The sequence below is a fragment of the Candidatus Methylomirabilota bacterium genome, assembly GCA_036001065.1.
Classification (GTDB): domain Bacteria; phylum Methylomirabilota; class Methylomirabilia; order Rokubacteriales; family CSP1-6; genus MNEF01.
In genome coordinates this window covers 1-55,397 of sequence record DASYUQ010000098.1, presented here as the reverse complement: position 1 = coordinate 55,397, position 55,397 = coordinate 1, and the positions used below count along the sequence as shown (strand labels likewise).

The window sequence follows — 55,397 nt, the reverse complement described above, 5'->3', positions numbered from 1 at the left end:
GTGATGGACGACGCGGGGGTCGCCCGCGCGGTGCTGGTGCCGCCCTCGTGGCCCGGCGACGACAACACCGACTCGCTGGCGGCGGCGCGCGCCTGGCCGGATCGCTTCGCCGTCATGGGGCGCGTCGATCCGAAGGCGCCGGGCGCCGAGGCGCAGCTGGCCAAGTGGCGGGATCAGCCCGGCATGCTGGGCGTCCGCCTCACGTTCCATCTGCCGTTCTGGGCGGCCTGGCTGACGGACGGCTCGCTCGACTGGTTCTGGGAGGCCGCCGAGCGGGCCAGCCTCCCGCTCATGATCTTCGTGCCGGGTCAGGCGCCGGCGGTCGGGCCGATCGCCGCCCGGCATCCGCGCCTCCGGCTGATCCTCGATCACCTCGCGCGCCGGGGTGAGCTCAAAGACGACGAGGCCTTCGCAGATCTCGCCGAGGTGCTGGCCCTGGCGCGCTATCCCAACGTGGCGGTGAAGGTCTCGGCCCTGCCCTGCTATTCGAGCGAGCCCTATCCGTTCGCCAACCTCACCAAGCACCTCCGCCGCGTCTGGGAAGCCTTCGGCTCGCGGCGGATGCTGTGGGGGACGGACTACTCGCGGCTGACGGTGCCCTACCGGGACGCCGTTCGGCACGTCCGGGAAGGCATCGACTTCCTCTCCAAGGAGGACCGGGAGTGGATCCTGGGGCGCGCCTGCGCCGAGTGGGTGGGCTGGCGCCTGCTCGCTTGAGCGCCCGCTGCCCTGTTCCTGTGCATTTTGCACAGGAACGGTGCAACCGCTCCCCGCCGGGTCCCGGCAACTCCGCGATTTCCTTCGCCGGGGACGTGGTATCGCGCTTGCGTTCCGCTGCGGCCATGAAAATTCGGCGGGCGATGATGGCCGACACCAAGTCGGTCGCTTCCGACACCAGCATCGCCGCCGCCCTCGCCCTCATGCGGCTTGAGGGTGTCCGACATCTCGCCGTGCTGGACGGAAGCGATTTCCGGGGCGTGGTCTCGAACGGCGATTACCGAAGGCTGCTGGAACGCACGCCACCGGACGAGACGATGCCGAACCTCGCCGACATGACGGTCGCTCAGATCATGACGCCGCGCGAGTGCCTGGTGACGGCCCGCGCGGATGTCTCGCTCGCGCTGGCTGCGCGACTCATGATCGGCAAGAGGATCGGCTGCCTTCCGATCATGGACCGCTTCGGGCGTCTCGTCGGCCTGCTGGACCAGAAAGACGTGGTGGCAGCTCTTCTCAAGGCCCTGGACCGCGTGGCCGCGCAACAGCCGAACGGCAAGGAACCGCAGGCCAAGCGCTGAATCCTGCCCCGCCTCCCCCACATCCCAAGGGGCGGAGGCGAGAGTCATGCTCGAGACCATCGTCGCAACCGCGTTCCTGGCCGCGCTCGTCGTGGTCCCCCTCGCCTGGCGCGTCTGGCGGGATCGCGCCGAGGAGCGGGCGCTGGCCCTGCAGGCCGATCTCCGCGCCGCCATCTTCCGCGCGCTGCACGGCGAGTCGCTGCTCGCGGTGCGGGTGCTCCCGCCCATGCCGTGGCGCCCCGGCCGCGTATTTCTGTCCGCTCCCGCCGGTTGGCAGTGGCTGGTGGAGGCTGCGTGGGGCGAGCTCGTCACCCGCGTGCCCGAGGGATACGAGGTGGTCATCACCCCGGCGCCGCGCGCGCTCCCCAGTCCGGCGCCGCGCGCGCTCAGGCGCGCCGCCTGATGCTGCGCCTCGTCGAGCGAGAGAACGGCGCCGCACCGATCGCCGCCGGGCGGCCCCAGCCCGGCGACGATTCGCGGTCCGACGCCGAGCTTCTCGATGCCTACTCGCGGGCCGTGGTCTCCGTCGTCGAGGAGGTCGGCCCGGCCGTCGTCGGCATCACCGTCGCCGGGCGGGAGGGCGGTCCGGGGGGCATGGGCGCCGGATCGGGCGTGATCATCGCGCCCGACGGCTACGTGCTGACCAACAGTCATGTCGTGCACGGCGCGCGGCGCTTGGAGGTGACGCTGACCGACGGGCGCCGCGTCGAGGCCACGCTGGTCGGCGACGATCCCGCGACCGACCTGGCCGTCATCCGCACGACGGGCACGGGGCTGCCCCACGCGCAGCTCGGCGATTCAGCCGGGCTCCGCGTGGGCCAGCTCGTCATCGCCATCGGCAACCCCTTCGGGTTCCAGTCCACGGTCTCGGCCGGCGTCGTGAGCGCGCTTGGCCGCTCGCTGCGCAGCATGACGGGGCGCCTGATCGAGAACGTCATCCAGACGGACGTCGCGCTCAATCCGGGCAACTCGGGCGGCCCGCTGGTGGACTCGCGGGGACGGGTCGTCGGCATCAACACCGCCATCATCGCGCTGGCGCAGGGCATCAGCTTCGCCATCCCCATCGCCACCGCGACCTGGGTCGTTCCTCAGCTGTTGACCCACGGGCGCGTCCGCCGCGCGTACCTGGGCCTTGTCGCTCAGTCGCGGGCGGTCGCTCGGCGCGTCGTCCGCCGGCAGGGGCTCGCCAACGAGCCCGGCCTGGAGATCGTCTCGATCGAGGCGGACGGACCGGCCGCGCGGGCGGGACTCCAGGAAGGGGACGTGCTGGTCGCGGTCGACGGCCGGCCGATCACGCGGGTCGACGACCTGCACCGCCTGCTCGCGGAATCGGCGATCGGCCGGACGCTCGGTGTGACCGTGCGCCGTGGCCTCGCGCGCCTGGACCTCGCCGTGATCCCGGCGGAGTCGCCCTGAAGCGCGCTTAGGAGCGCTTCATCGGGCGGCCGCAGCAGATCTTCTGCACCATCGCGACCTTCCCGCACTTCGCGCAGCGAAACCCGGCCATGGCTGACCTCTGTGGCGCCTAGTCTAGCAGCCAGGCGGGAGAATGGTGCCCGCCGACTGCGACCGCTGCTCGCCGTTTCGAGCGCCGGCTCCGCCGGCGCAATCCACTGGGGAGGTTCGGAGGGGGCCGTGAGGCCCCCTCTGACTATGAATTTCGGAGGGGGCCGTAACGTCCGCCCCCTCCGATTGGGCTACAGCCGCTCGATGATCGTCGCGATTCCCTGCCCGAAGCCGATGCACATGGTCTGAAGCCCGTACCGCTTGCCCGTCCGCTCCAGCTCGTGGAGCAGGGTCGTCATCAGCTTGGCGCCCGAGCAGCCCAGCGGATGGCCCAGCGCGATCGCGCCACCGCTGACGTTCACCAGGCTCATATTGGGGTGCAGCTCCCGCTCCCAAGCGAGGACGACCGATGCAAATGCTTCGTTTATTTCGAAGAGCGCGATGTCGTCCAGCTTCAGGCCCGCCTTCTTCAGCGCGCGCTGGGTGGCGGGGATGGGCCCCGTCAGCATGATGGTGGGATCGACTCCGGCCAGCGCCGTGGCGACGACGCGGGCCCGGGGCCGGAGGCCCAGCGCCTTCGCCCTCTCCTCCGACATGAACATGAGCGCGGCGGCGCCGTCGGAGATCTGCGACGAGTTGGCCGCGGTCACGACGCCGTCGGGCTTGAAGGACGGGGCCAGCCCGGCCATCTTCTCGCGGTTCACCGGCACCCGTACGCCCTCGTCGGTATCGAAGAGGGCGCCGTCGGGCAGGCTCACCGGCAGGATCTCGCGCGTGAAGCGGCCCTCGGCGATGGCGCGCCCGGCCTTCTCGTGGCTCTGAGCGGAGAACTCGTCCAGCTCCTCGCGCTTGAGGCCCCACTTCTCCGCGATCATCTCGGCGGAGATGCCCTGGGGCACGATCTGATAGCGCTCCTGCAGCGCCGGGGAGAGTGGTCCCTCGCCCGGGCCCATCGCGTTCGAGCCCATCGGCACCCGCGTCATGTGCTCCACGCCGCCGGCGATCACGCACTCGTACTGGCCGGCCATGACGCCCATCGCCGCGAAGTTCGCCGCCTGCTGGCCGGAGCCGCACATGCGGTCCAGGGTGACGCCGCAGACGTCGAGCGGGAGTCCCGCGATGAGCGCCGCGTTGCGCGCGATGTTCATCCCCTGCTCGCCGAGCTGGTCCACGCAGCCCAGGATCACGTCCTCCACCTCGGTGGGATCGAGGCCGACGCGCTTCACCAGCTCGCTCAGCACCAGGGCGGCGAGATCGTCGGGGCGAACGGGCGACAGCTTGCCGTTCCGCTTGCCGACGGCGGTTCGCACGGCTCCGACGATGACGGCGTCTCTCATGAGATCCTCCCGCTTCACTGAATCGCGGTTCATTCTATCACGCGGTGAAGATCTCGCCCAGCGCGCGGCCCTCGGTGGGGGCGATCTTCAGGCCCAGCACGTGCGCGAGCGTCGGCGCCACGTCGCGGCTCCTGATCTCGCCGAGTCGCTGGCCCCGGACGATGCCCGGCCCGGCGGCCAGGAAGAAGGCGCCGATGTCGGGATGCGTCGCCCGCTGACCGTGAGTGCCGCGATAGCGAGGCGGGCCGGCGACCTCGTCGCCCTGCGCGTCGTCGACGAAACAGTAGCCGGCCGCCGCTTCGAAGAGCAGATCGCCGACGTGCGCGTTCTCGGCCGGCGTCGGCAACCCGAGCGCCGCATAGCCCGCCTCGGTCCACACGCGCGCCACCCCTTCGAGCCCGGCCAGCTCGGCGGCCAGGTCGCTGAGCCGCTCGCGGTTCGCGTCTCCCAGCGCATAGAGATAGCCGGCGCCGAGATTCGCGACGAAGCGGGCCTCGCCGCCGGTCACCCGCCCGGCGGCGTCCACCCGCAGCGCGCCGAGCTGGCGGAGCCGGACGTTCAGCCGGATGTCCCTCGTCACGGGGAGAAAGCCGTGATCGGAGACGACGAAGACCGAGGTGCGGTCCGTCAGCTCGCCGGCGGGGAACGTGGCCAGGAAGCGGCCGATGAGCCCATCGACGTAGGCCATCGCCCAGTAGGCCTCCGGCGACCGGGGCCCATGGAGGTGCTGGAAGCTGTCCACGCAGAGGAAGTGCAGCAGCAGGAGATCGGGCGTGTGGCGGCGAACGACGTGGGCGGCGAGGTCGGCGACCATCGCGTCCTTGAGAAACCGCTTGGGGAGCTGTGCCCACTCCCCCTGCCGATCGAGGGGGTAGCCCAGCGCCGCGAGCTCCGTCCACACGGCGCGCGGCGTCCGGGTCTCGAAGACCGTCTGGTCCTTAAAGAAGGGCAGGCAGAAATCGATCGAGGCGCAGTTGCGGGTCGCCGGCCAGTCGATGGCCGCCGTCCGCAGGCCCGCCGCGCGGGCGTGGTCGTACACGGTGGGCGCGCGCAAGAGGTCGGGGGCGTCGTAGACGGGATCGCCGGTCAGATCCTCGGGGCGGGCGGTGGCGCGATTGAGGATGCTGTTGCCCACGACGCCGTGGCGCGCCGGGCTCACGCCGGTCACCAGGCTGACGTGGGTGGGCCAGGTGGTGCTGGGGAAAACGGTGTCCATCCGGCGGGCGACGACACCGCGCTCGCCGAGCGCGCGGAGCGCGGGCAGGCTCGCCGCCGGATCGTCCCAGTAGAAGGCGGCCAGGCCGTCGATGCTGATGACGATCGCGCGCGTCACCCGGACGGCCCCCGCCGGGCCGCGCGCAACCCGTTGGGAACAGGCTGCCGCGGCGCTAGGTCGCGCGCTTGACCTGGTCGCTGAGCTTGCAGAACGCGCAGACCGTCCCCGTGGTCACCTGCCCGCAGCGCACGCACTCTTGCAGGAGGACCGCTTCGGCGCGCTCGAAGGCGGCCCGGGCCTTGTCGAGGAAGCCGAACAGGAAGTTGTGCTTCGCCCCCGGCGAGGCCTCCTCCATCCGGCTGAGGAGCTCCTTGTACATGATCGAGGTGGCGCCCTTGGCGAACGGGCATTCCTCGACGATATAGTCGATCCTCCTCAGGAAGGCGTAGGCGGCGGCCTCGCGCTCGGACAGGCGGTAGAGGGGCTTGACCCGCCGCACGAGCTTGGGGTGCGTGGAGGGCAGCGCGGGCGACTGGCGCGGCAGCGCGTCCGTCTGCCAGTGCATGACGGAGCCGAAGAGCGTCGCCGCCTCGTCGTCGAGGTTGTGGCCGGTGGCCACGACGGGGAACCCGTGCTCCAGCGCCGCGCGGTTCATCAGGTAGCGCTTGCTGAGGCCGCAGCCCGAGCAGGGCGGGCGCCGCGTCACCTCCTTGATGACGGGCACCGGCGCCCCCACCGCGTCGGCCACGCGGGCCACGATCAGCGGCACTCCGCGGGCGGCGGCGAAGGCCTCGCACTTGGCCTTCGATTCCACCGAGTAGTCGAAGATCCCCAGATCGAGGTAGAGGCCGCTGGTCTGGTAGCCCTCCTCGATCATCACGTCCCAGAGCGCCAGCGAGTCCTTGCCCCCGGAGACCGCCACCAGCACGCGCTCGTCGCGGGTGAACATCCGGTGCTTGCGGATCGCCTCCCGCACCTGGTTACGGAAGAACTCGAGGAAGTCGGGCGCGCAGAAGGCGGCGTTGTGCCGCCGCAGCTCGATGACGGCGCCCGCCCCGCACTTCCGGCATTTCATGACCGGCCTAGCCTCCCGACATCACCGGCCGCAGCTCGATCGTGTCCTCGTCGCCCACGACCTGGTCGGCGGTGATGAGCGTGTCGCCCCGGATCACCAGCACGGTCTCGGGAATGACGTCCAGCTCCTTCAGCACGTCCCGTACCCGGCGCCCGCCGGCCACCTCGACCTCGCGCCGCGGGTTGCGCAGCACCACTTTCATGCCCGGGAAACCCTCCGCCGTCTTCGTGAATCGTGCAGAGTATACCGCGGGTTGGCCAGGCGGGCCGCGCGTGCTAGAGTCCCGTGCACGTCGCCCACGAGGAGGTCTCGATGTTCCGCATTGTCCTGATCGCCTTGTTGATAACGACCGTTGCCGCCCCCGCCGCCGCCGAGTACCCCGAGCGTCCGCTCACCATCCTCACCGGCTACCCGGCCGGGGGCATGGTCGACATCGTGGCCCGCGCGCTCGCCGAGGGACTCAAGAAGAAATTCCCGAAGGGCGTCGCCATCGTGACCCGGCCCGGCGCCGGCGGCTCGCTGGCCGTGGCCGAGCTGGTTCAGGCCAAGCCCGACGGCTACACGGTCATCCTGGCGCCACTCTCCACGCTGGTCATCCACCCGCAGCTCAACGACCTGCCGTACAAGACCCCTGACGACTACGAGGCGATCATCAACGTGGTCTCGTTCTACTCGCTGCTGGCGGTGAAGGCCGACGCGCCCTGGAAGACGATCCAGGAGTTCGTGAACGCCGCCAAGGCCAGCCCTGGCAAGCTGCGGGTGGGGTCGCCGGGCGAGGGCACCTCCAGTCACCTGAACTTCGAGGAAATGAAGCGCCTGGCCGGTGTCAACCTCACCCACGTGCCCTTCTCCGGATGGGGAGAGTCGAGCCCGGCGCTCCTCGGCGGCCACATCGAGGGCCTGATGGCCCAGCCCGGCGAGGTCAAGCCGCTGGTCGACGGCGGCAAGATGCGCGTGCTCATGGTCTCCCAAACCAAGCGCCACCCCGCGTTCCCCGACGCGCCGACCGCCAAGGAGCTCGGCTGGGGGGACTCCCCCAGCGGGGCGTGGTTCGCGTTCGTGGCGCCCAAAGGCACGCCGGGGCCCGTGCAGAAGTACATCCACGATGCCGTCAAGGCCGCCATGGAGGAGCCGCAGTTTGTCAACACGATCAAGCAGCGGGTGATCGACATCGACTATCGCGCCGGCGACCAGCTGCGCGCCGATCTGTGGAGGGAGCACAAGAACCACACCGAAATCCTCGCGCGCCTGGGCATGATCAAGAAGAAGTAGTTCGATGATCGAGCGGCTCCTGGCGCTCGCCGTGCTCGCGGCCAGCGGGATGTACCTGGCCAACGCGTTGCCCCTGCCGCACGGCACGGCGGCGCGCCCGGGGCCGGGCTTCTTCCCGCTGGCCGTCGGCGTGTTCGGCGCCACTGTCGCGCTGACATGGGTGGTGAGCGCGCTGCGGCGGGCGCCGGAAGCCGCCGGTGGGCACGCCGCGCCGGCGGCGGGCCGCGGGCGCGTGATCGTCACCGCGGTCCTCCTCGTCGGCTTCTGTCTTCTCCTGCCCTGGACGGGGTATCCCCTGGTCGCGTTCCTCTTCACCGGTCTCCTGCTGCGCGGCCTGGGGGCCGGGTGGACGGCGGCAGTGGCGATCGCGCTCGCCTGCGCCGTGGCCTCCTACTATGTCTTCGGCGTGTTGCTGGGCGTGCCGCTGCCCCGGGGCGTGCTCTTCGACTAGTGCCGTTCCAACTTGTTGATACTAAATCTGTCCACGAACGACGTACACGGTGCCTTCCTAGGCGCGAATAGTTGGAACGGCACTAGCGTGGTGATCTAGGTGCGTGGCGGACTGAGTGCAGTTCGAGCGCCGGCTCCGCCGGCGCAACCCGTTCTGGGGGAGGCTCGGAGGGAGCCGTCGCGCCCTGGGGGCGCGCCTGTGAAGTCGCCCCCTTCGAAAACCTACTGATGGGGCCGCTGGAAGGTCTGGCCTACGGCTTCTCGGTCGCGCTGTCGCCCACCAACCTCTTCGCCTGCTTCCTCGGCGTCCTGGTCGGCACGATCGTGGGAATCCTGCCTGGCATCGGCCCGGTGGGGGCCATGGCCCTGCTCCTGCCGTCGACCTTCGCGCTCCAGCCCGCCACCGCCCTCATCATGCTGGCCGGCATCTATTACGGGGCGATGTACGGCGGTTCGACGACATCGATCCTGGTCAACGTCCCCGGCGAGGCGGCGTCCGTGGTCACCGCGCTCGACGGCTACCAGATGACCAAGAAGGGCCGGGCCGGCGCCGCGCTGGCCGTGGCCGCCGTCGGCTCCTTCATCGCCGGCTCCCTCGGCGTGGTCGGCATCGTCCTGGCCTCCTCCTGGCTGGCCGACCAGGCCCTCCGGTTCGGCCCGCCCGAGTACTTCGCGATGGCGGTGGCGGGACTGCTGCTGCTCTCGCGGCTGTCGGGCGGCTCGGTGATACACGCCTTCGTGCTGGTGGCGATCGGCCTGGCCCTGGGCACCGTGGGCATGGAGCCGATCTCGGCCGTCCGGCGCTTCACCTTCGGCTCCACCCAGCTCTCGCAGGGCATCGAGCTGGTGCCGGTGATCATGGGACTCTACGGCGTGGCCGAGGTGCTCCTGATCGCCGAGTCGGGGATCCGGAGGGCCTACATCGCGACCGTGCGCCTCCGTGAGTTGCTGCCGACCGCCGCCGAATGGAAGATGTCGGGCTGGCCGATCGCGCGCGGCTCCGTCGTCGGCTTCCTCACCGGGCTCATCCCCGGCCCCACCACCGTGCTGGCCACCTTCATTTCCTACACGCTCGAGCGCAAGGTCTCCAGGACTCCCGAGCGGTTCGGCCAGGGCGCCATCGAAGGCGTGGCCGGGCCCGAGGCCGCCAACAACGGGGCCACCGCCGGCGCGATGGTGCCGCTCCTGTCGCTCGGCATCCCCTTCTCGCCGGCGACCGCCATCCTCCTGGGTGCCCTGGTCATCACCGGCATCCAGCCCGGCCCGCTCCTCATCAGCCAGCGGCCCGAGGTGTTCTGGGGCGTGGTGGCCAGCATGTATGTGGGCAACCTCATCCTCTTGATCCTCAACCTGCCGCTGGTCGGGCTGTTCGTGAGTGTTCTGAGATTGCCCCAACACGTGCTGGCCACGCTGGTACTGCTGCTCTGCCTCGTCGGTGCCTACAGCCTGAACAACAGCCAGCTCGACCTCTGGGTCCTCGTCATGTTCGGGATCTTCGGCTACGGCCTTCGCAAGCTTGCCATCGATCCCTCACCGCTGGTCGTCGCCCTCGTGCTGGGGCCGCTGATGGAGAAGACGCTCCGCCAGTCGCTCTTCATGACGCGCGGCGACTGGCTCGAGATCGTGGGGCGACCGCTGAGCGCGAGCCTCCTGGCTCTGGGCGCGCTGGCGCTGGTGGGGCCCCCGCTCGTGCGGCTCGCCCGGCGCCGCCGCCAGGCCCGCCCCCAGCTCTCCGGAGTGCCCGAGTGAGCCTCGGGCGCCACCCCCTCGCCCGCTCTCCCTGGCGCACGCTCGCCAGCCGGCGCGTGTACGAGAACGCGTGGATCCGGGTCCGGGAGGACCTCGCCGAGATGCCGGACGGCCGGACCACCCCTTACGGCGTCGTCGAGTGCCGGCCCTGTGTGGGCATTCTGCCGTTCCTCGACGCGTCCACGGTGGTGCTCGTCGGCCAGTACCGCTACGTGGCCCGCGCCTTCCGCTGGGAGATGCCGACGGGGGCCATGCATCCGGGTGAGAGCGAAGAGGCCGCGGTCCAGCGCGAGCTCCGCGAGGAGGCCGGCTACGAGGCGACGCGCCTGGTCAAGCTGTGCACGTTCGAGACCTCCAAGAGCGTCATCGACGAGACCGCGCACCTCTATCTGGCCGAGGGGCTGCGCCCGGCCCGCACGGCGCCCGACCCGACGGAGTTCATCGAGGTTCGACCGTTCCCCTTCGCCGAGGTGCTGCGAATGGTGGAGACCAGCGAGATCACGGACGCGATGACCGTCATCGCGGTCCTGCACGCCGCGCGGCGCCTGGGCCTCTGAGGCCCCGCCGGGCGCTCAGCCGCCGGGCGTCTCCTACTTCGAGGAGGCGAGGACGATCGAGCCGGTCGGCGCGGCCACGCCGCCGAGGGGCTCCAGCGTGATGGCGAACACCTCCACCGGCCCCCCGCCAGGCGGGACCTTGTGACTGGCCTGGCCGGCGGCGTCGACCTGAAAGACGCCGGCCGGGCTCGGTTTTCCGCCGGTGATGGTCCACAGCTCGTATGTCTTGCCTTCGGGCGCGGGCGGAAGCTTCGCCACGAAGACGTGACCGCCGGCCGTCGCATGCCAAACCACGCGGCCCCGCGCCTCGGGGCTGGGCCCGGCGCCGCGCAGCGCGATCACGCGGGTGGCGGGATCCTGCAGCAGCTCGACGACCCTCTGATAGAGGGCCGCGCCCTCGCGCAGCGCGGCCTCCTCGCGGCGGAGCTGCTCGCGGAGCGCGCTGGTCTCGCGCGCGATCTTTCCCAGCCGCGCTTCGTACCGGGCGGCCACGTACATCCCCGTGAGGAAGCCGCCGACGATCATCGCCGCCGCCGTGACGACCGTCCAGCGCAGCCAGGCGGCGCGGAGGTCGTCGCGCCTCGTCGGTGCCCGCCCCGTCGCCGCGATCCGCTCCAGGAGCGCTTCCTTCACATGTCGCGGCGCCGCCCCGGGCGTCTCGCGTACCAGCGCGGCCAGCGCCTGGCGGGAATCGCGCAGGATCGCCTGGCAGCGGGCGCAGCCCGCTGCCAGGTGCGTCTCGAACTGCGCCAGCTCTTCGCCGTCGAGAGCGCCGAGCGCGTAGGCCGCCGCCTGGGTGTCGAACGGGTCGTGGCTCATGTCGCCTGCTGCCTCATGGCCTCGCGGAGCCGCTCCAGCCCCAACCGCATCCGCGTCTTCACCGTGCCGAGCGGCTGCTTGAGCCGCTCCGCGATCTCCGTCTGCGTGAGCCCGCCGTAATACGCGAGCTCGATCACCTCCCGCTGGACGTCGGCCAGCCGGTCGAGCGCGTTCCTGACCACCGAGCGATCGGCGGCCCGTTCGGCCGCGTCACCGCCCATCCCCGGCGGCGCGGCGGCGACGGCCTCCTCGACCGGCGCCACGAATGTTTCGTTTCTTCTACGGATGGACCGCACCCGGTCGATTGCTCGCGTCCGCGCGCGCATGACAACCCAGGCCTCGGGAGTGCCGCGCCCGGGATCGTAGGTCGACGCCGCCTGCCAGGCCTCCCAGAAGACGTCTTGAAGGACGTCGGCGGCATCCGCGCGCTCGCGCAGGATGCGGAGGATCAGCGGATAGACCAGCGGGGCATACCGATCGTAGAAATGGCTGAACGCGTCGCGGTCGCCGGCGGCCATCCTGTGGATCAGGTCCGCCCCCGCGCTCGACATGACCCGCCATTTAGTATCAAAGCGCCCCAGGGTTGGCAAGCGAACTAGCCCCTCAAAACCCTACGAGCCCAACCCTGCGCCCGGATCTCTCCCGCCGGCCGCCCCTCGCTCCCAGGTCGAAAGTCAGCGGCCGGCAGGTTGCAATCCCGGACACTCCTTGTCCCGGCGTCGCCCGGATCATAGACTTCGGCATGCCGAACCTCTTCGAGGGGATCCCCCGGTCGCTCCCGGACGAGCAGGTCGAGATCCTCCTAGTACCGTTCCAACTTGTTGATACTAAATCTGTCCACGAACGACGTACACGGTGCCTTCCTAGGCGCGAATAGTTGGAACGGCACTAAGCGCGGACGGCGTGAGGCTCGAGCGCATCGTGTCCACGGGGCAGGCGACGCCGCCCGGCCAGTGGTACGACCAGGAGACGAACGAGTGGGTCGCGGTCCTGCACGGCAGGGCCGGACTGAGGTTCGAGGGTGAGGACGCGATCGTCGTGATGGGTGCCGGCGACCACGTGCTGATTCCTGCTCACCGCCGCCATCGCGTCGAGTGGACCGACCCCGACGAGCCGACGATCTGGCTCGCGCTCCACTACGGCGACGGCGCGGGGGCCGCTACTTCCTGACGACGCGACGGGCCTTCAGCTCGTGGCGGGGCAGGCTCCGCAGCGGCACCGGACGGACCTCGAGGCGGATGCCCAGGTCCGCGCGCAACGCCTCCTGGACGGTACGGCTCAGGCTGGCGTCCTCGGCCTCGATGAGCACGCGCAGCTCGTCCAGCGCGCCCTGGCGGAAGACCTCGATCTGGAACTCGTCGATGGCGGGGAACCGGCGCACGATCCCCTCGATGGCCGAGGGGAAGACGTTCACGCCGCGCACGATCAGCATGTCGTCCAGGCGGCCGAGGATGCCGCCGGGGAGGCGCATGAAGGTACGCCCGCAGGCGCAGGGCTGGTCGGCCAGGCGCACGCGGTCGCCGGAGCGATAGCGGATCGCCGGCGAGCCGGCGCGTCCGAGATTCGTCAGCACCAGCTCGCCTTCCCGGGCCGGGGCGCCGGTCGCCGGATCGATCACCTCGGGGATGAACTCCGACTCGTTGACGTGGAGGCCGCTCTGCTCGGCGCACTCGTAGCCGTAGGCTCCCATCTCCGTCATGCCGGCATGGTCGAACGCCCGCGCGCCCCAGCCCTCCTCGATGCGCGCGCGCACCGCCGGGATCCCGGCGCCCGGCTCTCCGGCGTGCACGGTCACCCGCACCGGGAGCTTGGGCAGATCGATCCCCCGCTCGCGTGCCACCTCCACGAGATGGAGCGCGTAGGAGGGCGTAGAGACGAGCGCGGTGACCCCGAGCCTGTCCATCCACTGAAGGCGGGTCGCGGAGTCCTGGCCACCGCCCGGGATCGCGAGCGCGCCCAGGGCGCGGGCGCCCTCGAATCCCGCCCAGAAACCGATGAAGAGGCCGAAGGAGAAAGGAAAGAAGACGCGGTCGGCGGGCGTGATACCGGCGGCGCCGAGCACGAAGCCCCAGCACCGGATCCACCAGGCCCAGGAGTCCTGGGTGTCGAGCCACCGCAGGGGCTGGCCGCTGGTGCCCGACGTCTGGTGCACACGAACGAAACGCTCCAGAGGATAGGTCAGGTTGGTCCCGAAGGGCGGGCGCTCGGCCTGGTCCTCGGCAAACTCGCTCTTCTTCGTCGGTGGCAGGCGCCGGAAGTCGTCCCAGTCCTGGAGATCGTCGACCGAGCGGATCCCCGCCGGCGCCCACTGGCGCCGGACGAAGGCGTTGCCCGCCCCGGGCGCCAGCAGCGCCCCAGCCAGCCGGCGGAATTTGCGCCACTGGAGCTCCCGGAGCCTCTCGCGCGGCAGCGTCTCCAGGGCGCGATCGAACACGTCAGATCCTCAGTGGCGGAGCTTGAAGCGCTGGATCTTGCCGGTGGCCGTCTTGGGCAGCTCGCTCACGAACTCGATCCATCGGGGGTACTTGTACGGCGCGATCTTGTCCTTGACGAACGCCTTCAGCTCCTCGCCCAGCCCCGCGGAGGCGGCGGCGGGCTCCTTGAGGACCACGAAGGCCTTGGGCTTGATGAGCCGGTCGCTGTCCTCCTTGCCGACGACGGCGGTTTCGAGCACCGCGGGATGCTTGATCAGCGTCGCCTCCACCTCGATCGGCGACACCCAGATGCCGCCGACCTTCAGCATGTCGTCGGAGCGCCCCGCGTACCAGAAGTAGCCGCTCTCGTCCTGATAGTATTTGTCGCCCGTCTGGATCCAGGGCCCGAAGAGGGTCTCCTTGGTCTTGTCGTGCTTGTTCCAGTAGTAGGCCATCGTGGAGTCGCCCCGGACTCTCAAATTCCCGATCTCTCCCGGCCGAACGGGACGCCCTTCGTCGTCCACGATGACCGACTCGTAGCCGGGCACGGGGAGCCCGGACGAGCCGGGCCGCACGGCCCCGGGACGGTTGGACAGGAAGATGTGCAGGATCTCCGTCGTGCCGATCCCGTCGACGATCTCCACGCCGAAGCGCTCGCGCCAGCGCGTGTAGATCTCCTCGGGCAGCGCCTCCCCCGCCGAGACGCAGAGACGGAGCGAGGAGAGGTCGAACCGCCGTTCGGCCTCTTTCACGGCCAGCATCGCCGCGTAGAGCGTGGGGACCCCGAAGAACAGGGTCGGGCGCTGCCGGGTGAGAATCTCGAAGGCGGCCTCCGGCGTCGGGCGATGAGGATAGAGCACGCTCTGGGCGCCGACGCCCATCGGGAAGTAGCCGGCGTTGCCCAGACCGTAGGCGAAGAAGAGCTTCGCCGCCGAGAAGACCTTGTCGCTGGGCCGGATGCCCAGCACCTGCTTGGCGTAGGTCTCCGTGCAGATCCACATGTCGTGGTGCAGATGCACGGCGCCCTTGGGAAAGCCCGTGGAGCCCGAGGAGTAGAGCCAGAACGCCGCGTCGTCCCGGCCCGTGGATGCGGCTTCGAGCCGGCCCGCCGCTCTTCCGATCCGGTCCTCGTAGGACAGGTAGGGGCCGGGCTGGCCGCCGGCGATCAGTACGTGGCGGAGGTGGCGCGCCTGACCCAGCACGGGGCCGGCCTCGGCCAGAAGCGGGGCGGAGATGACGGCGACCTTCGCCCGGCTGTCGTCGAGAAAGTAGAGGTAGTCGGCCCCGCGCATGAGGGTGTTCACGGGTATCGGCACCGCGCCGATCTTGATCGCCCCCCAGAAGGTACCCAGGAACTCGGGCGTGTCGAGGCACAGCACCAGGACGCGGTTCTCCCTCTCCACGCCCAGCTCGAGCAGCGCGTTGCCGGTGCGGTTGGCGAGATCCTGGACGTCGGCGTACGTCAGCGCGCGGTCCTCGTAGAAAAATGCCGGCGAGCCGCCGCGACCCTCGGCGACGTTGCGATCGACGAAGTGGGTGGCGACGTTGAACTGTGCGGGCAGGTGCTCCGACGCGTTCATCGCGGCTCCTTGTAAACGTTACCCACGAACGTCCGTGGCATCGCCATTGCTCCCCAAAGGGCGCGGGGAGGTACCTATGAAACCGCTTACGGCCATACTGCTCAGCGCCCTGCTGGTACTCGGCATCGTCGGCGCCGCCGCGGCTCAGTCCGGCGGCCCCGCGCCTGGCAGCAGCACGTCCAACCCCGAGACCAAGGCCGACAATCCCACCGACCGGGGGAACGACCCCACGCCGCGCCCGGCGCCCCCGGAGAGAAGCGGCGAACAGCCCAACGTGAACGTCGACATCAAGTCGGAGCGCGACGACGGCTCCGCCTCGCCGCGCACGTCCGCCGAGCCGACCCGCATCTTCGGTCTCAGCCCGATGGTCGTGGTCCTGCTGGCCGCGGGGCTGTTCGTCGTCGTCGTCCTGGCGCTCGTCTCCATGACCCGCGGCACGGCCTCGCGCAGCGACGTCGACCTCGACCGGAGACTCTGACCCTCTCAGCGGCGCTCGCGGCGCCGCTGTCCCGCCGTGGCCCGCCGGCCGGCCGTGGCCGGCCGGCGGCCGCCGCGCGCCGGCCGGGTGGGGCGCACCGCCATCGCCTCGATCTCGACCAGCAGCTCGGGGCGCACGAGCCGGCTGACGACCACCAGGGTGTTGGGCGGAAAGACCCCGTCCGGGAAAAATCCGGGGAAGGCCTCCGAGCGCGCCTTCATGAAGCCCGGGATGTCGTCGGGCCGCGTCAGGAACGTCTGAAACCGCACGACGTCGCGCATCGTGCATCCGGCCGCCTCGATGACGGCGCGCACGTTCGCCAGCGCCTGCTTCGTCTGCGCGACGATGTCGCCCTGGACGACCTGGCCGTTGGGCGCCATTCCCACCTGACCGGCGACCACCACGATCTCCCCACTCGGCGCCACCATCCCGTGGGAGTACATCCCCAGCGGCGTCCCCAATTCCTTCGGCGTGACCGCTCTGGGCATCGTTCCGTAACCTCCCGTTCAGTCGAGGCGGACGTACTCGAAGTCGATGGGCTTGCCGTTGATCCCGCGGGCGGGCGCCGCGATCCAGTTGGTGAACTTGCCCAGCGCGATGACCGGATGCATCAGGCTCGCCAGGTAGGCGCGGTCCCTCTCGCCCGGCAGCCACTCGTCCCCTTTGGCGCTCCACTCCGCTTCGCTGATCACCCGGCCCTCGGGTGACACCCGAGCCTCGGCGAAGCTTCCGATAGCCCGGTGGAAGCCGCGGTGCGGCAGCTTCAGCTCGAAGGCGATCCCGTGCTTCTTGATGATCTGGTTCCAGCGGTCGACCCCGCGCTGGCAGTCGGCGATGTAATCGTCGCGCAGCCGCTCGTTGAGCGCGGTCAGCGCCGCCAGCGGGCGGGTCACGATCCGGTCGCCCTCCAGCAGCGTGATCGGATAAGTGGCCTCCATCAGCCGGTGATCGTCCTCCTGCTTGGTCTCCTCGAAGCGGCCCTTCAAACCGGTGGTGTAGTAGTTCGCGGCGTTGGTCGAGATCTCCGATCCGAACAGGTCGAGCGACACCGAGTAGTGGAGGTTGACGTACCGCTGGATGGTGGGCAGGTCGATCGCGCCCTCCTGGCGCACGTCGTCGGTCTTCTCCTGGCGCATCAGCTCGCAGGTCCGCTGGACGATGCGTCCCACGCCGGTCTCGCCCACGAACATGTGGTGAGCCTCCTCGGTCAGCATGAACCGGCAGGTGCGCGACAGCGGATCGAAGCCGCTCTCCTGGAGGCTCGCCAGCTGGTACTTGCCGTCGCGGTCGGTGAAGAAGCTGAACATGAAGAAGCTCAGCCAGTCGGGCATCGGCTCGTTGAAGGCGCCCAGGATGCGCGGCTTGTCGGCGTCGCCCGAGTGCCGCTGGAGCAGCGCCTCCGCCTCCTCGCGGCCATCGCGCCCGAAGTAGGCCTGGAGGAGGTAGACCATGGCCCAGAGATGCCGCCCCTCCTCCACGTTGACCTGGAACAGGTTGCGCAGGTCGTAGACCGACGGGCAGGTGCGCCCGAGGTGACGCTGCTGCTCGACCGAGGCCGGCTCGGTGTCGCCCTGGGTGACGATCAGCCGCCGCAGCACGCCGCGGTGCTCGCCGGGCACTTCCTGCCAGGCGGCCTGGCCCTGGTGGTCGCCGAAGCCGATCACGCGGTCCGGCTCGGTCTCGGCCAGGAAGATCCCCCAGCGATAGTCGGGCATCTTGACGTAGTCGAACTGCGCCCAGCCGTCCCTGTCCACGCTCACAGCCGTTCGGAGGTACACCCGGGTCGCCTGAAAGCCCTCCGGGCCCAGGTCCAGCCACCACTGGAGGAACTTCGGCTGCCAGTCCTCCAGGGCGCGCAGCAGGCGGCGGTTCTCTCTCAAGTCGACGTTGTTCGGAATCCGCTCCAGGTAATCGACGCCCGTCATCACACTCTCCTTCGGTCGAACTCGCTGCGCTGGCCAGTGCCATATACGGAAAGTCCGCCCTTGGGACCGACGGCGTTGGGCCGCTGGAAGATCCAGTTCTGCCACGCGGACAGGCGGCCGAAGATCTTGGTCTCGAGCGTTTCCGGCCCGGCGAACCGGAGCGACGCCTCCATGCCGGTGAGCGCGTCGGGCGAAAACGCCGCGCGCTCCTCCAGGGCCAGGCGGACCTCGTCGTCCCAGTCGATGTCATCGGGGGTGGCGGTCACCAGGCCCGCGTCGTCCGCGGCGGCGGCGTCGAGGTCCTGGCCGATCCGGCCCTTCAGGTCGTCGACGCGGCCGGGCTCGCCGAGGAAGCGGCTGGCCAGGCGCGTCAGCCCGTTGGCCATGGGATAGGCGCCGAAGTTCATCTCGGTCAGGCGAAGCGTCGCGGGCGGCCGGCCGTCGCCCTCCCGCGCGCCGGCCAGCATGTAGGAGCGATCGGCAGCCAGCGCCAGCTCGAGCAGCGTACCGGTGAAGCAGGAGTCCGGCTCGATCAGCGCGAAGACCGAGCGCGCCGAGACGTCGATCCGCTTCAGCGTCCGCTTGAGAAAGAGGCGGATCTCGCGGGCCAGCCAGTCGCCCGGCTGATCAGCCAGCAGGCGATCGTGGGCCTCGACCAGATCGGCGCTGCCGGCGGTCCTGAACACCCACAGGCCGATCTCCTCCTCGTTGGTCCTCAGATGGAGGATCAGATCGTCCAGCTGGCGCGCCAGCGCCAGCGGCCAGAACGCGTCGCCCAGCCCATGGATCCCCGCCGCGTCGGCCGGCGGTGGGGCGCTGGGGCCGCTGATGGTGATCTCGGCGACGCCGCGGGCGCGATCGATGGCGCAGGCGATGTGGGCGTAGGCGATCCGATCGCCGTCGATCGTGCGATCGAGCGGCCTGAGCGCGATCCCCCGCGCGGCGGCGGGCCGGTCGCTGCGGGCGGCCCGCTCGGCAGCGCGCCCCCGGGCCGTCGCCTCCAGCCTCGAGCGCGGCACCAGCTCGTCCACCAGCCCCCAGTCGAGGGCCCGCTGGCCCTTGATGCCCTCCTCGATCGTGCAGAAGACGTCGGCCCGATCGCGGCGCACGTGGCGCTTGTCGACCAGGCGGGTCAGCCCACCCGTCCCCGGCAGGACGGCGAGGAGGGGCGTCTCCGGCAGGGCCACCGAGGTGTTGCCGTCGTCGGCCATGATGATGCGCTCGCAGGCCAGCGCCAGCTCGTAGCCCCCGCCGGCGCAGGGGCCGTTGATCGCGCAGATCCAGACCTGCCGCGACTCCGCCGAAGCCTCCTCGAGAGCATTGCGCGTCTCGTTGGTGAACTTGCAGAAGTTCACCTTGAAGCCGTGGGACGACTGGCCCAGCATCCGGATGTTGGCCCCCGCGCAGAAGATGCGCTCCTTGGCCGAGGTGAGGATCACCGCGCCGACCTCCGGATGCTCGAAGCGCAGGCGCTGAATGGCATCGTACAGCTCGATGTCCACGCCGAGGTCGTAGGAGTTGAGCTTCAGCTCGTAGCCGGGGCGGAGCCCCCCGTCCTCCTTCACGTCCATGGCCAGAGTGGCGACGCGGCCGTCGATGCTCAGCTTCCACTGCCGGTACCGCGACGGCTCGGTTCTGAAGTCGATGGGGGGAAGGGCGCGTCCGCTGTCCGTCATATCCGTGTCCTATCCGAGGATGACCCAGAGGGCGCGGGCCTTACGGCTCCCGAGATTTTCCCAGCCGTGCGGCAGCCCGCCGTCCAGCAGGGCGCTGTCGCCGGCCTCCAGCACGTGGCGCTCGCCGTTGTACAGGAGCGCCGCCTGGCCCTCCAGCAGGTAGAAGAGCTTCATCTGGCCGGGCTTGATGATGACCTTGTCCGTGTCCACGCCCCGCGACTTCGAGGTCAGTGTGGACACCACCGCCCGGATCTTGCCCTGGAACAGGCCGGCGCCCAGCACCGCCCACTGCTCGCGGGCGCCGTCGAAGGAGACGACCGGGTAGTCCCTCTTGCGGGAGACGACCAGACTGCCCGCCGGCTGGCCGTCGAAGAGCGCCGCGATCGTCACGCCCAGGGCGGCGGCCAGTCTCCGCAGCGTGTTGAGCGAGGGCGTCAGCCGTCCCGACTCGATCTGGGACACCATGCTGGGTGTCAGCTCCGCCTTCTCGGCGAGCTGGCGCTGGGGCAATCCGCGCTCCACCCTCAGCGCCCGGACCCGCTCTCCGAGGGCGGTCATGCGACCTCCTCCTCGACGCGCCCCTCGCCGTCGAGCCCGCCCAGTCGGCGCAGCGCTCTCGCGACGAACACGCGGGTCATCCTCTTCCGGTAAAAGTGGGCGTAGTCGGTGTTGTCGAGCGGCTTGGCGGGGCCGGCGGCCAGGTCGGCCACGCGCGCGATCACATCATGCGTCAGGCGCTCGCCGACGAGCGCGGCGGCTGCCGCCGGGGCCGGGCGGGGCAGCGGCGCCACCGCCCCCAGGACGATCTTCGCGTCACCGACCACCGCGCCCTCCATCCTCAGCGCCACCGCCACGCCGAGCACCGGGAAGTCGAACGAGCCACGCCGCCGGAGCTTGAGATAGGCCGACGTCCAGCCGTCGGCGGGGGGCAGCAGGATGTCCGCCAGCACCTCGTCCGGCCGCTTGGCCAGGTACTCGATCCCGTCGTCCCGGTAGATCGCCTCGACGGGGATGGTGCGCTCGCTCGCGGCGCCCACCAGTCGCACGCGGGCGCCCAGGCTCCAGAGCACGGGGGCGGTGTCCGACGACGACACCGCCCAGCAGCGCGGGCTGCCGGGCGCCACCAGACAGATGTCGCCGTCCTTCTTCATGCAGAACCCGATGGCCTTCCGCCACTCGTACGCCTGGTTGTAGTAGTTGCAGCGCGTGTCCACGCACACGTTGCCGCCGATCGTGCCCATGTTGCGGAGCTGTGGGGAGGAGACCAACCCGGCCGCGGTCGCCAGTGCCCCGTAATGGCCCGCGATCTCCGGATGCCGCGCCACCGCGGTGAGCGTCGTGGTGGGGCCGATCCTCAGCCCTTCCCGCGCGCTGCCGCTCACGCCGCGGAGCTCCGGGATCGCGCCCAGCCCGACCAGGACCTTGGGCTCGAACTGCCGCCGCTTCATGTTCGGGTAGAGATCGGTGCCGCCGGCCACGAGCATCGCCTCGCCGCGCTCGGCGACGGCGCGCGCCGCCTCGGCGACCGTCGGCGGCGCCAGGTATCTGAACGCCGGCAGACGCATCATCGCCGCTGACCTGTCGGCGATCCGCCGCGGACGTCCGAGGCTGGCCGCGTGCTTCGCGGCGCGCCAGCACCGGGAGAAATCGCGGTGGCGAGCCGGGGGCGGGCAGCGGTCGGAGACCCGTATCTTCTGGGCGTTGTTGCAGCAGACACGTTCATCGTGGCTCGTTGACACGCGCCACGCTCCGGCGGGACGGCGTGGTCGACGACTGCTGCCCGCCCCCGGCTCGTCACCGCTGATTACCAGAGTTGGGAGCGTCGGCGAAAGGCCGGACGGCGCTGGCCTCGGCCGGTTGGCCGAACGCGGACTCGACGACGATCGGCTCCTTGAACGTGAAGAGCGGGATCCGCTCGGGTCCGACGCGGGGCGGTTTGCCCTGCCGCCGGAGCTCGAGCCCCTTGAGGATCTTCTCCGGCCCGATGGGAACCTCGTCGATCCGCACGCCGATCGCGTCATAGACGGCGTTGGCGATGGCGGGGATCACCGGGAGCAGCGGCCCCTGGCCCGCCTCCTTGGCGCCGAACGGGCCCTCGGGGTCGTCGGTCTCCACCAGGATCGTATGGATCTCGGGCGTCTCCAGCGTGGTGGGGCTCTTGTACTCGAGCATCGAGGGGTTCTTGTGCAGGCCCTTGCGGAAGATCTGCGCCTCCATGAGCGCCTCGCCGATGCCCATGTAGACCGAGCCCTCGACCTGGCCTTCCACCAGCAGCGGGTTCAGCGCGCGCCCGATATCATGTCCGATCCACACGTCGTGCAGTTCTATCTCTCCGGTTTCCTCGTCGACCGTCAGTTCGACCACACATGCAGAGTACGAGTAACAAGGCGACGGTCCGACTCCCCCTCCCCTGTACTTGCCGGCGCGCTTGGGAGGCGCATACGAGCCGGCGAACGCCAGCACGCCGTGCACCGACTCGGCCAGCTCGACCGCCTGCGCGAACGGGATCGCCTTGTCCCAGTCGTCGGGCACGCCGACCTTGCGGTCGCGGAACGCGAGGCGCTCCGGCTCCACCCCCAGCTTCCGCCCCACCGCCTCCGCGATCGCGCCCTTGAGCCGCTCGGCGGCCTGGATCGCCGCGGTCCCGCACATCAGCGTCACCCGCGAGGAGTAGGAGCCGAGATCGACGGGCGTGAGATCGGTGTCGGCGGCGTGCACGCGGATGTCCTTGGGATCGATGCCCAGGATCTCGGCGGGCAGATAGGCGAGGATCGAGTCCGAGCCCTGGCCGATGTCGGTGGCCCCGCAGAGCACGGCGACGCCGCCGCCGCGGTCCGCCCGGAGGATCACCCCCGAGTGCGGCATGCTGTTCCAGTAGATGGCCGTGCCCGCTCCCGTCAGATAGGCCGAGCAGGCGATGCCGATCCCCCGACGCTTCGCGCCGGGCTGCGCGCCCCGGGCGATCCCCCAGCCCTTCCACTTCCGGCACCAGCCCGAGGCCTCGACGACCTTGTCGATGCACTCGCCGAGCCCGATGGTCGTGACCGTGAGATGGTTGGCCGTCTTGGTGAAGGGCTCGTGCAGGATCCACTTGCGCATCTCGGCAGGGTCGAGGCCGAGCTGCTCGGCGGCCTTATCGATCTGGCACTCCAGGGCGAAGCGCGGCTGGGGCGTGCCGTGGCCCCGCTTGGGGCCGCAGGGCGGCTTGTTGGTGAAGATCCGCGCGCCCTCGAACTTGTACACCGGAATCTTGTACGTCACCGGATTGATGACGCCCGTGTAGAAGACGGAGGCGACGCCGTACGAACCGTAGGCGCCGCCGTCGAGCCAGGTCTTCAGGTGGCAGCCGGTGATGCCGCCGTCCCCGGTGAAGCCGGTCTTGATCCACATCAGCACCGGGTGCCGGCCGCGGTGGATGTAGAAGACCTCCTCCCGCGTGCAGGCGATCTTCACCGGGCGGCCGGTGAGCTGCGAGAGCTTGCACGCCGCGATCTCGTGAGCGAAGGGATCGAGCTTGCCCCCGAAGCCTCCGCCCACGGCGGTGGCGATCACGCGGATGTGGGCCGCCGGCACGTCGAGGATCTTGGCCAGCAGCCGGTGGACGTAGTGCGGGGTCTGCGTGGACGACCAGAGCGTCAGCTTACCGTCCGGGCCCCAGGCGGCCACCGCCGCGTGCTGCTCCATCGGCAGGTGCGTGTTGCCCTCGTAGAAGAAGACGTCCTCGCGCACCAGATCCGCGCGGGCGAAGGCGGCCTCGACGTCGCCGAACTGGAGCGACACGTTCTTGTGGACGTTGGGGCCGTCGCCGTATTCGTGGATGCGGATTTCGGGGTGCGCCAGCGACTCCTCGATGGACATGAGCGGCCGCAGCGGCTCGTACTCGACGTCGATCAGCTCGCACGCGCGGCCCGCCGTCTCCTCGTCCACCGCGGCCACCGCCGCCACGGCGTCGCCCACCATCCGGACCTTCTCCGTGAAGAGCGCTTCCTCGTCCTGGGAGACGGGCAGGATGCCGAACTTCACCCGGGGCAGGTCCCAGCCGGTGATGACCGCGTAGACGCCCGGCAGCGCCTGGGCGCGGGTGGTGTCGATGCCCCGGATCAGGGCGTGGGGGTGCGGGGATCTCAAGATTTTGCCGTAGGCCATGCGGGGCAGGAAGAGGTCGTCGGCGTACTTCGTCTCGCCGGTGACCTTCGCCCAGGCGTCGATCTTGGGCAGCGGCCGGCCGATGACCGAGAACTCGTGCTTCCCCTCGGAGGGGGGCTCCGCCCCCCTTCCGAACCTCCCCCCGTCGGGGGCCCGGGCGGAGCCCGCGCTCGGAACCCGCGGATCCACGCTCATGACGCGGCGCCCATCCGGAGGGCGGCGAGCTCGACGGCGTCGAGGATCTTGGTGTAACCGGTGCAGCGGCAGAGATTGCCGGCCAACGCCTCCTTGATCTCGGGGCGGGTCGGCGCGGGGTTGTCCTCGAGGAGCGTCCGGGCCGTGAGGAGGATCCCCGGCGTGCAGTAGCCGCACTGGGCGGCGCCCAGCTCGGCGAAGGCTTGCTGGAGGGGGTGGAGCACACCGCCCTCGGCCATGCCCTCCACCGTGCTGATCGCGCGCCCCTCCATTTCGACGGGCAGCGCCAGGCAGGAGAGCACCGGCTCCCCCTCCACCAGCACCGTGCAGGTGCCGCACTCGCCCAGCTCGCAGCCGTGCTTGGTCCCCGTCAGGCCCAGGTCCTCCCGGAGGACCTCGAGCAGCGTCTTGTGGACCGGCACGAGGACTTCGTGGGTCTCGCCGTTGACCGTCAGGCTGAGGCGCGTCTTCATCGGAGACTCCGCCGGCACGAGTTCACCAGGGCTTAATTTGACTTTAAAAATACTTAATCAGGGCCGGGCCGTCAAGGCATTTAGGATAGCGGCCCTGGAGGTGGCCCATGTCCTACGCGCGGACCCGCGACGGGGTGCGGATCTACTACGAGCAGCACGGCCGCGGCACGCCGCTGGTGCTCGCCTACGGCATCGGTGGCAACGCCGACATGTGGGACGTCAACCGCGAGGCCCTCGCCGCCCGCCACCGGCTCGTCCTCTGGGAGCCCCGGGGGCATGCGCGCTCGGACAGCCCGGAGGACCCGGCGAAGTACTCGTTCGCCCACTGGGTCGGCGACCTCAAGGCGGTGCTCGACCACCTGCACATCCGTCGGGCCCACGTGGGCGGGCTCTCGCTCGGCGGCGGCATCGCCACCCGCTTCACGCTGCGCCACCCGGCGCACGTCAGCTCGCTCCTGGTGACCAACTCCTCGTCGGCGGCGGGCCTGCCGCTCTCCGTCGACAATCTGATGTTGCGCGCCCGATCGATCGAGATCACGCTGACCAAGGGCATGGACGCCATGGCCGAGTTCGCCATGACCGCCAACCCCAACGTCTCCGAGCGGCTCGCGCTCGACCCGAACGCCAAGCAGGAGTTCTACGAGGAGTACCGCCGGCTCACGCCCGTCGGCTACGCGAACTCGCTGCGGGCGCTCCTGGCCATGGACCACATCACCGCCACGCTGTCCCGCATCCGCGTGCCCGTGCTGCTCATCGGCGGCGATCGCGACCCATCGCTCGGCCCCATGAAGCTGATGCACCAGAAGGTCCGGGGCTCGCGGCTCGTCGTGCTCTCGCCGGCAAGCCACTTCGCCAACCGCGACCAGCCCGACGCGTGGAACCGCGCCGCTCTCGAGTTTCTGGCGCGCTGCGACGGGCGGCCCCGGGCTCTTAACCTGACTTCGAGGACGGGACACTAGCCGGGCTTCTTCTTCGTCCGGGGGCGCGCGTGGCTCTGGAGCCCGCGCTCCCAGAGGTACTCCTTCTCGCCCAGCTGCTTGCCGACCCAGCGGCCCAGCACGAAGAAGACGTCGCTGAGGCGGTTGACGTAGCGGAGCGGCCCTTCGCCGATCGGCTCCGCCCGCGAGAGCTTCAGGATCTCGCGCTCGGCGCGGCGGCAGACGGTGCGCGCCTGGTGCAGGAAGGCGCCGATCCTCCCGCCTCCGGGCAGCGTGAACGATTTCAAGGAGGGCAGATCCTTCTGGCAGTAGTCCATCAGGCGCTCGAGGGCCGTCACCTGCTCCTCGCCCACCTTGAACATGCCCTCGTAGGCGGCCTCGGGGGGCGTGGCCAGCTCGCTGCCGAGATCGAAGAGCTCGTTCTGGATCTTCCTCAACACCTCGTCGAGCCAGCGGTGGTGCTCGCCCTCCGACAGGCGCTCCTCGTTGAAGGTGCGCACGATGCCGACGATCGCGTTCAGCTCGTCGACGGTGCCGTAGGCGACGATGCGGGGCGAATCCTTGGGCACGCGCCGGCCGCCGACCAGCGCCGTCTCGCCGCCGTCGCCGGTGCGGGTGTAGACGCGGGTGATGCTGATGGGCATGGTGGCCTCCGTGTGACCCGCTATTCTACCGGGAACGCCCGTCCATTCTGCTTGATCCGGAGGCAGGGCTCGGGGATCATCTCCGCGTGAGACATCGCGCCCGCGCCGTGCTGGGCACCGCCGCCGGCGCCCACTTCCTGCACGACGGCTTCTCCGACATCCTCTATGTCCTGCTCCCGCTCTGGGCCGCGGAGTTCCGGCTGAGCTTCGCCCAGGTCGGCATGATCCGCACGGCGTATACGGGCGGCATGGCGCTCTTTCAGATCCCCGCCGGCTTCCTCGCCGAGCGGTGGGGGGAGCGCCGCCTGCTGGCCGCGGGCACCGCGGTCACGGCGCTGGGCTTCGTGGCGGCCGGCTGGGCCGGCGGCTTCACGTCGCTGCTGGCGATTCTGCTGCTCGCCGGGCTGGGCTCGGGCGTCCAGCATCCGCTCTCCTCCTCGCTCGTGTCCCAGGCGTTCGAGACGGGCGGCCGGCGCGCCGCGCTCGGGACCTACAACTTCTCGGGGGACCTGGGGAAGGTCGCCGTCCCGGCCGCCGTCGGGCTGGCGGCAAGCCTCGTGGGCTGGCGCGCCGCCGGCGCCGCCTACGGCATCCTCGGTCTCGTCGGCGCGCTGGCCCTCCTCGCCATCCTGGCCCGGCTCGCGGCGGGTGAGGGCGAGCCGGCCACGCACCGCGACAACGCCCGCGAAAACGGCTGGGGGATCCGCGACCCGCGCGGCTTCGGGGCCCTGGCCGTGATCGGTATGATCGACACCGCCACCCGCACCGGGTTCCTCACCTTCCTGCCCTTCGTGCTGATCGCCAAGGGCCTCACCGTCGCCGGCGTGGGGGGCGCGCTTGCCCTGCTGTTCGCCGGGGGCGCCACGGGGAAGTTCGCCTGCGGCCTGTTGGCCGAGCGGCTGGGCGTGATCCGCACGGTGGTCCTCACGGAAGCCGCGACGGCGGCGGGCATCGTCACGGTGGTGGCGGGGACGCTGCCCGTCGCCCTGGCGGTGCTCTTCCCGCTCGGCGTCGCGCTGAACGGCACCTCCTCGGTGCTCTACGGCACCGTCGCCGACCTCGTCATGCCCGAGCGCCGCTCGCGCGCGTATGGTCTCTACTACACCCTCAGCATCGGCTCCTCGTCGCTGGCGCCGGCCGTCTACGGCCTGGTGAGCGACGCGGCCGGGGTCAGCGCCACGCTCACGATCGTCGGCCTGCTCGTGCTGGTGACGATCCCGCTGTGCCTGCTGCTCCGGGCCGTCGTCACCGCCCCGGCCGGCGCCTGACGCGCCAGCGCGAGGCGCCCGGGCGCTCGGCCTCACTCGTAGCGATCGCCCGGAGGCTCGGGCGGCGGAGGCGGCAGGTTCACGGTGCGGAGCCGATTCCGCGCGCGCCAGAGCTGAAACCAGAGCGGGACGCCCGCGATGATGACGCCCGCGCCCAGCGACAGCAGCACCACCGCGGCCAGCGGCACCTCACCGATCTGCCAGGCCACAAAGCGGACCGTCACCGACGTCGTGTTCTGCATGGCGAAGATGGCGACCGCGACCGCCACCAGCGCGACGACCAGGTATCCCATAGGCGTCCCCCCCATCACGTCAGATAGAACGGCCGGGCCGCGGCGCGCTGGTACGGGTAGCGGGCCAGAACCTCGGGGTTGGGGTCGGCGCCAACGGCAGTGCGCAGACCTCGGTGATCTTCATCGTGGCCGCCCTACAGATCGCCCAGGCCGTACTCGGCCCAGCGCTCGCGCACGCGCGCCTCATCCTCGGGCGCCGGCCGCACGGTCGGGGGGAAGCGCTCGTTGTCCCACTCGGGCCGCCGCGGGAACCTCCACGAGCGCGTGGCGTCGATGAGCATGCGGTTCCAGAGGCCGGTGCCGAGCTGCTGGACGTCGCGGTCCTCGAACGGCGTGCTGGGATCGATCGGCGAGCCGAAGATACCGGGAAAGACGACGATGCCGTCCGTTCCCGCGTTCACCCGATGGGCGAAGGCCCAGTCGATCTGCTCGTACGACGCGGGATCGATGTCCTCTTCGACCACGATCACGTGCTTGTAGCGGAACTGGGCGGCGCTGGCGCCCCAGAGGGCGGCGGCGATCTGCTTGGGCTGGCCCTGATAGTGCTTGCAGATCTGCACGTGGATGTTCACGCCGTTGGTGATCGGGGGCACGTAGACGTCGCGGAGGCCGGGGATGCCGGCACCGGTGAGGATGTTCCAGGCGATCGCCGCCCGCTGGGTCGACGACATCACGCTGTTCTCGCTGTAGGAGCCCGGCAGGGTGCCCTCCAGGCAGCCGCGGAAGATGGGGTCGTTCCGGTGGGTGATGCAGGTGACCTGCATCGTCGGCCGGGGCGTCGGGAGGTCGGAGACGTAGCCGGTGAACTCCCCGAACGGCCCCTCCAGCTCGTAGGTGGCCGGATCGTCACTGATGAGCCCCTCGATGACGATCTCGGCCGTGGCCGGCACCTCGAGGTCGACGGTCTCGCAGCGCACCAGCTCGGCCGGCTCGCCGCGATAGGCCCCCATCACGTCCCACTCGCAGACGGCCGCCGGCAGCGGGGAGCCGGCCAGGAAGGGCATGATCGGATCCCAGCCGATGACGCAGGCCACGGGCATGGGCTCGCCGCGGGCGGCGTACTTGACGAAGTGGGCGCCCCAGTGCTGGCCGCCCTTGATGAGCAGCATCGGCGCCGTGTCCTTCCGGCCGATCATCCCGCGATAGAGGCCGACGTTCATGACGCGCGTGTCGGGATCGCGGGTGACGATCGCCGAGAAGGTGTGGATGTAGCGCCCGCCCTCGCGGTAGTGCCACCGGGGGACGGGGAACTCCGTCTGGTCGACGGCGTCGCCCCGGACGATCTTCTCCTTGACGGGCCCCGTGCGGACGATCACGGGGGGGACGGTCTCGCGGTTCTTCCTCATGACGTGCTGGACGAGATCGGGGTTGGGGACGTCTTTGGGGAAGCCGAGCGCGAGGGCCAGCCGGCGCCGGTCGCCCAGGCCGCCCGTGAGGAGCTTCGTGCACCGGCCCCGCCGATACCCCTTGATGTTCTCGAAGAGGAGCGCCGGCCCCTTCTTCTCGAGCACGCGCCGGGCGATGGCGCCGATCTCCCGGTCCCAGTCCACCTCGGCCTTGATGCGACGCAGCTCCCCGTCCTTCTCGAGGAGCGTGATCCACTGCCGGAGATCCATGAAGCCCATGCCAGCCCTCGCTTCTATAATCAGCGCCCGACTACGTCGATGCGCACGACCGCCAGCACCAGGAGGAGGACCACGTGGCCATCGACCTCACCGCCACATTCTAGTGCCGTTCCAACCATTCGCGCCTAGGAAGGCACCGTGTACGTCGTTCGTGGACAGATTTAGTATCAACAAGTTGGAACGGCACTAGCGGAGCGCCGGCGCCGTCGCGCTCCGCGCCAGCCGCTGCGAGATCATCACCAGGGCGAAGCCGGCGGCGCCCAGCAGGTCGCTGACCGCTCCCGGGAAGATCAGGAGGAAGGCCCCGGCCAGCAGCACCGCACGTTCCCACCGGCGCGTGGGCGCCAGGAGATATCCGATGAGGCCGGCGCCGAGCATGACGATGCCCAGCGTGGCGGCGCCCGTCCGCCAGACCACGTGGAGGACGGTGGCGTCGATCAGCAGCAACGCGGGATCGTAGGCGAAGCTGAAGGGGATGATGAAGCCCGACAGGGCCAGCATCATCGCCTTCCACTGCGTCTGCCACACGTCCGCCCCGGCGATGGACGAGGTGGCGTACGTCGAGATCGCCGTGGGCGGGGTGAGGTCGGCCAGGATCCCGAAGTAGAAGACGAACATGTGGGCGACCAGCTTGGGCACCCCGAGCTGGACGAGCGCCGGCGCCGCCATGATGGACGTGATGATGTAGGTGGCCGAGGTCGGCAGCCCGGTGCCCAGCACCAGCGCCGCGATCATCGTCAGCACCAGCGTCGCGAACAGGTTGCCCTGCGCCATCCCGACGATACCGCTGGCGAGCTTCAGTCCCAGACCCGTCAGCGAGACGACGCCCACCACGATGCCGACGGTGGCGCACGCCAGTGCGACCGGCAGCGCGTTCTGGGCGCTGTCGACGAGGACGCCCAGCGCCCGCCGAGGGCCGATCCGTGTCTGGCGGCGGAGGAGGCTCGCCACGAGCGCGACGACCAGCGCCCAGAAGCCGGCGAAGAGCGGCGAGCGCCCCTCGGCGATGAAATACACGAGCAGGGCCGGGCCGGCCAGGAGGTGGGCGTCGCGCCTGAGCACCGTGCCCAGCCGCGGCAGCGCGGCCCGCGGCAGGACGGGCAGCCCCTGGCGGGCCGCCTCGAAGTGCACCATGACGCCCACCGCCACGAAGTAGAGCACCCCGGGAATCGCCGCGGAGAGCGCGATGGTCGCATAGGGCACGCCGAGCGTCTCGGCCATGATGAAGGCCGCGGCGCCCATCACCGGCGGGATGAGCTGGCCGCCCATCGACGCCGTCGCCTCCACGCCGGCCGCGAAGGCCGGGCGATAGCCCGCGCGCGTCATGAGCGGGATCGTGAGGCTGCCCGTCGTCACCGCGTTGGCGATGGCGCTGCCGTTGACGGTGCCGAAGAGGCCGCTCGAGATCACGGCGACCTTCCCCGCCCCTCCCCGGGTGGAGCCGGCCACGGCCAGGCCGAGATCGGTGAAGAACTGGAGCAGGCCGCCGCTGGCCATGACCGCCCCGAAGAGGACGAAGAGGTAGATGTAGGTCGCCGAGACCAGCGTGGGAATCCCGAAGACGCCGCCAGTGGTGAGCATCTGCTGGTCGATGAGCTGGAGCGCGCGCACGCCGCCGTGGGAGAGGAAGCTGGGCAGCCAGGGCCCCGCGAACGCGTACACCAGGAAGGCCAGCGCCAGGCCGACGAGCGCGCCCCCGATGTGCCGCCGTGAAGCCTCCAGCAGGAGCGCCGCGAACAGCACGCCCACCACCACGTCGATCGTCCACGGATCGTCCACCAGCGCCATCCGGCTCACCAGGCGCGCGTTGTGGGCGACGTAGTGCGCGCCGCAGGCCAGGGCCAGGAGCGCGCCGAGCGCGTCGAGCCCGCGGCGCCACGGCCCCGAGCGGCCGCCGGAGGGCGGGGTGAGGAAGCCGAGCGCGGTCGCGAACGCCACGTGGGCCGGGAGCTGAATGAGGAGGTCGAACATCCCGGCGTAGGCGGTGTAAAGCTGGAAGAGGGACCAGGCGACGGCGAGCCCGAAGCGCGCCCTAGACATCGCCGTGGACGACGCGCCCGCCGACCATCGTCAGCCGGCACGAGAGCGACGCCATCTCCTCGAGCGGCAGCGCGAGCGGATCCCGATCGAGCACGGCCAGGTCGGCCATCCGGCCCGGCGCCAGCGTGCCGCGCTCGGCCTCGGCGAACGTCACCCACGCCCCACCGACCGTCAGGGCGCGGAGGGCCTGCATGCGGGTGAGCCGCTCGCCCCGGCCGAGCACCTCCCCCGAGGTCATGTCGTGCCGGCCGACGACAGCAGCGAAGGCCAACCAGGGATCGGCCGGCTTGTTGTCCGTGGCGAGCCCGAACGCGATGCCGTGGCGGAGCAGGCTGCGGTGGGGCAGCAGCGTCTCGGCGGCACCGCCCGCCCGGCGCACCTCCTCGGCCGCCGAGCGCCAGAGGTAGCTGATGGGGTTGGTGGTGACCACGGCGCCGAGCCGGCGCAGGCGCGCGAGCTGGTGCTGGCTGGCGGTGTTGAGATGGACGGCGACCCAGCGCAGGTGCCGGATGGGCGTCGTCCGGGCTATCGATTCCCAGATCGCGAGCACCTCGGGCAGACTGCGCGTGATCAGCGTGCTGACGCGGAGCCCGTGACGCGCCGCCAGCTCGGCCTGCGCCCGGTACGCCTCCGGCGAGTTGTCGCTCTCGACGAACCCCGCCCACGCGGTGTAGGGCTGACCGGCGTGCAGGATGCGCGCGACCTCGGGGTCGCCGCCGTAGTGTAGGCAGATCCCGGCGATCCGCAGCCGCTCGTCGCCGACACCACGGCCGCCGGCCCAGGCCGCGAGCTCCGGGATGGCCTGCGCGGCGTCGGCCGCTTCCCAGGTCGGGCTCAGCGCCAGCAAGCACCGGAGGCCGAGCGCGCCGCGCTCGTGCGTCTCCCGGTAGGCGCGCAGCACCTCGGGCGCCACGCCGTGGCCTTCGTACACGGCGGTGACGCCGCGGGCGGCGTAGCGCCGCTGCGACTCGGTCAGCGCGCGGACGCGGTCCTGGTGCGTGAAGCGCGGGGCCGCCTTCATCAGCGTGAACTCGATCACCTGGATCGCGTTGTGCTCGACGAGGACGCCGGTGGGCTCGCCCGCCGCGTCCTTCAGGATCTCGATGCCCTTGGGCGGCACGGTCTCGCGCGTGATCCCGGCTTGGGCCAACGCCCGGCTGTTGGCGATCGAATGAACGGGCGGTTTGTTCCAGTAGCCCCAGATGCCGCGGAGGTAGACGGGATGGTCGGGGACGGCGGCGTCGAGGTCCGCGCGCGTCGGCCAGCGCTTGTCGCGGAGGCCGCCCGGCGCGTCCAGGTAGAACGGCGGCGTCCCCACCGGCATGGTCACGATCCACTCGCCCTGGGGGCACCGGGCGGCCAGCCGTGCGATCAGACGCTGGATCTCCGCGATCGAGCGGCAGGGGGCGAGCGAGGGATAGAGGTACTTGAGGCCCTCGCGGTCGAGGTGGGCGTGGGCGTCGACGAGGCCAGGCACCACCGTGGCGCCGGCGAGATCGACGATGCGGGTGCGGCGGTCGCGCCAGGCCCGCACATCGGCGCGCGCGCCCCAGGCGGCGACGCGCTTGCCGCCGACGGCGAGCGCCGAGACGCTCGGGCGCCGGGGATCGAGGGTGAGGATGCGGCCGTTGACGAGGATCCAGTCGGCCGCTATTTCATCCACCCCTTCTCGCGGTAGGCGCGCTCGGCGCCGGGATGGAGGGGGATCCCGACCTTCTCGGGCTGCCACGCCGTCGCCGGGTCGAAGGCGGTGAGCCCCGCGTGGCCGCGCACCAGCGCGTCCTTGTTCTCGATGATCGTCTTCGTCACCGCGTAGGCGACGGGCTCCGGCAGGTCCTTGTTGGTGATGACCACGGTGGGGAACCCGACGGTGCCGACGGGCTCCGGCTGGTTCTTGAACGTGTTGGCCGGCATCGTCGCCAGGGCGTAGCCGAGCGGGGCCAGACCCTTGATGACGTCCGGATCGAGCCCCAGGAACTTCACGTCGGAGAACGTCGCGATCTCCGAGACCGAGGGGTGCTTCGGCGTCACCACCGCCAGTAGCAGGTCGGCCCGGCCGTCCTTGAACGCGTCCACGATGATGTTGTAGCCGACGTGAGTCGTCGACCCGCCCCAGCTCCGGATGTCAGCGTAGGAGATCCCGTAGGCGCGCAGGAGCTGGCGACCGCCGAACTCGCCCAGCGCCCCCACCGGCTGGGTGAAGATCTTGACGGGCAGCTTCCGGTCCTTGATCTCCCGGAGCGAGTTGACGTTGAGCCTCTTGGCGGTGACGGCCACCAGGTAGTAGGTGTCGAGCCCCCCGACCAGCGCGCGCAGGCCGTCGAGCTTGGTGTCGTACGCCTCCTTGCCCTCGAACGCCCAGCGGTTGGTGACGGTGAACGAGAGCGCGAGCGGCGTCTCGTTCTTGGCCACCAGCTTGGCGTTGCCCACGCCGCCGGCGAACGGCTTGACGTCGATGTTGGAGCCGGCCGGCAGGGTCCGGCGCAGGAGGTCCGCGATGGTCGCGCCGTAGACGTACCAGGCGCTGCCGGCATCCAGCGTGGCGAATGCGAGCGTGACGGGCTGCTGCGCCCGGGCGGCGGTCACGCCCACGACCAGGGTCAGGATCAGGGCCACGAGCGTCTTCATCGAAGATTCTCCTCTCACACCAGCGACAGTCGGGCGCCGAGCGTCTGGCGCTCGTCGAGCAGGCCGCGCCCGGTCCGGGGGGCTCTGAGACTTGCGGCGTAGGGCGAGCTGCCACGGGCGCCGAGCCAGGGACGGAGCGGGCTCGAGGGGGCGTCGGGCCTCAGGACATCGAGCACGTGGGGGCCGACGACGAAGCGCTCGCCGACGGCCTCCAGCTCCTCGCTGACGATCTTCCGTCCCGGCGCTCCCAGCACCTTGGCGTACCACTGCCCCACCCGGGCGACGTCGTCGACGGCTATCGTCAGCGTGCCGATGCCCGTCACGCCGTTGGCGTGGTCGTGCGCGCGAGGAATGCGCTCCTCGCGCGGCGTCTGGTCCTGGATGAGGAACGGCGCCACCCCCCGCTGGGGGCCGCGCGGGATCGACAGCACCCACTTGAGCTGATAGCCGTCCGGGCGCACGCGCGACAGCGGGGAGGGATCGTCGATCTCCACGCCCGCCCGCCGGAAGGCCGCGGTGTCGCCCGGCAGGTCGTCGGTCTGCATGCAGAAGTCCACCAGCCCGCCGCCGCGCTGGAGCGGCATCCACCACTTGTGCTCGGGATTCCGCTCATAGAAGGCGATCAGCTCGATGTAGGCGCCGTCGCCGAAGGCGATGAGCGCGTTGTGGGTGCCCACCGGGTGGCGCCCGCCCGGCACGACCGTGAAGCCCAGGGCCTGGTAGCTCTTGCTGGCGCTCGCCAGGTCGGGGACGACGATCACGAGGTGGTCGATGCCCTTGAGCATGTCGCGCTCTCCATCTTAGGCTCGCCTCGGACGCGGGGGCCCCAGCCCCCGGCCGGCCTGCGGCTCGCACTACCTGAACGCGGGTGCGACGTCGTTAAGGAACCGCTTGAGCTGGCCCTGCTGGTCCCACGACGTGAGCCGCAGCGCGATGTGTCCGAGGCCCGCGTCGAGGTAGGCGCGAAGCTCGGCGCTGCACTGCCGGGGAGGACCGGCCACCGTCCAGCCCTCGACGAAGGCGGCGCTGAAGTTCGAAGTGTAGTAGGTGTCGAGGAACTTCTTCGACTCCTCGAGCGCCGCTCGCCGGTCCTCGTTGATGTTGATGTTGTGGTAGAGCGCGCTGCCCAGCGTCGCCGGATCGCGTCCCTCCTCGCGGGCCAGCGCGGTGATCCACGCCCACTGCCGGCGGAACTCGTCCGGGCTCAGCTTGTTGGTCATCCAGCCGTCGGCGTAACGGGCGACGCGGCGGAAGCTTCGTTCGACGGCGGCGGCCGGAGCGCTGGCCCCGCCCTTCCAGGTGAGCCCCGTCGGGTTGCTGGCGATCCAGATCGGGCACGGGTTCTGGACGGGCCGGGGCTGGAGCGTCACGCCCTCGAACCGGTAGAAGCGGCCCTGGTGGGAGACGTTCTTTTCGTGGAAGAGCATTTTTAGTATCTCTATGCCTTCCTCGAGCCTGTCGACGCGCTCGCTGGACCGGACACCCATCACCGCGTGCTCGAGCCCCTGGGCGGCGCTCTGCTCGTCGGGGCCGCCCAGGCAGACGGCCAGCCAGGCCCGGCCGCCCGAGAGCACGTCGAGGCTCGCCCACTGGTGCGCGAACATCACCGGATGGCGGTGGACGAAGGTGGCCAGGCAGCCCACGCCGAGCCGGAGCTTCGTGGTCACGCCGGCCAGCGCGGAGAGGAGCGTAACGGACTCCAGGCGCGGCTTGGCCAGCAGGCTGTCGCCGACCCACACGGCGTCGAACGCCTCGGAGGCCTCGGCGGTCACGCTGAGATCGAGGAGGTCGCGGGCCTTGATGGCGCCGAGGACGACCGCGCGATTGGTGAGGGTCAGGCCGAAGGGCGAGCGCGTCATGACGTCATCTCCCCGTGTACTTCGGCGGCCGCTTCTCCAGGAACGACTTCACGCCTTCCTCGTAGTCGTGAGTGGAGCGCAGCCACGCGTACGCCTTGCGCTCCAGCTCGAGCGCCGTCTCCAGCGGCGCCTCCACGCCCCGGTTGAGCACCATCTTCAGCGTCCGGAGCGCCAGCGGCGCGCGCTCGGCCAGCTCCTGGGCGAGCGCCCCCACGACCTCGTCGAGCCGATCGTCGGGCACCGCCTGGGTGATGAGCCCCCACGCCTCCGCGCGGGCGGCGGGGATCCGCTGGCCGGTCATCATGAAGAGCTTGGCGCGGGTGATGCCGATCAGGCGCATCGCCCGCTGGGTGCCGCCGCTGCCCGGGATCATGCCGAGCCGCACCTCCGGAAACGCGAACTCCGAGCGCACCGTTGCCACGCGGAAATCGCAGGCCAGCGCCAGCTCGAGGCCGGCCCCCATCGTATACCCGTCGATGGCGGCGATGACGGGCTTCCGGCAGCGCTCGGCGGAGGTGAGGGAGTCGCCCCACTGCTCGAGGTCCGCGGGGGCCAGCGTGAGGAACTCCGCCACGTCGCCGCCGGCGCTGAACGCCTTGCCGCCGGCCCCCCGCATCACGATGACCCGGATCGCGTCGTCGGCCTCCAGGTCCGCGAAGATGCCGGGGAACTCGTGGCGCATGGCCACGGTCATCGTGTTCATCTTGGCCTGGCGGTCGATCCACACGGTCGCGACCGGCGGCTTTCGCTCCACTCTCAGGAACTCGCTCATCACCTCATCTCCATTCGCTCGATCGTCGGGGCGCCCTGCGGCTGCGCACTGCTCACTCAGGCGCGCCTCGGGCGCGCGTCGCCTCCGGCGCCCCGGCCGCCCTGCGGCTGCGCCCGATTCACTCAGGCGCGCCTCGGACGCGCGTCGCCTCCGGCGCCCCGGCCGCCCTGCGGCTGCGCCCGATTCACTCAGGCGCGCCTCGGACGCGCGTCGCCACCGGCGCCGCGGCCGCCCTGCGGCTGCGCACTACCACCCTCGCGGAGGAGCCGGCGCAGGATCTTGCCGGACGCGGTCTTCGGGATGTCTTCGACGAAGACGATGCGCCGCGGCGCTTGAGGGCGACGGAGGGCGGCGCGCGCGAGCAGGCCGGCGAGCGTCACGGGAGCAGCAGCACCTTGCCCTTGTTCCTGCGGTCGAGGACGTACTGCACGGCCGCCCGCGTCTCCTTGAGTGGAAAGGCGCGGTCGATCACTGGCCGGAGACGGCCCTGCACGACATGATCGAGGATCGTTCGGAGCTCCAGGATCGTTCCGAGGTTCGTCCCGATGATCCGGAGGTTCTTCGAATAGAGGTGACGCAGGTCGACGCGTCCCCAGTGGGTGTCGTGGGAGCCGATGGTGACGAGCTGGCCGAGCCGGGTCAGAGCATAGACGGAGCGCTCGAAGGTGTCGCCGCCGATGTGCTCCACCACGACGTCCACGCCACGCTTGGCCGTCCACTTCTTGGCCTCGTCCACGAAGTCCTGCCTGCGGTAGTTCACGACGTGCTCGGCGCCCAGAGAGCGCGCGAACTCGATCTTGTCGTCGCTCCCCACCGTCGTCATGACCCGGGCCCCGCACAGGCGCGCGATCTGGATGGCGGCGCTGCCGACGCCGCTGCCCGCCGCCTGCACCAGGACCGTCTGGCCCGGCCGCACCTCCGCCTGAGCTACCAGCGCATGCCACGACGTCAGCATCGCCAGCGGCAGCGCCGCGCCCGCCTCGAACGAGATCGCGTCGGGCAGCGGCAGGATGTTCGCCGCCGGCGCCTTGACCAGCTCGGCGTAGCCGCCGTCCTTGTGGGCGCCGAGGTAGCCATAGCGCATGCACACCGTGCGCTGGCCGCGTAGACAGTACTCGCACTGTTCACAGGAGAAGCCGGGGAAGATGATGATGCGCTGGCCCCGGCTGAGGCCGCTCGCCGCGGCGCCGATCGCCTCCACCGTGCCCGTCACCTCGCAGCCGTTGACGTGGGGCAGGCCTTCGGGCGGCGGGAACCGCCCGTCGAGCAGCAGCATGTCCACCTGGTTGAGGGCGCAGGCCCGGACGCGCACCACGACCTCCGTGGCCTCCGGCGCCGGATCGCGGTAGTCGTCGTAGAGGATCTTCTCGGCGCCGCCGTGCTCCTTGAAGAACGCCGCCTTCATGATCCGGCCTGCAGCAGCTGGCTCATGCGGTTGAAGAACTGGTCGGCCATCATCTTCGACACGCCGCCCAGCATCCGCTGGCCGACCCCGGCGATGAGGCCGCCCACGTGCACCTCGGCGACGTAGGCGACCCGCGTGCCGCCATCGATGTCGCTGAGGGTGATCACCGTCTCGCCGCGCACGAAGCCAGGGCCGCCACTGCCCTCGACCGCCATCCGGTACGAGGTCGGCGGGTCCTTCTCGCTGAGCTTCACCTTGCCTTCGAACGTCCCCTTCACAGCCGCGACACCGACTTTCATGACCGCCCGGAACTCGTCGTTGCCCAAGGCCTCCAGCTTCTCGCACCCCGGAATCGCCTGACGCAGCTGCTCGGGGTCGAGGAAGGCGTCCCAGACCTTCTGCCGGGGCGCCGGGATGTCCTGTGCGCCTTCGATTTTCATCCGCGACTCTCCTTGAACGCGTCACTGTGGTGAGGGCGCTCTAGTGTTAGAGATGCTGCCCACCCTGTCAAGCCGGCGTCCGTGGCATTCCCATTGCACGCAGCCTCCCTGGGTCCATTCACGACCAAAAAGAGGAGGACCGCGATGAAAAGATTGCTCACAGGCCTCTGTGCGCTCACGCTGGGAGCCTCACTCCTCGCGGGATGCACTGAATCGAGGAGTGATCGGGTGGGCGAAGGGCCCGGCGAGCGGACGCCCTCGGCGTCACCTCAGACGGCGCCCCCGCCCCCGCAGTCGCCGACCCCGAGCACGCCGTCGAGCCCGCCCTCCCAGTCACCGAGCGGCGGGGGCACCAAGTAGACAATCCCGGCGGGCCGGCACCTGCGGTGCCGGCCCGCTCGCCGTTCACTCCGGATACGTCTCCCGTCCGATCCTCACCACCGCGATCCGCTCCTCGGGCACGGGCGTGTCGACGTGCAGGGTGCCCTTCTCGGCGTCGATCCGGCGCACCACGGCCAAGCCGAGCGTTTCGCGCGCCCGATCCTCGAGCCCGGCCAGGACCGAGTCGAAGCCGGTAGCCTCCGCGTTCGCCACCTCCTCGCCCCCGGAACCACGGAGAACGATCCGCTCGAGGTCGAGCGTCACCGGGCGCGCCGACGCAAAATACGCCTGGAGCCGTCCCTGCCGGTAGCGGCGGCGCTCCTCCGGCCCGCGGCTGCGCGCCGCGCCCGGGACCGGGAGGCGGAGCACGGCCGGGCGCGCCAATGGTGGGTAAGGTCGCACGATGTGCTCGCACTCCCCCGCCCGCTCCAGACACACTACCAGATCGGGGTCGGCGAGCTCGATCTTGGCCTGCTTCAGGACACGCCCGAGCTCGCCGGCGACGAGCCCGGTCGTATCGATCAGAACGCGGTCCAGGCCCGCCGCGCGGGCACGCTCGAGCATCTTCCGGATCCCGGCCAGGGTGGCCGGCAGATTTCCCGCCGGCGACGTGGCCCCGACGAACTGCAGCGCCACCACCTCAGCGTCGGCGAGCCGTGCCAGCGGCCCCCGCACGCGCCCGAGGCCGATCGTGGTGGGTGGCCCGATCTCCGACTGTCCGAGGTCGGCGTCCACGACCCCCACCGCGAGCCCGCGGGCGGCCAGCGCCCCGGCCAGCGCGGTCACCAGCGTGGTCTTCCCCGCGTCGCTCTCGCCGATGACCATGGTCACGCGCGCGCCCAGCGCATGCTCGACGGCCACCGCGAGCTGGGACGCAGTCACCGTGAGGCGCCCGGTCTCACCCGAGCTTGCTGATGGCGTCGTGCATGCGCGCGAGGCCCTCACGGATCAGCTCGGCGCTCGTCGCGTACGACAGGCGGACGTGAGCGTCCGAGCCGAAATCCACGCCGGGGACGACGGCCACCTGGGCGTGCTCGAGGAGGAACTCGGTCACGTCCACCGAGCCCGCCAGCGCCTTGCCGCTGCCCGGCAGGCGCCGGCCGAACAGTCCCGACACGTTGGCAAAGGCGTAGAACGCGCCCTGGGGCGTGGCGCAGCCGACGCCCGGCAGGGCCCGGAGGCCGTCGACGATGATCCGCCGCCGGCGATCGAACTCCGCCGTCATCTTGGCGATCTCATCCTGAGGTCCGGCCAACGCCTCCACAGCCGCCCACTGGGCGACCGACGACGGGTTGGAGGTCACCTGGCTCTGGACGTCCGTCATCGCCCGGATCAGCTCGCGGGGTCCGGCGGCGTAGCCGATGCGCCAGCCGGTCATCGCGTACGCCTTGGAGCACGTGTTGACCACCAGGGTTCGCGCCTTGACGTCGCGGTCGAGCTGGGCGATCGACACGTGATGGCCCTCGAAAGTGAGCGCCTCGTAGCACTCGTCCGAGACCACCCAGAGCCTCCGCTCGAGGGCCAGCCGGGCGACGGCTTCGAGCGCCCGCGCCGAGAAGACCGCGCCGGTCGGATTGTTGGGGCTGTTCAGGATGACGACCTTGGTCCGCGGCGTCACCGCCGCCCGCAACCGCTCGGGATCCAGATCGAAGCCCGTCCGCTCCTCCGTGGGCACCGCCACCGGCACGCTCCCGACGAGCTGCACCTGCTCGGGATACGACACCCAGAACGGGCTCGGGATCAGCACCTCGTCGCCCGGGTTCAGAAGGGCCACCGCCATGTTGAAGAGCGTGTGCTTGGCGCCGACGGAGACCAGGACGTCGGCGGGCTCGTAGTCGAGGCCGTTGTCGCGTTTGAACTTGGTGCACACCGCCGCCCTCAGCTCGGGGATGCCGCCGACCTCCGTGTACTTGGTGTGGCCCCGCTCTATCGCCTGAATCGCGGCCTGCTTGATGCGCTCGGGGGTATCGAAGTCGGGCTCGCCGGCGCCGAAGGAGATTACGTTCACGCCGCGCGCCCGCAGCTCCTTGGCCTTGGCCTGCACGGCCAGGGTCGACGACGGGGCAAGGTTCTTCATGCGGTCCGCTAGCACGGGTCCGAGCTCCTCCGCCGACTCAGGCCGGCGACTTCGGCGGGAACTTCTCCGCCAGGCGCTTCTCCACGACCGGCGGGACCAGCCCGGCCACCGACGCGCCGTAGCCGGCGACCTCCTTGATGAGCCGCGAGGAGATGTAGGTGTACTTCTCGTGGGGCATGAGGAACACGGTCTCGACGGTGCTCGACAGCTTGCGGTTCATGAGGGCCATCTGGAATTCGTACTCGAAGTCCGAGACGGCGCGGATGCCGCGCACGATGCAGTCCGCGCGCTCGCGGGCGACCAGGTCGATGAGTAGGCCGTCGAAGGCCACGATGCGGAAGTTGTTCTTCAGATCCGATGTCGCCTCGTCGATCATCTCCAGCCGCTCGTGCACCGAGAAGAGGGGCTGCTTCGACGGGTTGGCGACGACGGCGACGATCAGCTCGTCGAAGATGCGCAGGCTGCGCTGGATGACGTCGATGTGGCCGTTGTGCACCGGATCGAACATACCGGGATAGACCACGCGTTTGGCCACCTTCACCTCGCTCCACCAGGCTCGCCTGCGAAGATCTTAAAGCTACCCTCCGGCTCGAAAGAAAGTCAAGGTTGTCTCCCCGAATCGCCGCGTCCGATACGCGCGGAGGACGCCGATCTCCGGGGCCGGCGGCTGCTTGGTTCGATGCTGGGCCACGACGACGGCGGCCGGCCCCGTCACCTGGCCGACGCCCAGCGCCGCCAGCGCGGCGGCCGTCAGGTCGGTCTCGTAGGGAGGGTCGAGGAAGGCGATCTGGAACCGCTCTCCCTCGCCGGCCAGCCGCTCGAGGGCGCGAAGGGCGTCCTCCCGGAGCACGCGCCCGCAGCCCTCCAGCGCGAGCGCCGCGATGTTCCGGCGGAGCGCCGCCACCGCCCGAGCGTCGCGCTCCACGAACGTGGCGTGGGCCGCGCCCCGCGAGAGCGCCTCCAGGCCCACGCCGCCCGCCCCCGCGAAGAGGTCGAGCACGCGGGCGCCCTCGAGCCAGGGGGCCAGCGCATCCAGGAGGGCGAGCCGGACCTGGTCGGTGGTCGGGCGCGTTAACGGACCGCGCGGCGTGACGAGCCGCCGGCCCTTGAGCGCTCCGGCGAGGATCCTCATCGCGCCGGTGCCGGCAGCCCGCCCGCCCGGCGGTCGGCTGACCTGCGCTGCTCGATCGGGCGCGACAGGGGGTGGCGGGTGAGTGCTTCCCATGCGACCCGCGCCGTGGCCCCGCGCGCCCGGGCGTAGATGAAATCAAGCCGGACACGGCGGGTCGATTCGCCACGCCCGCAACGCCAGCCGCCGACGGCGCGGACGCATGGGGGGCGCGAACCCGACAGGACCCCCTGTCGCGCCCAGGACGAGACGCGCACGTCAGCCCACCGAGGCCAGGCCGAGCTTGCCGCGCCAGCGCGCCAGCAAGCCCTCGCGCAGCGGCCGGTGGGCCGGATCGCGCAGCTCGGAATCGGCGGCGATGATGGCCTGGGCCTCGCTCCGCGCCTCCTCCAGGAGGGGCGCGTCGCGCAGCAGATCGGCGACGCGGAACGCCGGCAGCCCCGACTGCCGCGTGCCGAAGAACTCGCCAGGCCCGCGCAGCTCGAGGTCCACGTCGGCGATGCGAAAGCCGTCGTTCGTCTCGACCAGCGCCTCGATGCGCCGCCGCGCCTCCTCGGTGAGATGGCCGGCGTGGAGCAGGATGCAGTACGACTTCCACGGCCCGCGGCCGACGCGCCCGCGCAGCTGGTGGAGCTGGGAGAGGCCGAAGCGTTCGGCGTGCTCCACGAGAATCACGGAGGCGTTGGGCACGTCGATGCCCACCTCGATGACGGTGGTCGAGACCAGGATCTGGATCTCGCGGGCCTTGAAGCGCCGCATGATCGCGTCCTTCTCGTCGAACCCGAGCCGCCCGTGCAGGAGCCCCACGGTGAGATCGGGAAAGACGTCCCGGGCCAGGTGGCGGGCCATGTCGGTGGCGGCCTTGAGGTCGACGGCCTCCGACTCCTCCACGAGGGGATACACCACGTAGACCTGTCGCCCCTCGCGCACCTGCTCGCGCAGGAACGCGTAGATCTCCGGGCGCTTGGTCTCGGTGCGGGCCACGGTCTTGACCGGACGCCGGCCCGGCGGCAGCTCGTCGAGCACGCTCACGTCCAGATCGCCATAGAGGGTCAAGGCCAGGGTGCGGGGAATGGGCGTGGCCGTCATCACCAGCATGTCGGGGTGCTCGCCCTTGGCCTTGAGGCGCGCGCGCTGGGCCACCCCGAACCGGTGCTGCTCGTCCACCACCGCCAGGCCCAGCCGCCGGAACTCCACGCCCGCCTGCACGAGGGCGTGCGTGCCCACCACGCACGCGATCTCCCCGGCGGCCACCGCCGTGCGCCGGCGCGCGCGCTCGCGGGACGTGAGCGCCGAGGTGAGCAGCGTCACCGAGACCTCGAGCGGCTCCAGGAGCTGCCGGAAGGTCATGAAGTGCTGCTCGGCCAGGATTTCCGTGGGCGCCATCACCGCCGCCTGGTAGCCCGCCTCCACGGCGGTGAGCACCGCGTGGGCGGCGATGATCGTCTTGCCGGAGCCGACGTCGCCCTGGAGCAGGCGGTGCATCGGGAAGGGCGCGGCCATGTCCTTCCGGATCTCGTCCCACACGCGCTCCTGGGCCCCCGTGAGCGTGTAGGGCAGCGCCGCCCGCAGCCCCGCCACCACCTGGCCGCGGGGGTTCAGGGCGATGCCCTGGGCGCGCGTCGTCCGCGATCTCAGGATCGCGAGCCCGAGCTGGAGGAAGAGGAATTCGTCGAAGGCCAGGCGGCGCCGGGCGGCCGCCTGCGCCGCCTCCGTCGCCGGGAAGTGCGCGTCCCGGAGCGCGGTGGCGAGCGGGACGAGGCCGCGCCGCCGTCGCACCGCCTCGGGGAGGATCTCGGGCACGTCCCCGACGAAGCCCTCGACGATGTTCCACATCAGCCGGCGCAGCGGGCGCTGCGTGAGCCCTTCCGTCGTTGAGTAGACGGGGACGAGGCGGCCAGTGTGGAGCCGGTCGTCCCCGTCCGACTCCACGATCTCGAAGTCCGGGTGCTGCAGCACGATGGCTCCCTTGAAGCGCGCCACCTTGCCGTGGAGCACGAGACGCTGGCCCCGCTCGAGCACGCGCGAGAGGTAGCGCGCGCCGAACCAGCTCGCGGTGGCGTAGCCGCTCTCGTCGCGGAGCATCGCGGAGAAGGGGACGCGCGAGCGCCCGGGCGGGGGCGGGCTCAGGCCGACGATGACGCCCGAGCAGGTATGCGTCTGGCCCGGCTGCAGCCTCTGGAAGGGTGTCAGCCGCGTCCGATCCTCGTGACGCAGGGGCACGAAGAAGAGCGCGTCCTCGATGGTGGTGAGCCCCTTCTTGGCGAGCAAGGCGGCGCGCTGGGGCCCGACCCCCTTCAGGTACTGCAGCGGCGTGGCGAGGCCCGGGGCGCCCCCTTTTTGCCTCATGCGCCCCGCTGTGCTATAAGGAGTGTCCGTCCCGGACGACCCCATTCAGACCCGAAGGAGCAGGCATGGCTCGGCGTTGCGACATCTGCGGGAAAGGGCCCTCGGTCGGTCACAAGATCAGTCACGCGCACAAGCTCACCAAGCGGCGCTGGCTGCCGAATCTCGTCGCGATGCGAGCCCTCGTCGCGGGCAGGGCGCAGCGCGTCCGGGTCTGCACCCGCTGCCTCAAGGCGGGCAAGGTCACGAAGGTCATTTAAGCACATGAGCACAACGGGAGGGGGCATCGCCCCCTCCCGGCTGGTTGCAAGGTGGGAGGCCGCCACCCCCCACCCGTGAAGCGGGTGCTACTTCTTCTTCTTGGCCGACTTCTTCTTCTTGGCCATCTACCGTCTCACCTCCTCTCTAGGGACGCGTCCACTGCTGACGCGGCGCTACTTCTTCTTTTTCTTCGTCGCCTTTTTCTTCATGGATGAGCTCACCTCCCTTCAGGGCTCCTCAGTAGCCCATCGCCTCGCGGCGTAGATGTTCGGCCTGCTCGGCCCCCTTGCGCTCGTAGCGCAGGAGATCGACGTAGAGCTGGGGTAGGCACACGACCTTCAAGCCACCCTTTTCGAGCGCGCCGTAGAAGACGCCCGGATCGTAGGGCGCGAGGAGATGCAGCGTGGCCTCGGTCTCCGTCGTGGGCTGGAGCCCCAGCGCGGCGATGACCGGGGCCGGGTCGCCTTCGAGATAGCAGTGCACGGCCGGGATCCGCATGTAGGGCGCGACCAGCGAGAGGCCGGCGTTCAGGGTAAGGGCGTAGCGCCGGCCCGCCGTTTCCGCGGCCCGGGCCAGGTCGCTCATGAACTTGCGCGTCACGCGCTCGGGGAGGAGGTACGAGAGGATCTCGTTGTCGCGATAGGTGTAGGATTCGCCCCAGTTCTCCAGCAGGTCGGCGGGCTTGGTGAGCCGGATCCGCTGGCGGTCGTCGCGCTCCACCCACGCCAGCTCCTCGAGTCGCTTCACGACGTTGTGCGCGTGGCCCAGGCTCACCTCGGCCGCGCGGGACAGCTCCTCGAGCCGCCAGACCCGCCCGGGCTCGGCGAGGAGCGCGCGCACCACGCGGGTCGCTCGCGGGGCGAAGAGCGAGCGCAGAGGACGCGTGGAGGGCCGCACGTTGCGCTTGCCCTCCTTCTCGATGAGGACGTTCTCGAGCGCGAGGTAGCAGTTGCCGGACAGGTCCAGATAGCCGAGGCCGTTGCTCTTGAGGATCCGGGCGCTCTGGGGACCAATGTAGACGGCCGTCGCCAGCGGGTAGGCCGTGGGCATCTCGCGTCGGATCTCGGTGAGGCGCGTCACGGCGGCCCGGATCTGCCGCGGCTGCCCGAGGGAGCAGACCTCAAGCACGAGCACGCGCTCCTGATCGCCCAGACGGAATTTGACCATCAAATCCGCACTCTGGCCTCCGATCGCCACGTCGGCGCTTTCCTCCCACCCCTTGGCCTGGGGGAACAGATCCCGCAGCCGCTGGGCCGCCTGCCGCCGGATCTCTGCGGATTTGAGCATCTTTCGCTTGCTCCATGCCTTTCAGCGCCTGCTGAAACCTTAAGAACTATTGAAACCACCTGTCAAGAGAAAACTTACGGGTAGCAACTAGAACAGTTCAGGGGAGTGACCTGGATGACCCTTGGAAAGACGACTCCCTTGGCGCCACACCGCGACGGACGAGCCGTCGTGGCTACGTCTTCAGCAGACAGACGGCCTCGGGCGTCACCACCTGCGAAGCGACGGTCTCGATGCAGAAGAGATGGACGCCGGCGGTATCGTGCCCGCGATAGCCCACCGAGAGGTCGCCCCCCACCGTGATCACGAAATCGTCGCCGCGCGTCGAGAAGAGGGCGCCCGCCTGCTTCAAGACGGCGGAGCGGTGCACTCCCTCGATCACCGTCTTGAGGTGGCGCGACGTGGGATAGCCTCCGTCCTCGGCACCCTGCAGGAAGGCGTAATACCGCGCGGGCGAGAGGACCAGCTCGTAGGCCCCGCTGATGCCGAGCCCGTCCAGGGCTTCCACGGCGCGCAGGACGTCGCTCAGCGCCTGGCCCGGCTTGGACCAGTCCTGCACCGTCACGCTCGGGGAGCCCTCCGACTCGAGGAAGCCGTGCCCCACGGGGTCGCCGTAGAGCACGATGCGGTCTTCCGCCAGCGCCACTTCGCGCGCGGCGCCCTCGCCAGCGGAGGTGTCGAGCGTCGGAGCGCCGCGCTCGAAGACCTCCACGGCGGTCCACGACAGGCTGAAGTCCGCCCGGATCTCGGCCAGGAGCGCCATCTCGGGCACGCAGACGACGGCCTGGCCCTCCCGGGTCGCGCACGGGGTCATGGTGCCGAGCCGGGTGGCCATGTGATCCCATCCCCGGGGGCCGTCGAAGCTCGCCACGCGCCGGCCAGTGAGCACGTGGCGAGCGGCCCGGGCCACCGCTTCGTCGAGCTCTTTCCAGGCCCGCGGGGACAGAGGCGCCGAATCGCGTCTGAGGTTGTCCATCATCGCACCCCCCTGAGCGAGCCGAGCCCGCCCTTGCCGGCCGCCGGCCGTCGGTCGGTGACCGCCTCCTCCCGGCCCACGATCGGGCCTTCGGTGAACAGATGCGCGCGGAGCCTCGTCTCGAAGCCGGGATCACGGCGGCGGATCCACTCGAGCACCATCACGGCGTGCTCCTGCTCTTCGTCGCGGTTGTGGCGGAGGATGTCGCGCAGCTCGTCGTCTTGCGTCGCGTCCATCCGCTGCTGATACCAGTCGATCGCTTCCAGCTCCTCCATCAGGCTGACGAGCGCGCGGTGCATGTCGCGCGTGGCGGGTGTGAGGCGCTCTTCGGACTCGTGAAAGGTCGTTGAACCCTGCGGCATGCCGGTACCTCGTGAGGTGGAATACCCTCATCTCCCAGCGTACACGGCGAGGGAAGAGCCCGGGCGGCGGAGGGGCTAGTTCTCGTCCTCCTCGATCCGGTGCATCGTCTCGTCGTCGAGGCCGAAGTAGTGGCCGATCTCGTGGATGACGGTCTCCCGGACCAGCTCGCCCATCTCCTCGTGGTCGGCGCAGTCCTCCTCGATCGGCCCCTGGTAGATGGTGATGGTGTCGGGCAGGACGTTGCCGTAGGCGGAGTCGCGGCGCGTGAGATCGACGCCGCGGTAGAGCCCGTACAGGGTGTCGGGCGGCTCGATGCCGACGTCGCGGAGGGTCTCGTCGTCCGCCCAGTCCTCGACGACGATCGCGACGTTCGCCAGCTTGTCCTTGAACTTCCTGGGCAGGCGCCGCAGAGCCCGCTCCACCAGCGCCTCGAATTGCTTCCTCGTCATCCGCGGTTCACCAGGAGAGAGTCTACCGCCTAGACCCGCGAAGCCGCTTCGCGCGCGAGCTTCGCCCGCGCAATCCTTTCGGGGGGAGGCCTCGGAGGGGGCCGTAACGTCCGCCCCTTCCGACGCTAGAGCCCCCGCACCCGCTCGACGTTGACGACGTCGGGCACCGCGCGGATGGCCGCCATGATCCCCTGGAGCTGCTCGAGGTCGGCGACCTCGACCACGAAGTTGTTGATGCCGCGCCGGTCGTCGGTGACCATCACCTCGGCCTTGGTGATGTTGCCGTTCTTCGACGAGATCGCGCCGGTGATCTCCGAGAGCAGCCCCGGGCGGTCCCGCCCGATGTAGACGGCGATGCGGACGGGCCGCTTGGCGGGCTCCTCGACGTCCCACTCGACGTTCACCAATCGCTCCCGGTCCAGCACGCTCTTGGCCACGGTGAGGCAGTCCCGCGTGTGGACGGTGAGGCCGCGGCCGCGGGTGATGAAGCCGACGATCTGGTCGCCCGGCAGCGGGTTGCAGCACTTCGCCCACCGTACGAGCAGGTCCTCCACGCCCCGGATGCGGACACCCTGCTCCGCCTTGGGCCGGGTCGTCGCCGTCTTGGGTTTGTCGGGGGCCTCCAGCACCGCCGTGGGCGCGAGCTTGTTGAGGATCTGCTGGACCGAGGTCTTGCCGTAGCCGATGGACGCCAGCATGTCGTCCACGCCGGGCAGGCCGAGATCGGCGGCGATCTTCTTGGCCTCGTCGCCGGCGAGCAGCGTCGAGGGATTGAGCCGGTATTTCTTGGCCTCCCGCTCCAGCAGCTCCCGCCCCAGCTCGATCGAGCGCGTCCGCTCCTCGGTCTTGAGCCACTGGTTGACCTTCGACCGGGCGCGGCTCGACCTCACGATCTGGAGCCAGTCCCGGCTGGGATGCTGGTTCGGCGACGTGATGATCTCGACGATGTCGCCCTGCTTGAGGGTGGTGCGGAGCGGCACCAGCTTGCCGTTCACCTTCGCCCCCACGCAGTGCTCGCCGACCTTGGTGTGCACGGCGTAGGCGAAGTCGATGGGAGTCGAGCTCTCGGGCAGCGCCTTGACGTCGCCCTTGGGGGTGAAGACGTAGACCTCGTCGGGGAACAGATCGACCCGCACGGTGTCCAGGAACTCGCGCGGGTCCTTCATGTCCTGCTGGGTCTCCAGGAGCTGCCGCAGCCACAGCAGCGACTCGTCGAGCTTGTCCTTCCCGGCCTTCTTCTCCTTGTAGAGCCAGTGGGCGGCGATGCCCTCCTCGGCGATCCGGTGCATGTCCCAGGTGCGGATCTGGATCTCCACCGGATCGCCCTTGGGGCCGATGACGGTCGTGTGGAGCGACTGGTACATGTTCACCTTGGGCATCGCGATGAAGTCCTTGAACCGGCCGGGCACGGGCTTCCAGAGCGAGTGGATGACGCCCAGCGCGCCATAACAATCACGGACGGAGTTGGTGATCACACGAACCGCCGTCAGATCGTAGATCTCGTCGAACTCGCGGCCCTGATCGTGCATCTTCTTCCAGATGGAGTAGAAGTGCTTCGGGCGGCCCCGGATCTGGGCCTCGATGCTCACCTCGGCCAGCTTCTTCTCGAGGATGGTGATGGCCTGGTTGATCTCCGCCTCGCGCTCCAGCCGGCGCTTGGCCACGCGCCGCTGGAGATCGACGTAGGCTTCGGCGTGGAGCGCGCGGAGCGCCAGGTCCTCCAGCTCGGCCTTCACCTTGGCCATGCCGAGCCGGTGGGCCAGCGGCGCGTAGATGTCCAGGGTCTCCTGGGCGACCTTCCGGGCCCTCTCCGACGGCAGGTAGTCCAGCGTCCGCATGTTGTGCAGCCGGTCGGCCAGCTTGATCATGAGCACGCGCAGGTCGCGGGCCATGGCCACCAGCATCTTGCGGAAGTTCTCGGCCTGGCGCTCCTCGCGCGAAGAGAAGGCGAGCTTGCTGAGCTTGGTCACCCCGTCCACCAGCTCGGCGATCTCCTTGCCGAACTCGCGCTCGAGATCGCCCTTGGTGGCCCGGGTGTCTTCCAGGACGTCATGGAGCAGGCCGGCGGTGACCGTGGTGACGTCCATCTTGAAGGTGACGAGGAGGCTGGCGACCTCGAGGGGGTGGGACAGATACGGCTCGCCGGAGGCGCGCTGCTGGCCCTGATGGAAAGCCTCGGAAAAGTGGTAGGCGCGGTTCAGCACCGCCAGGTCCGCGCCTGGCTGGTACTTAGGAATCTCCTCCAGCAGGGCCTGCAGTTGGGTCACCGCGTAAACACCTCTGGTTAAACATATGATTCTACACGCGGCTCAGGCCTTGGCCACGGCTTTTCTCGCCCGCCGGAGCCGCCCCTCCATGTACTGTGTCCACTCGACGACGAGGGCGCCGGCGATGTAGATCGTCGAGTACGTGCCCGTGACGACGCCCACGAACAGCGTAAAGGCCATATCCTCCAGCACCTTCCCGCCGAAGAAGAGCAGGATCGCCGTCGAGAAAAAGACGGTGAGCGCCGTCAGGACCGTCCGCGACAGCGTCTGGTTGACGGCGTTGTTCATCTGCTGGGCGAAGGACAGGCCCTTCTGCTGGGCCAGCTTGCCCCGGTTCTCGCGCAGACGGTCATAGGCGACGATCGTGTCGTTCACCGAGTAGCCGATGATCGTCAGGATGGCGGCCAGGACGGGCAGAGAGAAGTCGCGGTCGGTCAGCGAGAGCGCGCCCAGGGAGACGAGGACATCGTGGAAGACGGCGGCGACTGCCGCCACGCTGCCCTTGAGGTCGAACCTGAGCGCGATGTACACGAGGATGCCGACCAGCCCCGCCAGCACGGCGTAGATCGCCTGGAGCTGCAGATCGCGCCCCACCTGGGGCCCTACGAACTCCACCCGCCGGACCTCGAGCGGGCCGAGGGCGGGGTCGGCGCTCAGGGCGGTCTGCACCCGGCGCCCGACCTCCTCGGGGCTGCTCGGGCCGAGCGGCATGCGCACGATGTACTCCCGGGGGTCGCCGAACTGTTGGATGACGCTCTCGCCGAGCCCGATCCGGCTCAGGCTGGTCCGGATCTTGTCGATGGCCGGGGGCTCGGCGAAGCGCACCTGGATCAGCGTGCCCCCGGCGAAGTCGATGTCGTAGCGGAGACCGCCCTTGACGGCCATGGAGGTCAGCCCGACGGCGATGAAGATGATCGAAACCAGGTAGGCCCAGCGGCGCTTGCCGATGAAGTCGTAATCGGGGACGCGGAAGAGCTCGATCATATCTCGTCGGAGGGGGCGGACGTTACGGCCCCCTCCGAGGCCTCCCCCAGGATCGATTGCGCCGGCAGAGCCGGCGCTCGAACCAGGTTCCGACCAACCCGCTCGATCATATGGAGATCGCCTGGAGCCTCCGCCGACCTACATAGATCAGGTCGAAGAGGAGGCGCGTGAAGAAGACCGCGGTGAAGAGGCTGGCGGCCAGGCCGACAAAGAGCGAGACCGCGAAGCCTCTCACCGGCCCCGTGCCGAAGTTGTAGAGGATCGCCGCCGTCACCAGCACCGTGACGTGCGTGTCGATGATCGTGCGGAAGGCGCGGCTGAAGCCCGCCTGGATCGCCGCGCGGGGCGGCTTGCCCACCCGGAGCTCCTCCCGGATGCGCTCGAAGATCAGGATGTTCGTGTCGACCGCCATGCCGATCGTCAGCGCGATCCCCGCGATGCCCGGCAGCGTCAGCGTCGCGCCGAAGGCCGCCATGCAGGCGAGCAGGACGAGGACGTTCAGCCCCAGCGCCACGTCGGCGATCAGCCCCGACAGGCGGTAGTAGAACAGCATGAAGACGAAGACGACCACCGCCGAGGCCGTGATGGCGGTGAGCCCCTGGCGGATCGAGTCGGCGCCGAGGGAGGGCCCCACCGTCCGCTCCTCGAGGATCTTCACCGGCGCCGGCAGCGCGCCCGCCCGCAGCACGATGGCGAGGTCCCGCGCCTCCTCGACGGTGAACTGGCCCGTGATGACCGCCCGCCCGCCGGGGATTCGCTCGTTGATCCGCGGGGCCGAGTACACGTTGCCGTCGAGGATGATGGCCAGGTGCTTGCCCACGTTCTGCTCGGTCACCTCGCCGAAGATCCGGGTGCCGGTGGCGTTGAACTCGATCGCCACCTGCCAGTTGCCGGTCGAGTTCGGGTCCGCCTGCACCTCGGCGCGGTTGAGCTCGGCGCCGGTGAGCAGCGTGCGCTTCTGGACGACGAAGGGTACCTTGCGCTCGGCCTTCGTGTCCTTGTCGATCCGCCGCTGGTAGAGGATCTCGGACGTCTCGGGCAGCCGCCCGGCCAGCGCGTCTTCCACCGACGTCCGCTCGTCCAGGAGCCTGAACTCCAGCAGCGCGGTCTTGCCGATGAGCGCCTTGGCGCGCTCGGGATCCTGGATGCCCGGCAGCTGGATGAGGATGCGGTCCTCGCCCTGGCGCGTGATGGTGGGCTCGGAGACGCCGAACTGGTCCACACGGTTACGGATCGTCTCGACGGCCTGGCGCACGGCCAGGTCGTGGAGCCGGCTGACCTCGCCGGCGCTCAGCACCAGCCGGAAGCGGCCGTTGGCCTGGTCCTCGTCCCGCCGCTGGTAGGCGCTGAACTCGTTGGCCACCGTGAGCGCGTCGTTCCAGGTCTGGGGCGCGACCAGCCGGACCTCGATCGCCGCGTCGCCCGCCCGGGCGACGCGGGTCACGCCGATGCCCTTCTGCTCCAGCGAGGTCTTGAAGGCCTCGGCGACGCGGTCGGTCTGGTTCGCGATCGCGGTGTCTGCCTCCACGCCCAGGACGAGGTGGATCCCGCCCTGGAGATCGAGGCCGAGGTTGATCGTCTTCGTCGGCGGGTAGAGGTACCAGAGGGAGCCCGCAGCGACGACGGCCACGATGGCGATGCGGAGCCAGAGGCGCCTAGGCATCGCGGTCGGCCTGGCCCTCAACGATCCGCGCGATGGCGCTCCGATCGAACTCCAGCTTCACCTGGTCGGCGACGCGCAGCGTCGCCGTGTGCTCGGTGAGCCCGGTGATGGTCCCGTGCAGCCCGCTGCTCGTCACCACGCGGTCGCCCTTCTTGAGCGCGGCCAGCAGCCGCTCGCGCTCGCGGCGCTGCCGCTGCTGGGGCCGGATGAGCAGGAAGTAGAAGATGGCGAAGATGGCCGCGAAGAAAACGATCTGCGTGAGGAAGGCGCCGGTCCCGGCTCCGCCGCCCGGCGGGGCGAACGAGGCGAAAGCGAGCTCGGCGGCATCGGCGACATTCATGAAAGGTCGGGCCTCCGTTCAGCGTCGAGCGAGACGTCCGGGAATGATACAGGATAGCGCTCGAAAAACCGAGCCTTGAATCGGGCGAAAGCGTCCGTTTCCAGCGCCGTCCGCATCGCGGCCACGAGCCCCAAGAAGAAGTGCAGGTTGTGGAGCGTCAACAGCCGGTAGGCCAGGAGCTCGTCGGAAACGAAGAGATGGCGGACATACGCCCGGGAGAAGCGGCGGCAGGCGTAACACCCACACTCCTCATCGAGCGGACGCGGATCGCGCGTGTACTGCGCCTGCTTGATGGTCAGCGGCCCCGCCCCGGTGAAGGCCTGGCCGTTGCGCGCGTTGCGGGTGGGCAGGACGCAGTCGAACAGGTCCACGCCGCGCGCCACCGCCTCGACGAGATCCTCCGGCTTGCCGACGCCCATGAGGTAGCGCGGCTGGCGCGCCGGCAGCAGGCCGGCGACGAGCTCGGTGAGGTCGTACATCGCCCCTTTCGGCTCGCCCACCGCCATGCCGCCGATGGCGTAGCCGTCGAAGCCGAGCGACACCGTCTCCTCGACGGCGCGACGACGGAGATCCTGCCACGTACCGCCCTGCACGATGCCGAAGAGGGCCTGGGCTCCCCCGGCGCGGGCCGCCTGAGAGCGGCGCGCCCATCCGAGCGTGAGTGCCAGCGAGCGCTCGGTTTCCTGGCGGGTGGCCGGGTAGGCCAGGCACTCGTCCAGCGGATGGATGATGTCGGCGCCCAGCGCCTGCTGCACCTCGATGCTCAGCTCGGGCGAGAGGAAGTGGGTGGAGCCGTCCACGTCGGACCGGAACGCCACGCCGGCCTCGGTGATCTTTCGCAGCTTGGCGAGGCTGAAGACCTGGAAGCCGCCGGAGTCCGTCAGGATCGGACCGTCCCAGGCCATGAAGCGATGCAGGCCGCCGAGCTCCCGGACCAGCTGATGGCCCGGGCGGAGGAACAGGTGGTAGGTGTTGGCGAGGACGATCTGGGCGCCGGCCTCCCGCAGATCGTCAGGGGTGAGACTCTTCACGGTGCCGCGCGTGCCCACAGGCATGAAGGCGGGCGTGTCCACGACGCCGTGCAGCGTGGTGAGGCGGCCGCGGCGGGCGGCGCCCTCGGTGGCCAGGATCTCAAAGGTCACGGCCGTGCACGCCTCGTCGGGGCCGGGCGGGGTCCGGCGACCACGCGCTCCGGCGCGCAGTCACGCGGGGCGGTTTCCCATACACTGCGCTGCGCTCGATCGGCGTCGGCGCGAACGGGTCGGCGGACCCCGCCCGGCCCCGACGCACGCCTGGGCCGTGCCGCTGCTCGGTTCATACCATCAGGGTGGCGTCGCCCAGTCGGCGGGGGCCTCGACGGCCCCCTCCGAAACCTCCCCCACGCTCGCTTGCGCGGGCAGAGCCCGCGCTCGAACAGGTCGCCGCCTTCCTAGACGCCACCGCGATCGAGACGGACGGCGTCATACCATCAGGGTGGCGTCGCCGTAGGAGTAGAAACGATAGCCGGCGGCGATGGCATGCCGGTAGGACTCCATGATCAGCTCCCGTCCCGCGAAGGCGGCGACCAGGACCAGCAGCGACGAGCGCGGGAGGTGGAAGTTCGTCAGCAGGGCGTCGATCACCCGGAACGGGTGGCCCGGGGTGATGTACAGATCGACCGCGCCCTCACGCGGCCGCACCCGGCCGTGGGCCTCGGCGGCGCCTTCGAGCGCGCGGGTCGTCGTCGTGCCCACCGCCACGATCCGGCGGCCCTCGGCCTTGGCGGTGTTGACGGCCTCGGCGACGCCGGCCCCGATCGACACGCGCTCCGGCGGCAGGACGTGGTCCTCCACGCGCCTCGTCTTGATAGGGCGAAACGTCGCGGGGCCCACGTGGAGGGTGAGCTCGTGGACCTCGATCCGGCGCTGCCGCAGGCGATCGAGGACGGCCGCCGTGAAGTGGAGCCCCGCCGTGGGCGCGGCGATCGACCCCGGCGGCCGCGCGTACACCGTCTGGTAGCGCGCCCGGTCCTCGGCGTCCGGCTTGGCATGGCGGACGATATAGGTCGGCAACGGCGGGAGCCCGTAGGCGTCGAGAAGCTCGTCGATCGAGCCGTCGGCGCGCTCGACGATCCGCAGCCCGTCGTCGGCGACGCCGACGACGCGCAGGCGACAGCCCGGCTCGTCCCCGGCGACCAGCTCGGCCCCGGGGGGGCAGCGCCGGCCAGGGCGGACGAGCGCGCGCCAGCGCCGCTCGCTCTCGGGCTCGGCGAAGAGCAGCTCGACCGGGCGGCCGGCCGCGTCCCGGGCCAGGACGCGCGCCGGGATCACCCGGGAGTTGTTCACGACCACGCAGTCGCCCGGCCACAGGAGATCCGGCAGGTCCGCGAAAACGTGGTCGGTGAACCGCCGCCCCGCACGGTCGATCATCAGCAAGCGCGCCGCATCACGGGACTCGGCAGGCGCCTGCGCGATCGCCGGCGGTGGAAGATCGTAGTCGAATTCCCCCAGCTCCACAGCCTGGAGTGTACATGGCCGCGGGCGGCCGGGGGCGCGCAGGAGCGTGTCGGAGTAGCCACCGTTCGAGCGCGGGCTTCGCCCGCGCAATCCCTCCTGGGGGAGGCCTCGGAGGGGGCCGTCGCGCCCTGTGGGCGCGCCTGTGGAGTCGCCCCCTCCGACTAAGCTAGTGCCGTTCCAACTTGTTGGTACTAAATCTGGCCAGGAACGACGCGAGGCGGTTGCGCAAGAAGCGTTTACCCTTCCCCGTCTTCAAGAACCGTTCCCGGCGAAACGCATCATCGCCACTCAGGCAGGCCTCGTAGTA

Annotated in this window: 55 protein-coding genes (1 of these 55 running past the window's edge); 13 read left to right on the top strand and 42 right to left on the bottom strand. The window is 70.3% G+C overall.

Annotated features, from left to right (window positions below; genetic code table 11):
• The 4 genes from VGV13_09215 to VGV13_09200 all read left to right on the top strand — a co-directional run.
• Positions 1-717 carry the 3' portion of an amidohydrolase family protein gene (locus tag VGV13_09215; GenBank protein ID HEV8641262.1) on the top strand. The gene continues 120 nt to the left of window position 1, outside the view, so only the last 717 of its 837 coding nucleotides appear in the window; its start codon lies beyond the left edge, outside the window; it ends in the stop codon at positions 715-717.
• 143 nt (positions 718-860) lie between these two features.
• On the top strand, positions 861-1,295 hold the full coding sequence (locus VGV13_09210; protein ID HEV8641261.1) for a CBS domain-containing protein: 435 nt from the start codon (positions 861-863) through the stop codon (positions 1,293-1,295).
• 46 nt (positions 1,296-1,341) lie between these two features.
• Entirely contained in the window at positions 1,342-1,698 is a 357-nt protein-coding gene (locus tag VGV13_09205) for a hypothetical protein (GenBank protein HEV8641260.1), read from the top strand.
• Positions 1,698-2,711: a trypsin-like peptidase domain-containing protein gene (locus tag VGV13_09200; protein ID HEV8641259.1), complete on the top strand. Its 1,014-nt coding sequence runs from the start codon at positions 1,698-1,700 to the stop codon at positions 2,709-2,711. The genes VGV13_09205 and VGV13_09200 overlap by 1 nt, the downstream gene beginning before the upstream one ends.
• Positions 2,712-2,992: 281 nt before the next feature.
• Here VGV13_09200 and VGV13_09195 read toward each other — a convergent pair whose 3' ends face one another.
• From VGV13_09195 to VGV13_09180, 4 genes are read right to left on the bottom strand one after another with little or no spacing between them, the layout of a single operon-like run.
• Positions 2,993-4,138, bottom strand: coding sequence for a thiolase family protein (locus VGV13_09195; protein HEV8641258.1), 1,146 nt, complete (start codon positions 4,136-4,138; stop codon positions 2,993-2,995).
• Positions 4,139-4,175: 37 nt separating this feature from the next.
• Positions 4,176-5,471 carry an ectonucleotide pyrophosphatase/phosphodiesterase gene (locus VGV13_09190; GenBank protein HEV8641257.1) on the bottom strand — a complete coding sequence of 432 codons (1,296 nt, stop codon included), beginning with the start codon at positions 5,469-5,471 and terminating at the stop codon, positions 4,176-4,178.
• A gap of 55 nt (positions 5,472-5,526) precedes the next feature.
• Positions 5,527-6,429, bottom strand: a complete 903-nt coding sequence (locus tag VGV13_09185) for an ATP-binding protein (GenBank protein HEV8641256.1) — start codon at positions 6,427-6,429, stop codon at positions 5,527-5,529.
• Between the two features lie 7 nt (positions 6,430-6,436).
• A complete protein-coding gene (locus VGV13_09180) occupies positions 6,437-6,631 on the bottom strand; it encodes a MoaD/ThiS family protein (protein ID HEV8641255.1) in 195 nt (64 codons plus the stop codon).
• Between the two features lie 110 nt (positions 6,632-6,741).
• Between VGV13_09180 and VGV13_09175 the strand changes: the two genes are divergently transcribed.
• From VGV13_09175 to VGV13_09160, 4 genes are all read left to right on the top strand, one after another.
• A complete protein-coding gene (locus VGV13_09175; protein ID HEV8641254.1) occupies positions 6,742-7,701 on the top strand; it encodes a tripartite tricarboxylate transporter substrate binding protein in 960 nt (319 codons plus the stop codon).
• A gap of 4 nt (positions 7,702-7,705) precedes the next feature.
• On the top strand, positions 7,706-8,152 hold the full coding sequence (locus tag VGV13_09170) for a tripartite tricarboxylate transporter TctB family protein (protein ID HEV8641253.1): 447 nt from the start codon (positions 7,706-7,708) through the stop codon (positions 8,150-8,152).
• A 227-nt stretch (positions 8,153-8,379) separates the two neighbouring features.
• Positions 8,380-9,900, top strand: a complete 1,521-nt coding sequence (locus VGV13_09165) for a tripartite tricarboxylate transporter permease (GenBank protein ID HEV8641252.1) — start codon at positions 8,380-8,382, stop codon at positions 9,898-9,900.
• Complete coding sequence (locus VGV13_09160) at positions 9,897-10,457, top strand: NUDIX hydrolase (GenBank protein HEV8641251.1); 561 nt, start codon at positions 9,897-9,899, stop codon at positions 10,455-10,457. The genes VGV13_09165 and VGV13_09160 overlap by 4 nt, the downstream gene beginning before the upstream one ends.
• A 33-nt stretch (positions 10,458-10,490) precedes the next feature.
• On the opposite strand, the gene VGV13_09155 is transcribed toward VGV13_09160, so the two are convergent.
• A complete protein-coding gene (locus tag VGV13_09155; GenBank protein ID HEV8641250.1) occupies positions 10,491-11,276 on the bottom strand; it encodes an anti-sigma factor in 786 nt (261 codons plus the stop codon).
• Positions 11,273-11,827 carry a sigma-70 family RNA polymerase sigma factor gene (locus VGV13_09150; GenBank protein HEV8641249.1) on the bottom strand — a complete coding sequence of 185 codons (555 nt, stop codon included), beginning with the start codon at positions 11,825-11,827 and terminating at the stop codon, positions 11,273-11,275. The genes VGV13_09155 and VGV13_09150 overlap by 4 nt, the downstream gene beginning before the upstream one ends.
• Positions 11,828-12,179: 352 nt before the next feature.
• Here VGV13_09150 and VGV13_09145 point away from each other — a divergent pair, with 352 nt between their 5' ends.
• Positions 12,180-12,446 carry a cupin domain-containing protein gene (locus VGV13_09145; protein ID HEV8641248.1) on the top strand — a complete coding sequence of 89 codons (267 nt, stop codon included), beginning with the start codon at positions 12,180-12,182 and terminating at the stop codon, positions 12,444-12,446.
• Here VGV13_09145 and VGV13_09140 read toward each other — a convergent pair.
• Positions 12,436-13,710 carry a phenylacetate--CoA ligase family protein gene (locus tag VGV13_09140; protein HEV8641247.1) on the bottom strand — a complete coding sequence of 425 codons (1,275 nt, stop codon included), beginning with the start codon at positions 13,708-13,710 and terminating at the stop codon, positions 12,436-12,438. The two genes, VGV13_09145 and VGV13_09140, sit on opposite strands and share 11 nt — an antisense overlap.
• 9 nt (positions 13,711-13,719) lie before the next feature.
• Positions 13,720-15,270, bottom strand: coding sequence for a benzoate-CoA ligase family protein (locus tag VGV13_09135; GenBank protein ID HEV8641246.1), 1,551 nt, complete (start codon positions 15,268-15,270; stop codon positions 13,720-13,722).
• A gap of 76 nt (positions 15,271-15,346) precedes the next feature.
• Between VGV13_09135 and VGV13_09130 the strand changes: the two genes are divergently transcribed.
• Positions 15,347-15,748, top strand: a complete 402-nt coding sequence (locus VGV13_09130; GenBank protein HEV8641245.1) for a hypothetical protein — start codon at positions 15,347-15,349, stop codon at positions 15,746-15,748.
• A 5-nt stretch (positions 15,749-15,753) separates the two neighbouring features.
• On the opposite strand, the gene VGV13_09125 is transcribed toward VGV13_09130, so the two are convergent.
• The 7 genes from VGV13_09125 to VGV13_09095 all read right to left on the bottom strand — a co-directional run bounded on the left by VGV13_09125 (position 15,754) and on the right by VGV13_09095 (position 24,163).
• The gene (locus VGV13_09125) at positions 15,754-16,236 is read right to left on the bottom strand and encodes a RidA family protein (protein ID HEV8641244.1); all 483 of its coding nucleotides are present in this window, start codon (positions 16,234-16,236) and stop codon (positions 15,754-15,756) included.
• An 18-nt stretch (positions 16,237-16,254) separates the two neighbouring features.
• Positions 16,255-17,673 carry a benzoyl-CoA 2,3-epoxidase subunit BoxB gene (gene boxB / locus VGV13_09120; GenBank protein ID HEV8641243.1) on the bottom strand — a complete coding sequence of 473 codons (1,419 nt, stop codon included), beginning with the start codon at positions 17,671-17,673 and terminating at the stop codon, positions 16,255-16,257.
• A complete protein-coding gene (gene boxC, locus VGV13_09115) occupies positions 17,673-19,349 on the bottom strand; it encodes a 2,3-epoxybenzoyl-CoA dihydrolase (GenBank protein ID HEV8641242.1) in 1,677 nt (558 codons plus the stop codon). The genes boxB and boxC overlap by 1 nt, the downstream gene beginning before the upstream one ends.
• Positions 19,350-19,358: 9 nt before the next feature.
• The gene (locus tag VGV13_09110) at positions 19,359-19,907 is read right to left on the bottom strand and encodes a helix-turn-helix domain-containing protein (GenBank protein HEV8641241.1); all 549 of its coding nucleotides are present in this window, start codon (positions 19,905-19,907) and stop codon (positions 19,359-19,361) included.
• The gene (locus VGV13_09105) at positions 19,904-20,917 is read right to left on the bottom strand and encodes an FAD binding domain-containing protein (protein HEV8641240.1); all 1,014 of its coding nucleotides are present in this window, start codon (positions 20,915-20,917) and stop codon (positions 19,904-19,906) included. The genes VGV13_09110 and VGV13_09105 overlap by 4 nt, the downstream gene beginning before the upstream one ends.
• A 226-nt stretch (positions 20,918-21,143) precedes the next feature.
• Complete coding sequence (locus VGV13_09100; protein ID HEV8641239.1) at positions 21,144-23,690, bottom strand: molybdopterin cofactor-binding domain-containing protein; 2,547 nt, start codon at positions 23,688-23,690, stop codon at positions 21,144-21,146.
• The gene (locus VGV13_09095; GenBank protein HEV8641238.1) at positions 23,687-24,163 is read right to left on the bottom strand and encodes a (2Fe-2S)-binding protein; all 477 of its coding nucleotides are present in this window, start codon (positions 24,161-24,163) and stop codon (positions 23,687-23,689) included. The genes VGV13_09100 and VGV13_09095 overlap by 4 nt, the downstream gene beginning before the upstream one ends.
• Before the next feature lie 107 nt (positions 24,164-24,270).
• Here VGV13_09095 and VGV13_09090 point away from each other — a divergent pair, with 107 nt between their 5' ends.
• On the top strand, positions 24,271-25,122 hold the full coding sequence (locus VGV13_09090) for an alpha/beta fold hydrolase (protein HEV8641237.1): 852 nt from the start codon (positions 24,271-24,273) through the stop codon (positions 25,120-25,122).
• Here VGV13_09090 and VGV13_09085 read toward each other — a convergent pair.
• A complete protein-coding gene (locus tag VGV13_09085) occupies positions 25,119-25,745 on the bottom strand; it encodes a cob(I)yrinic acid a,c-diamide adenosyltransferase (protein HEV8641236.1) in 627 nt (208 codons plus the stop codon). The genes VGV13_09090 and VGV13_09085 overlap by 4 nt on opposite strands.
• Positions 25,746-25,831: 86 nt before the next feature.
• On the opposite strand from VGV13_09085, the gene VGV13_09080 reads away from it, so the two are divergent.
• Positions 25,832-27,013 (top strand): MFS transporter, encoded by a 1,182-nt coding sequence (locus tag VGV13_09080; GenBank protein ID HEV8641235.1) that lies wholly within the window; start codon positions 25,832-25,834, stop codon positions 27,011-27,013.
• Between the two features lie 32 nt (positions 27,014-27,045).
• On the opposite strand, the gene VGV13_09075 is transcribed toward VGV13_09080, so the two are convergent.
• From VGV13_09075 to recG, 16 genes are all read right to left on the bottom strand, one after another.
• The gene (locus VGV13_09075; protein ID HEV8641234.1) at positions 27,046-27,306 is read right to left on the bottom strand and encodes a LapA family protein; all 261 of its coding nucleotides are present in this window, start codon (positions 27,304-27,306) and stop codon (positions 27,046-27,048) included.
• Positions 27,307-27,440: 134 nt separating this feature from the next.
• Entirely contained in the window at positions 27,441-28,931 is a 1,491-nt protein-coding gene (locus VGV13_09070; GenBank protein ID HEV8641233.1) for a UbiD family decarboxylase, read from the bottom strand.
• A 186-nt stretch (positions 28,932-29,117) separates the two neighbouring features.
• Positions 29,118-30,971, bottom strand: coding sequence for a TRAP transporter permease (locus VGV13_09065; protein ID HEV8641232.1), 1,854 nt, complete (start codon positions 30,969-30,971; stop codon positions 29,118-29,120).
• Positions 30,964-32,634 carry an amidohydrolase gene (locus VGV13_09060; GenBank protein ID HEV8641231.1) on the bottom strand — a complete coding sequence of 557 codons (1,671 nt, stop codon included), beginning with the start codon at positions 32,632-32,634 and terminating at the stop codon, positions 30,964-30,966. Before VGV13_09060 ends, VGV13_09065 begins: the two co-directional genes overlap by 8 nt.
• The gene (locus VGV13_09055; GenBank protein ID HEV8641230.1) at positions 32,622-33,599 is read right to left on the bottom strand and encodes a TAXI family TRAP transporter solute-binding subunit; all 978 of its coding nucleotides are present in this window, start codon (positions 33,597-33,599) and stop codon (positions 32,622-32,624) included. The genes VGV13_09060 and VGV13_09055 overlap by 13 nt, the downstream gene beginning before the upstream one ends.
• Before the next feature lie 14 nt (positions 33,600-33,613).
• On the bottom strand, positions 33,614-34,384 hold the full coding sequence (locus tag VGV13_09050; GenBank protein ID HEV8641229.1) for a VOC family protein: 771 nt from the start codon (positions 34,382-34,384) through the stop codon (positions 33,614-33,616).
• A gap of 69 nt (positions 34,385-34,453) precedes the next feature.
• A complete protein-coding gene (locus VGV13_09045) occupies positions 34,454-35,458 on the bottom strand; it encodes an LLM class flavin-dependent oxidoreductase (GenBank protein ID HEV8641228.1) in 1,005 nt (334 codons plus the stop codon).
• A gap of 4 nt (positions 35,459-35,462) precedes the next feature.
• Entirely contained in the window at positions 35,463-36,230 is a 768-nt protein-coding gene (locus VGV13_09040) for an enoyl-CoA hydratase/isomerase family protein (protein HEV8641227.1), read from the bottom strand.
• 188 nt (positions 36,231-36,418) lie between these two features.
• Positions 36,419-36,610, bottom strand: coding sequence for a hypothetical protein (locus VGV13_09035; protein HEV8641226.1), 192 nt, complete (start codon positions 36,608-36,610; stop codon positions 36,419-36,421).
• Positions 36,607-37,635, bottom strand: a complete 1,029-nt coding sequence (locus VGV13_09030) for a zinc-binding dehydrogenase (protein ID HEV8641225.1) — start codon at positions 37,633-37,635, stop codon at positions 36,607-36,609. The genes VGV13_09035 and VGV13_09030 overlap by 4 nt, the downstream gene beginning before the upstream one ends.
• Positions 37,632-38,075, bottom strand: a complete 444-nt coding sequence (locus VGV13_09025) for a carbon monoxide dehydrogenase subunit G (GenBank protein HEV8641224.1) — start codon at positions 38,073-38,075, stop codon at positions 37,632-37,634. The genes VGV13_09030 and VGV13_09025 overlap by 4 nt, the downstream gene beginning before the upstream one ends.
• Positions 38,076-38,480: 405 nt before the next feature.
• Positions 38,481-39,338 (bottom strand): Clp1/GlmU family protein, encoded by an 858-nt coding sequence (locus VGV13_09020; protein ID HEV8641223.1) that lies wholly within the window; start codon positions 39,336-39,338, stop codon positions 38,481-38,483.
• A gap of 16 nt (positions 39,339-39,354) precedes the next feature.
• Positions 39,355-40,548, bottom strand: coding sequence for a pyridoxal phosphate-dependent aminotransferase (locus tag VGV13_09015; GenBank protein HEV8641222.1), 1,194 nt, complete (start codon positions 40,546-40,548; stop codon positions 39,355-39,357).
• 22 nt (positions 40,549-40,570) lie between these two features.
• Positions 40,571-41,068, bottom strand: coding sequence for a pantetheine-phosphate adenylyltransferase (gene coaD, locus VGV13_09010; protein ID HEV8641221.1), 498 nt, complete (start codon positions 41,066-41,068; stop codon positions 40,571-40,573).
• A gap of 42 nt (positions 41,069-41,110) precedes the next feature.
• Positions 41,111-41,665 carry a 16S rRNA (guanine(966)-N(2))-methyltransferase RsmD gene (gene rsmD, locus VGV13_09005; protein HEV8641220.1) on the bottom strand — a complete coding sequence of 185 codons (555 nt, stop codon included), beginning with the start codon at positions 41,663-41,665 and terminating at the stop codon, positions 41,111-41,113.
• Between the two features lie 255 nt (positions 41,666-41,920).
• Positions 41,921-44,011, bottom strand: coding sequence for an ATP-dependent DNA helicase RecG (recG, locus tag VGV13_09000; GenBank protein HEV8641219.1), 2,091 nt, complete (start codon positions 44,009-44,011; stop codon positions 41,921-41,923).
• 65 nt (positions 44,012-44,076) lie between these two features.
• Between recG and rpmB the strand changes: the two genes are divergently transcribed.
• Positions 44,077-44,268 carry a 50S ribosomal protein L28 gene (rpmB, locus tag VGV13_08995; protein HEV8641218.1) on the top strand — a complete coding sequence of 64 codons (192 nt, stop codon included), beginning with the start codon at positions 44,077-44,079 and terminating at the stop codon, positions 44,266-44,268.
• A 238-nt stretch (positions 44,269-44,506) separates the two neighbouring features.
• Here the strand turns inward: rpmB and VGV13_08990 are convergent, their stop codons facing one another.
• The 10 genes from VGV13_08990 to queA form a co-directional block, all read right to left on the bottom strand.
• Positions 44,507-45,556, bottom strand: a complete 1,050-nt coding sequence (locus VGV13_08990; protein HEV8641217.1) for a type IV toxin-antitoxin system AbiEi family antitoxin — start codon at positions 45,554-45,556, stop codon at positions 44,507-44,509.
• Between the two features lie 172 nt (positions 45,557-45,728).
• Positions 45,729-46,532, bottom strand: a complete 804-nt coding sequence (locus VGV13_08985) for a family 1 encapsulin nanocompartment shell protein (protein ID HEV8641216.1) — start codon at positions 46,530-46,532, stop codon at positions 45,729-45,731.
• Complete coding sequence (locus VGV13_08980) at positions 46,529-46,891, bottom strand: ferritin-like domain-containing protein (GenBank protein ID HEV8641215.1); 363 nt, start codon at positions 46,889-46,891, stop codon at positions 46,529-46,531. The genes VGV13_08985 and VGV13_08980 overlap by 4 nt, the downstream gene beginning before the upstream one ends.
• Before the next feature lie 75 nt (positions 46,892-46,966).
• Positions 46,967-47,341: a metallopeptidase family protein gene (locus VGV13_08975; GenBank protein HEV8641214.1), complete on the bottom strand. Its 375-nt coding sequence runs from the start codon at positions 47,339-47,341 to the stop codon at positions 46,967-46,969.
• A gap of 125 nt (positions 47,342-47,466) precedes the next feature.
• On the bottom strand, positions 47,467-49,608 hold the full coding sequence (locus tag VGV13_08970; GenBank protein ID HEV8641213.1) for a bifunctional (p)ppGpp synthetase/guanosine-3',5'-bis(diphosphate) 3'-pyrophosphohydrolase: 2,142 nt from the start codon (positions 49,606-49,608) through the stop codon (positions 47,467-47,469).
• 42 nt (positions 49,609-49,650) lie between these two features.
• Positions 49,651-50,592: a protein translocase subunit SecF gene (secF, locus tag VGV13_08965; GenBank protein HEV8641212.1), complete on the bottom strand. Its 942-nt coding sequence runs from the start codon at positions 50,590-50,592 to the stop codon at positions 49,651-49,653.
• Positions 50,593-50,698: 106 nt separating this feature from the next.
• Positions 50,699-52,255: a protein translocase subunit SecD gene (gene secD / locus VGV13_08960; protein ID HEV8641211.1), complete on the bottom strand. Its 1,557-nt coding sequence runs from the start codon at positions 52,253-52,255 to the stop codon at positions 50,699-50,701.
• Entirely contained in the window at positions 52,248-52,595 is a 348-nt protein-coding gene (gene yajC / locus VGV13_08955) for a preprotein translocase subunit YajC (GenBank protein HEV8641210.1), read from the bottom strand. Before yajC ends, secD begins: the two co-directional genes overlap by 8 nt.
• Complete coding sequence (tgt, locus tag VGV13_08950) at positions 52,592-53,737, bottom strand: tRNA guanosine(34) transglycosylase Tgt (protein ID HEV8641209.1); 1,146 nt, start codon at positions 53,735-53,737, stop codon at positions 52,592-52,594. The genes yajC and tgt overlap by 4 nt, the downstream gene beginning before the upstream one ends.
• Positions 53,738-54,055: 318 nt before the next feature.
• Complete coding sequence (queA, locus tag VGV13_08945; protein HEV8641208.1) at positions 54,056-55,132, bottom strand: tRNA preQ1(34) S-adenosylmethionine ribosyltransferase-isomerase QueA; 1,077 nt, start codon at positions 55,130-55,132, stop codon at positions 54,056-54,058.
• Positions 55,133-55,397 lie beyond the last annotated feature (265 nt).

What these genes read in the sequence shown, in the direction of transcription:
- VGV13_09210 (HEV8641261.1), top strand. Translation starts at nt 861, where the DNA reads ATGATGGCCGACACCAAGTCGGTCGCTTCCGACACCAGCATCGCCGCC.
- VGV13_09205 (HEV8641260.1), top strand. Translation starts at nt 1,342, where the DNA reads ATGCTCGAGACCATCGTCGCAACCGCGTTCCTGGCCGCGCTCGTCGTG.
- VGV13_09200 (HEV8641259.1), top strand. Translation starts at nt 1,698, where the DNA reads ATGCTGCGCCTCGTCGAGCGAGAGAACGGCGCCGCACCGATCGCCGCC.
- VGV13_09195 (HEV8641258.1), bottom strand. Translation starts at nt 4,138, where the DNA reads ATGAGAGACGCCGTCATCGTCGGAGCCGTGCGAACCGCCGTCGGCAAG.
- VGV13_09185 (HEV8641256.1), bottom strand. Translation starts at nt 6,429, where the DNA reads ATGAAATGCCGGAAGTGCGGGGCGGGCGCCGTCATCGAGCTGCGGCGG.
- VGV13_09180 (HEV8641255.1), bottom strand. Translation starts at nt 6,631, where the DNA reads ATGAAAGTGGTGCTGCGCAACCCGCGGCGCGAGGTCGAGGTGGCCGGC.
- VGV13_09175 (HEV8641254.1), top strand. Translation starts at nt 6,742, where the DNA reads ATGTTCCGCATTGTCCTGATCGCCTTGTTGATAACGACCGTTGCCGCC.
- VGV13_09170 (HEV8641253.1), top strand. Translation starts at nt 7,706, where the DNA reads ATGATCGAGCGGCTCCTGGCGCTCGCCGTGCTCGCGGCCAGCGGGATG.
- VGV13_09165 (HEV8641252.1), top strand. Translation starts at nt 8,380, where the DNA reads ATGGGGCCGCTGGAAGGTCTGGCCTACGGCTTCTCGGTCGCGCTGTCG.
- VGV13_09155 (HEV8641250.1), bottom strand. Translation starts at nt 11,276, where the DNA reads ATGAGCCACGACCCGTTCGACACCCAGGCGGCGGCCTACGCGCTCGGC.
- VGV13_09150 (HEV8641249.1), bottom strand. Translation starts at nt 11,827, where the DNA reads ATGTCGAGCGCGGGGGCGGACCTGATCCACAGGATGGCCGCCGGCGAC.
- VGV13_09135 (HEV8641246.1), bottom strand. Translation starts at nt 15,270, where the DNA reads ATGAACGCGTCGGAGCACCTGCCCGCACAGTTCAACGTCGCCACCCAC.
- VGV13_09130 (HEV8641245.1), top strand. Translation starts at nt 15,347, where the DNA reads ATGAAACCGCTTACGGCCATACTGCTCAGCGCCCTGCTGGTACTCGGC.
- VGV13_09125 (HEV8641244.1), bottom strand. Translation starts at nt 16,236, where the DNA reads ATGCCCAGAGCGGTCACGCCGAAGGAATTGGGGACGCCGCTGGGGATG.
- boxB (HEV8641243.1), bottom strand. Translation starts at nt 17,673, where the DNA reads ATGACGGGCGTCGATTACCTGGAGCGGATTCCGAACAACGTCGACTTG.
- boxC (HEV8641242.1), bottom strand. Translation starts at nt 19,349, where the DNA reads ATGACGGACAGCGGACGCGCCCTTCCCCCCATCGACTTCAGAACCGAG.
- VGV13_09110 (HEV8641241.1), bottom strand. Translation starts at nt 19,907, where the DNA reads ATGACCGCCCTCGGAGAGCGGGTCCGGGCGCTGAGGGTGGAGCGCGGA.
- VGV13_09105 (HEV8641240.1), bottom strand. Translation starts at nt 20,917, where the DNA reads ATGATGCGTCTGCCGGCGTTCAGATACCTGGCGCCGCCGACGGTCGCC.
- VGV13_09100 (HEV8641239.1), bottom strand. Translation starts at nt 23,690, where the DNA reads ATGAGCGTGGATCCGCGGGTTCCGAGCGCGGGCTCCGCCCGGGCCCCC.
- VGV13_09095 (HEV8641238.1), bottom strand. Translation starts at nt 24,163, where the DNA reads ATGAAGACGCGCCTCAGCCTGACGGTCAACGGCGAGACCCACGAAGTC.
- VGV13_09090 (HEV8641237.1), top strand. Translation starts at nt 24,271, where the DNA reads ATGTCCTACGCGCGGACCCGCGACGGGGTGCGGATCTACTACGAGCAG.
- VGV13_09085 (HEV8641236.1), bottom strand. Translation starts at nt 25,745, where the DNA reads ATGCCCATCAGCATCACCCGCGTCTACACCCGCACCGGCGACGGCGGC.
- VGV13_09075 (HEV8641234.1), bottom strand. Translation starts at nt 27,306, where the DNA reads ATGGGATACCTGGTCGTCGCGCTGGTGGCGGTCGCGGTCGCCATCTTC.
- VGV13_09070 (HEV8641233.1), bottom strand. Translation starts at nt 28,931, where the DNA reads ATGGGCTTCATGGATCTCCGGCAGTGGATCACGCTCCTCGAGAAGGAC.
- VGV13_09065 (HEV8641232.1), bottom strand. Translation starts at nt 30,971, where the DNA reads ATGTCTAGGGCGCGCTTCGGGCTCGCCGTCGCCTGGTCCCTCTTCCAG.
- VGV13_09055 (HEV8641230.1), bottom strand. Translation starts at nt 33,599, where the DNA reads ATGAAGACGCTCGTGGCCCTGATCCTGACCCTGGTCGTGGGCGTGACC.
- VGV13_09050 (HEV8641229.1), bottom strand. Translation starts at nt 34,384, where the DNA reads ATGCTCAAGGGCATCGACCACCTCGTGATCGTCGTCCCCGACCTGGCG.
- VGV13_09045 (HEV8641228.1), bottom strand. Translation starts at nt 35,458, where the DNA reads ATGACGCGCTCGCCCTTCGGCCTGACCCTCACCAATCGCGCGGTCGTC.
- VGV13_09040 (HEV8641227.1), bottom strand. Translation starts at nt 36,230, where the DNA reads ATGAGCGAGTTCCTGAGAGTGGAGCGAAAGCCGCCGGTCGCGACCGTG.
- VGV13_09030 (HEV8641225.1), bottom strand. Translation starts at nt 37,635, where the DNA reads ATGAAGGCGGCGTTCTTCAAGGAGCACGGCGGCGCCGAGAAGATCCTC.
- VGV13_09025 (HEV8641224.1), bottom strand. Translation starts at nt 38,075, where the DNA reads ATGAAAATCGAAGGCGCACAGGACATCCCGGCGCCCCGGCAGAAGGTC.
- rsmD (HEV8641220.1), bottom strand. Translation starts at nt 41,665, where the DNA reads ATGAGGATCCTCGCCGGAGCGCTCAAGGGCCGGCGGCTCGTCACGCCG.
- recG (HEV8641219.1), bottom strand. Translation starts at nt 44,011, where the DNA reads ATGAGGCAAAAAGGGGGCGCCCCGGGCCTCGCCACGCCGCTGCAGTAC.
- rpmB (HEV8641218.1), top strand. Translation starts at nt 44,077, where the DNA reads ATGGCTCGGCGTTGCGACATCTGCGGGAAAGGGCCCTCGGTCGGTCAC.
- VGV13_08990 (HEV8641217.1), bottom strand. Translation starts at nt 45,556, where the DNA reads ATGCTCAAATCCGCAGAGATCCGGCGGCAGGCGGCCCAGCGGCTGCGG.
- VGV13_08985 (HEV8641216.1), bottom strand. Translation starts at nt 46,532, where the DNA reads ATGATGGACAACCTCAGACGCGATTCGGCGCCTCTGTCCCCGCGGGCC.
- VGV13_08980 (HEV8641215.1), bottom strand. Translation starts at nt 46,891, where the DNA reads ATGCCGCAGGGTTCAACGACCTTTCACGAGTCCGAAGAGCGCCTCACA.
- VGV13_08975 (HEV8641214.1), bottom strand. Translation starts at nt 47,341, where the DNA reads ATGACGAGGAAGCAATTCGAGGCGCTGGTGGAGCGGGCTCTGCGGCGC.
- secF (HEV8641212.1), bottom strand. Translation starts at nt 50,592, where the DNA reads ATGATCGAGCTCTTCCGCGTCCCCGATTACGACTTCATCGGCAAGCGC.
- secD (HEV8641211.1), bottom strand. Translation starts at nt 52,255, where the DNA reads ATGCCTAGGCGCCTCTGGCTCCGCATCGCCATCGTGGCCGTCGTCGCT.
- yajC (HEV8641210.1), bottom strand. Translation starts at nt 52,595, where the DNA reads ATGAATGTCGCCGATGCCGCCGAGCTCGCTTTCGCCTCGTTCGCCCCG.